At 62.8% G+C, this 52,928-nt stretch carries 45 protein-coding genes; 17 read left to right on the top strand and 28 right to left on the bottom strand.

Features of this window, described 5'->3' with window-relative positions; all coding sequences use genetic code 11:
* Nucleotides 1–104 precede the first annotated feature (104 nt).
* The 3 genes from NKK51_RS23295 to NKK51_RS23285 all read right to left on the bottom strand — a co-directional run bounded on the left by NKK51_RS23295 (nucleotide 105) and on the right by NKK51_RS23285 (nucleotide 2,335).
* On the bottom strand, nucleotides 105–854 hold the full coding sequence (locus tag NKK51_RS23295) for an enoyl-CoA hydratase-related protein (RefSeq protein WP_013533649.1): 750 nt from the start codon (nucleotides 852–854) through the stop codon (nucleotides 105–107).
* Nucleotides 855–868: 14 nt separating this feature from the next.
* A complete protein-coding gene (locus NKK51_RS23290) occupies nucleotides 869–1,507 on the bottom strand; it encodes an acyl-homoserine-lactone synthase (protein ID WP_013533650.1) in 639 nt (212 codons plus the stop codon).
* 96 nt (nucleotides 1,508–1,603) lie between these two features.
* Nucleotides 1,604–2,335 (bottom strand): helix-turn-helix transcriptional regulator, encoded by a 732-nt coding sequence (locus NKK51_RS23285; RefSeq protein ID WP_023811347.1) that lies wholly within the window; start codon nucleotides 2,333–2,335, stop codon nucleotides 1,604–1,606.
* 248 nt (nucleotides 2,336–2,583) lie between these two features.
* Here NKK51_RS23285 and NKK51_RS23280 point away from each other — a divergent pair, with 248 nt between their 5' ends.
* On the top strand, nucleotides 2,584–3,432 hold the full coding sequence (locus NKK51_RS23280) for an ABC transporter substrate-binding protein (RefSeq protein WP_352554716.1): 849 nt from the start codon (nucleotides 2,584–2,586) through the stop codon (nucleotides 3,430–3,432).
* Nucleotides 3,433–3,492: 60 nt separating this feature from the next.
* Here the strand turns inward: NKK51_RS23280 and NKK51_RS23275 are convergent, their stop codons facing one another.
* Nucleotides 3,493–3,900, bottom strand: coding sequence for a tellurite resistance TerB family protein (locus NKK51_RS23275; protein WP_281040482.1), 408 nt, complete (start codon nucleotides 3,898–3,900; stop codon nucleotides 3,493–3,495).
* A 165-nt stretch (nucleotides 3,901–4,065) separates the two neighbouring features.
* On the opposite strand from NKK51_RS23275, the gene NKK51_RS23270 reads away from it, so the two are divergent.
* Nucleotides 4,066–5,712, top strand: a complete 1,647-nt coding sequence (locus tag NKK51_RS23270) for a lysine--tRNA ligase (protein WP_352554715.1) — start codon at nucleotides 4,066–4,068, stop codon at nucleotides 5,710–5,712.
* Here NKK51_RS23270 and NKK51_RS23265 read toward each other — a convergent pair.
* From NKK51_RS23265 to NKK51_RS23230, 8 genes are all read right to left on the bottom strand, one after another.
* Complete coding sequence (locus NKK51_RS23265; RefSeq protein ID WP_352554714.1) at nucleotides 5,678–6,529, bottom strand: thermonuclease family protein; 852 nt, start codon at nucleotides 6,527–6,529, stop codon at nucleotides 5,678–5,680. The two genes, NKK51_RS23270 and NKK51_RS23265, sit on opposite strands and share 35 nt — an antisense overlap.
* 9 nt (nucleotides 6,530–6,538) lie before the next feature.
* The gene (locus tag NKK51_RS23260; RefSeq protein WP_352439629.1) at nucleotides 6,539–7,207 is read right to left on the bottom strand and encodes a S24 family peptidase; all 669 of its coding nucleotides are present in this window, start codon (nucleotides 7,205–7,207) and stop codon (nucleotides 6,539–6,541) included.
* Between the two features lie 115 nt (nucleotides 7,208–7,322).
* Entirely contained in the window at nucleotides 7,323–7,877 is a 555-nt protein-coding gene (locus NKK51_RS23255) for a thioesterase family protein (protein ID WP_023811352.1), read from the bottom strand.
* A gap of 65 nt (nucleotides 7,878–7,942) precedes the next feature.
* Nucleotides 7,943–10,162 carry a 3-hydroxyacyl-CoA dehydrogenase NAD-binding domain-containing protein gene (locus tag NKK51_RS23250; protein ID WP_352554713.1) on the bottom strand — a complete coding sequence of 740 codons (2,220 nt, stop codon included), beginning with the start codon at nucleotides 10,160–10,162 and terminating at the stop codon, nucleotides 7,943–7,945.
* Between the two features lie 14 nt (nucleotides 10,163–10,176).
* Nucleotides 10,177–11,385: an acetyl-CoA C-acetyltransferase gene (locus NKK51_RS23245; protein ID WP_127295300.1), complete on the bottom strand. Its 1,209-nt coding sequence runs from the start codon at nucleotides 11,383–11,385 to the stop codon at nucleotides 10,177–10,179.
* 33 nt (nucleotides 11,386–11,418) lie between these two features.
* On the bottom strand, nucleotides 11,419–12,588 hold the full coding sequence (locus NKK51_RS23240) for an acyl-CoA dehydrogenase family protein (RefSeq protein WP_023811355.1): 1,170 nt from the start codon (nucleotides 12,586–12,588) through the stop codon (nucleotides 11,419–11,421).
* Nucleotides 12,589–12,709: 121 nt separating this feature from the next.
* Nucleotides 12,710–14,521, bottom strand: a complete 1,812-nt coding sequence (locus NKK51_RS23235) for an acyl-CoA dehydrogenase (RefSeq protein ID WP_352554712.1) — start codon at nucleotides 14,519–14,521, stop codon at nucleotides 12,710–12,712.
* Nucleotides 14,522–14,827: 306 nt separating this feature from the next.
* The gene (locus NKK51_RS23230) at nucleotides 14,828–15,286 is read right to left on the bottom strand and encodes a MerR family transcriptional regulator (RefSeq protein WP_127811260.1); all 459 of its coding nucleotides are present in this window, start codon (nucleotides 15,284–15,286) and stop codon (nucleotides 14,828–14,830) included.
* Between the two features lie 455 nt (nucleotides 15,287–15,741).
* On the opposite strand from NKK51_RS23230, the gene NKK51_RS23225 reads away from it, so the two are divergent.
* The 4 genes from NKK51_RS23225 (at nucleotide 15,742) to NKK51_RS23210 (ending at nucleotide 23,217) form a co-directional block, all read left to right on the top strand.
* Nucleotides 15,742–19,785, top strand: a complete 4,044-nt coding sequence (locus NKK51_RS23225) for a peptidoglycan-binding protein (RefSeq protein WP_352554711.1) — start codon at nucleotides 15,742–15,744, stop codon at nucleotides 19,783–19,785.
* Between the two features lie 191 nt (nucleotides 19,786–19,976).
* The gene (locus tag NKK51_RS23220) at nucleotides 19,977–20,900 is read left to right on the top strand and encodes a sulfite exporter TauE/SafE family protein (RefSeq protein WP_023811359.1); all 924 of its coding nucleotides are present in this window, start codon (nucleotides 19,977–19,979) and stop codon (nucleotides 20,898–20,900) included.
* Nucleotides 20,900–21,691 carry a TIGR02186 family protein gene (locus NKK51_RS23215; protein ID WP_352554710.1) on the top strand — a complete coding sequence of 264 codons (792 nt, stop codon included), beginning with the start codon at nucleotides 20,900–20,902 and terminating at the stop codon, nucleotides 21,689–21,691. Before NKK51_RS23220 ends, NKK51_RS23215 begins: the two co-directional genes overlap by 1 nt.
* Nucleotides 21,692–21,960: 269 nt before the next feature.
* On the top strand, nucleotides 21,961–23,217 hold the full coding sequence (locus NKK51_RS23210; protein WP_352554709.1) for an Hsp70 family protein: 1,257 nt from the start codon (nucleotides 21,961–21,963) through the stop codon (nucleotides 23,215–23,217).
* 144 nt (nucleotides 23,218–23,361) lie between these two features.
* Here the strand turns inward: NKK51_RS23210 and NKK51_RS23205 are convergent, their stop codons facing one another.
* Complete coding sequence (locus tag NKK51_RS23205; protein ID WP_352439635.1) at nucleotides 23,362–24,264, bottom strand: LysR substrate-binding domain-containing protein; 903 nt, start codon at nucleotides 24,262–24,264, stop codon at nucleotides 23,362–23,364.
* A gap of 278 nt (nucleotides 24,265–24,542) precedes the next feature.
* Between NKK51_RS23205 and NKK51_RS23200 the strand changes: the two genes are divergently transcribed.
* The 3 genes from NKK51_RS23200 to NKK51_RS23190 are packed head-to-tail and all read left to right on the top strand — an operon-like array spanning nucleotide 24,543 to nucleotide 29,143.
* On the top strand, nucleotides 24,543–27,473 hold the full coding sequence (locus tag NKK51_RS23200) for a molybdopterin oxidoreductase family protein (protein WP_352554708.1): 2,931 nt from the start codon (nucleotides 24,543–24,545) through the stop codon (nucleotides 27,471–27,473).
* Complete coding sequence (locus NKK51_RS23195; protein ID WP_023811364.1) at nucleotides 27,470–28,204, top strand: 4Fe-4S dicluster domain-containing protein; 735 nt, start codon at nucleotides 27,470–27,472, stop codon at nucleotides 28,202–28,204. The genes NKK51_RS23200 and NKK51_RS23195 overlap by 4 nt, the downstream gene beginning before the upstream one ends.
* A 3-nt stretch (nucleotides 28,205–28,207) precedes the next feature.
* Nucleotides 28,208–29,143, top strand: a complete 936-nt coding sequence (locus NKK51_RS23190) for a dimethyl sulfoxide reductase anchor subunit family protein (RefSeq protein ID WP_352554707.1) — start codon at nucleotides 28,208–28,210, stop codon at nucleotides 29,141–29,143.
* 6 nt (nucleotides 29,144–29,149) lie between these two features.
* Here the strand turns inward: NKK51_RS23190 and pdeM are convergent, their stop codons facing one another.
* The 5 genes from pdeM to NKK51_RS23165 all read right to left on the bottom strand — a co-directional run bounded on the left by pdeM (nucleotide 29,150) and on the right by NKK51_RS23165 (nucleotide 35,158).
* Nucleotides 29,150–29,866, bottom strand: a complete 717-nt coding sequence (gene pdeM, locus NKK51_RS23185) for a ligase-associated DNA damage response endonuclease PdeM (protein WP_352554706.1) — start codon at nucleotides 29,864–29,866, stop codon at nucleotides 29,150–29,152.
* Nucleotides 29,863–32,412 carry a ligase-associated DNA damage response DEXH box helicase gene (locus tag NKK51_RS23180; RefSeq protein WP_352554705.1) on the bottom strand — a complete coding sequence of 850 codons (2,550 nt, stop codon included), beginning with the start codon at nucleotides 32,410–32,412 and terminating at the stop codon, nucleotides 29,863–29,865. Before NKK51_RS23180 ends, pdeM begins: the two co-directional genes overlap by 4 nt.
* 67 nt (nucleotides 32,413–32,479) lie before the next feature.
* Nucleotides 32,480–33,340, bottom strand: a complete 861-nt coding sequence (locus NKK51_RS23175; protein WP_352554704.1) for a C40 family peptidase — start codon at nucleotides 33,338–33,340, stop codon at nucleotides 32,480–32,482.
* Between the two features lie 30 nt (nucleotides 33,341–33,370).
* Nucleotides 33,371–33,721, bottom strand: coding sequence for a MarR family winged helix-turn-helix transcriptional regulator (locus NKK51_RS23170; protein WP_352554703.1), 351 nt, complete (start codon nucleotides 33,719–33,721; stop codon nucleotides 33,371–33,373).
* Between the two features lie 72 nt (nucleotides 33,722–33,793).
* The gene (locus NKK51_RS23165; protein WP_352554702.1) at nucleotides 33,794–35,158 is read right to left on the bottom strand and encodes a leucyl aminopeptidase family protein; all 1,365 of its coding nucleotides are present in this window, start codon (nucleotides 35,156–35,158) and stop codon (nucleotides 33,794–33,796) included.
* Between the two features lie 116 nt (nucleotides 35,159–35,274).
* On the opposite strand from NKK51_RS23165, the gene NKK51_RS23160 reads away from it, so the two are divergent.
* Nucleotides 35,275–36,096, top strand: coding sequence for a tetratricopeptide repeat protein (locus tag NKK51_RS23160; protein WP_023811370.1), 822 nt, complete (start codon nucleotides 35,275–35,277; stop codon nucleotides 36,094–36,096).
* 84 nt (nucleotides 36,097–36,180) lie between these two features.
* Here the strand turns inward: NKK51_RS23160 and NKK51_RS23155 are convergent, their stop codons facing one another.
* The 9 genes from NKK51_RS23155 to NKK51_RS23115 all read right to left on the bottom strand — a co-directional run bounded on the left by NKK51_RS23155 (nucleotide 36,181) and on the right by NKK51_RS23115 (nucleotide 45,277).
* Entirely contained in the window at nucleotides 36,181–37,203 is a 1,023-nt protein-coding gene (locus tag NKK51_RS23155) for a type II secretion system F family protein (RefSeq protein ID WP_023811371.1), read from the bottom strand.
* Nucleotides 37,204–37,212: 9 nt separating this feature from the next.
* A complete protein-coding gene (locus NKK51_RS23150) occupies nucleotides 37,213–38,226 on the bottom strand; it encodes a type II secretion system F family protein (protein ID WP_128304345.1) in 1,014 nt (337 codons plus the stop codon).
* A gap of 29 nt (nucleotides 38,227–38,255) precedes the next feature.
* Complete coding sequence (locus tag NKK51_RS23145) at nucleotides 38,256–39,755, bottom strand: TadA family conjugal transfer-associated ATPase (protein ID WP_352554701.1); 1,500 nt, start codon at nucleotides 39,753–39,755, stop codon at nucleotides 38,256–38,258.
* A gap of 29 nt (nucleotides 39,756–39,784) precedes the next feature.
* Nucleotides 39,785–41,074: a CpaE/TadZ family protein gene (locus NKK51_RS23140; RefSeq protein WP_352554700.1), complete on the bottom strand. Its 1,290-nt coding sequence runs from the start codon at nucleotides 41,072–41,074 to the stop codon at nucleotides 39,785–39,787.
* 38 nt (nucleotides 41,075–41,112) lie between these two features.
* On the bottom strand, nucleotides 41,113–41,850 hold the full coding sequence (locus NKK51_RS23135) for a CpaD family pilus assembly protein (protein ID WP_352554699.1): 738 nt from the start codon (nucleotides 41,848–41,850) through the stop codon (nucleotides 41,113–41,115).
* 14 nt (nucleotides 41,851–41,864) lie between these two features.
* A complete protein-coding gene (locus tag NKK51_RS23130; RefSeq protein ID WP_352554698.1) occupies nucleotides 41,865–43,385 on the bottom strand; it encodes a type II and III secretion system protein family protein in 1,521 nt (506 codons plus the stop codon).
* Nucleotides 43,382–44,194 (bottom strand): Flp pilus assembly protein CpaB, encoded by an 813-nt coding sequence (gene cpaB, locus NKK51_RS23125; protein ID WP_127295258.1) that lies wholly within the window; start codon nucleotides 44,192–44,194, stop codon nucleotides 43,382–43,384. Before cpaB ends, NKK51_RS23130 begins: the two co-directional genes overlap by 4 nt.
* 213 nt (nucleotides 44,195–44,407) lie before the next feature.
* Nucleotides 44,408–44,926, bottom strand: coding sequence for an A24 family peptidase (locus NKK51_RS23120; protein ID WP_352554697.1), 519 nt, complete (start codon nucleotides 44,924–44,926; stop codon nucleotides 44,408–44,410).
* Between the two features lie 174 nt (nucleotides 44,927–45,100).
* On the bottom strand, nucleotides 45,101–45,277 hold the full coding sequence (locus tag NKK51_RS23115; protein WP_352554696.1) for a Flp family type IVb pilin: 177 nt from the start codon (nucleotides 45,275–45,277) through the stop codon (nucleotides 45,101–45,103).
* A gap of 333 nt (nucleotides 45,278–45,610) precedes the next feature.
* Between NKK51_RS23115 and NKK51_RS23110 the strand changes: the two genes are divergently transcribed.
* The 3 genes from NKK51_RS23110 (at nucleotide 45,611) to NKK51_RS23100 (ending at nucleotide 47,408) form a co-directional block, all read left to right on the top strand.
* Complete coding sequence (locus NKK51_RS23110; RefSeq protein WP_013533687.1) at nucleotides 45,611–46,033, top strand: pilus assembly protein N-terminal domain-containing protein; 423 nt, start codon at nucleotides 45,611–45,613, stop codon at nucleotides 46,031–46,033.
* 137 nt (nucleotides 46,034–46,170) lie between these two features.
* A complete protein-coding gene (locus tag NKK51_RS23105) occupies nucleotides 46,171–46,752 on the top strand; it encodes a TadE/TadG family type IV pilus assembly protein (protein ID WP_352554695.1) in 582 nt (193 codons plus the stop codon).
* Between the two features lie 38 nt (nucleotides 46,753–46,790).
* Nucleotides 46,791–47,408 carry a TadE/TadG family type IV pilus assembly protein gene (locus NKK51_RS23100; RefSeq protein WP_352554718.1) on the top strand — a complete coding sequence of 206 codons (618 nt, stop codon included), beginning with the start codon at nucleotides 46,791–46,793 and terminating at the stop codon, nucleotides 47,406–47,408.
* A gap of 30 nt (nucleotides 47,409–47,438) precedes the next feature.
* Here NKK51_RS23100 and NKK51_RS23095 read toward each other — a convergent pair whose 3' ends face one another.
* Entirely contained in the window at nucleotides 47,439–48,368 is a 930-nt protein-coding gene (locus NKK51_RS23095) for a phosphate/phosphite/phosphonate ABC transporter substrate-binding protein (protein ID WP_352554694.1), read from the bottom strand.
* Between the two features lie 232 nt (nucleotides 48,369–48,600).
* On the opposite strand from NKK51_RS23095, the gene NKK51_RS23090 reads away from it, so the two are divergent.
* The 4 genes from NKK51_RS23090 to rpsT all read left to right on the top strand — a co-directional run bounded on the left by NKK51_RS23090 (nucleotide 48,601) and on the right by rpsT (nucleotide 52,082).
* Nucleotides 48,601–49,842 (top strand): phosphopentomutase, encoded by a 1,242-nt coding sequence (locus tag NKK51_RS23090; RefSeq protein ID WP_352554693.1) that lies wholly within the window; start codon nucleotides 48,601–48,603, stop codon nucleotides 49,840–49,842.
* A complete protein-coding gene (mutM, locus tag NKK51_RS23085; RefSeq protein WP_352554692.1) occupies nucleotides 49,835–50,725 on the top strand; it encodes a bifunctional DNA-formamidopyrimidine glycosylase/DNA-(apurinic or apyrimidinic site) lyase in 891 nt (296 codons plus the stop codon). Before NKK51_RS23090 ends, mutM begins: the two co-directional genes overlap by 8 nt.
* 134 nt (nucleotides 50,726–50,859) lie before the next feature.
* Nucleotides 50,860–51,633 (top strand): enoyl-CoA hydratase, encoded by a 774-nt coding sequence (locus NKK51_RS23080; RefSeq protein WP_127294072.1) that lies wholly within the window; start codon nucleotides 50,860–50,862, stop codon nucleotides 51,631–51,633.
* Between the two features lie 182 nt (nucleotides 51,634–51,815).
* Complete coding sequence (gene rpsT / locus NKK51_RS23075) at nucleotides 51,816–52,082, top strand: 30S ribosomal protein S20 (protein ID WP_013533694.1); 267 nt, start codon at nucleotides 51,816–51,818, stop codon at nucleotides 52,080–52,082.
* The last annotated feature ends 846 nt before the right edge of the window (nucleotides 52,083–52,928 follow it).

Here is a 52,928-nt window from a genome sequence, read left to right as displayed (position 1 = left end):
ACAACTTATTTATCGGCCTCTGGCGGTATTTCCCGTGCTACGTGTTTTGCTGCGTCCGGCGCGGGGGGGCGGGGCCGCGGGGGCGCGTTCCTTGATGCTTTCGCTCAGGCCGCGAGCCGGGCGATGCGCTGCAATCGCCGCAGCGTGGTGTCGTCCTGCAGCGCCTGCTGGAAAAGCGAAATCTCCTGATCGATGCGGTCGCAGAGGGCCTCGGTGTTCCCCTTCAGCAGGCCGCGCGTCTGCAGCAAGGCGGCGACCGGCTTCTTGACGAGTTGTCTTGCCCGGCCGAGAGCCGCCTCCTCGACGGTGCCTCCCGGCACAATCTCCGCGACAAGGCCGAGCGCCCTGGCATCTTCGGCGCGAAGCGTGTCGCCGAGGCAGAAGAAGCGGAAGGCACCGGCATAGCCGAGCTTCTGCGGCGCCAGGATGCTGGTCGCCGCATCCGGCACCAGGCCGAAATCGACGAACGGCACCCTGAACGTGCTCTCATCGGACGCGATCACCATGTCGCAATGGAACAGGATGGTGCAGCCGACACCGACGGCATCGCCATCGACGCAGGCAAGGATGGGCTTGGGAAACGTCGCCAGCGTGCGGAACAGGTCGGTGACGGCGGCAATCAGTTTCTGGTGCTTGGTGGCGTCGAGGAATTCGGAGAAGTCCCCGCCCAGGCAGAAACAGCCTGCCAGGCCGCGCAGCACGACGACGCGAACCTCCTCATTGTCGGCGGCTTCATGGAAGGTCCTTGCCAGGCTTTCATAGGCTCTCCTGTCCAGCACCGGCCGGCCGTCACTCGACGACACGGTGACGACCAGCGTGTGGTTGCGAAGTTCAGGTTGCGGGTGTGTGCTCATGACTGTCTCCGATCTCATGACGCACGCCTTTGCCCGAGCATGTCGGGATATCCCCTGGCCAGCACGGGAGCAAAATGATTGCGGCGCGACCGCACCACATCGAGGGTGTGTTCGTTGAAGGTGAGCAAAGTGGCGACGACCTGCTGGTTGCCATAGGTGCGCTGATAGCCCAGCGGGGTCGCCAGGAAATGCAGTTGCAAGGCGCGCAGCACCCACATCGGCTCGAACTCGATGATCACCTTGTCGACGCCGCGCTTCAGCCCCCACTCGACGAAACCGGCAATCAGTTCGGTGCCGACGGTCGAAACGCCGCGACGGCCGTCACGAAAACCGGGAGCCACCGCGTAGCGGGTCAATTCCCAGATGTTTGGACCCGATGGCGGCGTTCCTTCGGAAAGATCGGTCAAGACCTCGGTCAGCAGATGTGGCCGCGTCGTCGGCAACATCCTCTGATAACCCGCCACTTCACCGCCCCTGATGACGATCTGATGGACCGCCTCGTCGTGATCGAACTGGTCGAGTTCGAGCCCGTCGGGGCGCCTGAGGTCATCCCACCCCATCTCTTCGACGAATATCTTGTAGCGCAACCGATGGACGGCCTCCCAAAGGTCGGGACGCTCCATCAATTCCTGGGTTGTAAGGGAAAAAAGCATTCCGCCGTCTCCTGTGTTCAGAGGAAGATACGGCCGTGCTTTGATGAGAAAATTGCGTGATCGCGTAGGCAAAAATTCCAGGTCGGCACGGCCGACCTAACTAATGTAGCCGCGCCGTATCGCTTCCGCGACGGCCTGCACCCTGTTGACGGCACCTAGTTTGCTTTTGGCGTTAAGAAGATGTTTCTCCGAGGTGTGTTCGGAAATGCCGAGGATTTGCGAAATCTCCCATTCGGACTTGCCGACGGCGGCCCATTGCAGGCATTCGCGCTCGCGCGGCGTCAGCACGATATGATCGATGGTGCTGTTCGCCATGGTGTGGAGTTGCATGGCGCGGCCGACCGCGTAGGTCGAGACCAGCGACACCTGGCCGAATTCGGCGACGGACAATTCCACGGCCTCGCCGCCGAGCGACACCATGACGATCTGGCCGTCGAGCGTGATCAACGGAAAGGCCAATCCATCACGCAGTTTGAAGGCGCCGGCATCGCCCATCACTTCGCCGCTGCTCTTGTCGATGCGGATGCCCTGCGACGCCTCGTGCCACTGGAAGGGCGCCTGCAACTGTTTCATATGGCTGACGACGGGGTCATGATCGACATAGTTGCGCGCGACATAGCGCTCCAGCCACTCTCCCGGCCAATCGCAGAGAAGCACATGCTGCTTTTGCTGGCCGGCCGGCGTGCCTGGCTGCGGTACGGTTCCAGCCATCAGTGCGGTGAGACCGAAATCCGATGTTATGCCCAGCAGCCTTTCACAGACCGCCGCCGCCGTTGCGGCGTGCTGCAGTTGGTCTATGTATTCCAGCGTGCGATCGAACTGACCCATCGCAACATCAACCCCATGTTGCCTCGTGCATTGCGGCCAATGATGCGTGCCTGATTTACACTTCGCCACCGACCACGGATTGCAAATCGCATACTTATTTTGTGGCTTCCCTCACCGAGGCGGCCGGAGCTGATTTGCAAACCGGTTGAATCATATCCTGAAATCGGCGGGTTGAAATCAAAAACCATTGTGCCTGTACCATTTTCGTACCAAAACCGGTGCGAGCACGACTGTGGCGGAGTTTTATCTTGGCGTTCCGGTGGAGATCCTTCGCCTTTGCGATGCTGATCGGATTGCTGTCGTTCGCCGACGGCGCGCGCGCCGCGGCGCCTCAGGTTCCGATGCTGTGGGATGCCAAGGAGCGGCTGCCCAAACCAGACCTTTCGACGCTGCCCCGGCTGAGATTCCTGACCACCACGGACTTCCCGCCCTTCAACTTCCTCGACGGTGCGGGAAAGCTGTCCGGCTTCCATATCGATCTGGCACGCGCCATCTGCGCCGAGCTTGGCATCGTCGAAAAATGCCAGATCCAGGCCCTGCCTTGGGCCGAGCTGGAAGGCGCACTGCGCAAAGGCGAAGGCGAGGCGATCATCGCCGGCATCGCCGCAACACCGGAATCGCGCACGACCTACGCCTTCTCGCGCTCCTATCTACAGTTTCCAGCGCGCTTCATCATGCCGAAGAGCAAGGCACTGACCGAGCCCATCTTTGACAAATTGCTCGGCAAGCGTGTCGGCGTGATATCAGGCTCGGCGCATGAGCGCATGCTGCGCGACTATTTCAGCACGGTTCAGGTCATCCCTTTCGACAGGCCGGAAGACCTCTATGCCGATCTCAAGGCCGGCAAGGTCGACGCCGCCTTCGGCGACGGCATGCGCCTGGCTTTCTGGCTGGGCGGCTCGGACGCGGCGGGCTGCTGCCGCTTTGCCGGCGGGCCCTATCTGGCGCCCGAATATCTGGGCACTGGCATGGCCATCGCCACCAAAGCGGACAATCCGGCGCTGGCCGCCGCGATCGATTACGCGCTGCAGGAAATTTCGATGAAAGGCACGTTCGCGGAATTTTATCTGCGCTACTTTCCGGTCAGTTTTTTCTGATCCGGTTCCGTCAGCTTTGCCGGCCTGAGCTGCATCTCAACGACGCCCGGCCAAGGGCTTTCAGGTCAGCGTGCGCAGCCGCGCTTTGGCCGCGCGGCCTATGGCAGCGACCGTCAGCGTGTCGAGATCGAGCTGCCGACGGATCAGCTGCAGCACCCGCACCTCTTCCATGCGCATTTCGAGGTCGACGGCGGCAACCTCGAAGGCGGCGGCATAGGCGGTGTCGCGCAGCCGCTCAGGCAAGACCTCGGCGACTTCAGCCAGCACGCCCTCCAGCCCATGCTTTTCGTGCAGGCGCTTCTGGCAGTCCTGGGCGACGCCGACAAGCCTGTCGTGGTTGAAGTCCTCGAACACCGGCCAGGAGCGGACGACCTCGCCGATCCGCGCCAGTTCGACATCGGTCATGTCGCGGTCGGAGGCCGAGGTGATGACCATCAGATAGATCAGGGCTTCATGAGGTGTCGGCAATTTTTTCTCCTTGAACCGGGCCTCGAAGTTAGGAACGCCCGTTCTGCACCGCAAGGAAAAAGCGCCGCACGCGTTGACGCTCCGGCGCTGCACGCCTAGAGACCGGTTGAAAACCCCTTGCTGCGGCCCGCCTTCGGGCCGGCAAATGATTTGGAAAACTGTGACATGGCGAGATCAAACATCATCGATCTCAACCCCGAGCTGCTGGCGGCCGCGACCGAAAGCAAGGCGTGGCCCTTCGAGGAAGCCAAAAAGATCATCGAGCGCTACAAAGGCGCCGACTTCCCGCAAACAGTCCTGTTCGAGACCGGCTACGGGCCGTCCGGCCTGCCCCATATCGGCACGTTCGGCGAGGTGGCGCGCACCTCGATGGTGCGCCATGCCTTCCGCGTCCTGACGCAGGACAAGGTCGCGACCAAGCTGCTGTGCTTTTCCGACGATATGGACGGCATGCGCAAGATACCCGATAGCGTGCCGGACCGCGCCGCGCTCGAGCCGCATCTGCACAAGCCGCTGTCGTCGGTCCCCAACCCCTTCGGCGGCGACTATGCCAGCTTCGCCGACCACAACAACGCGATGCTTTGCCGCTTCCTCGACACGTTCGGCTTCGACTATGAGTTTGCCAGCGCGACGCAATACTACAAGGCCGGCCGTTTCGACGCGATGCTCAAGCGCGCCGCCGAACGCTATGAGCAGATCATGGCGGTGATGCTGCCGACGCTCGGGCCCGAGCGGCAGGCGACCTACAGCCCGTTCCTGCCGATCTCGCCGAAGAGCGGCCGGGTGCTTTACGTGCCGATGAAGCATGTCGACGCCAAGGCCGGCACCATCACCTTCGACGACGAGGGCACCGAGACCACGCTTTCGATCACCGGCGGCCGCGTGAAGCTGCAGTGGAAGCCGGATTTCGGCATGCGCTGGGCAGCGCTTGGCGTCGATTTCGAAATGTTCGGCAAGGACCACCAGACCAATGCGGTGGTCTACGACCGCATCTGCAACATTCTGGGCGGACGGGCGCCGGAGCATTTCGTCTACGAACTGTTCCTCGACGAGAACGGCCAGAAGATCTCGAAGTCGAAAGGTAACGGGCTGACCATCGACGAGTGGCTGACCTATGCGCCGACCGAAAGCCTCGGGCTCTACATGTACCAGCGGCCGCGGCAGGCCAAGAAGCTGTATTTCGACGTCATCCCGCGGGCCGTGGACGAATACTATACGTTCCTCGCCGCCTATCCCCGGCAGGACTGGAAGGAACGGCTGGGCAATCCGGTCTGGCACATGCATGATGGCAACCCGCCCGCGATCGACATGCCGGTGCCGTTCTCGCTGCTGCTCAATCTGGTCAGCGCCTCCAACGCGCAGAACAAGGATGTGCTGTGGGGGTTCATCTCGCGCCATACGCAAGGCGTGACGCCGGCGACGCATCCCGAGCTCGACCGGCTGGTCGGCCATGCGATCCGCTATTTCGACGATTTCGTGAAGCCGACGAAAACCTTCCGGCCGGCCGACGAGGTCGAGCGCGAGGCGCTGGCAGCCCTCGACACGGCGCTTGGGGCGCTGCCGGTGGACGCCAGCGGCGAAGCGATCCAGAACGCCTCGCTCAATGTCGCACGCAGGATCGAGCGCTATCAGGATCATTCCAAGCAGAGCCCGGAAGGCGGCCCCGGCGTATCGGGCGCCTTCTTTCAGATGATCTACCAGGTGCTGATCGGTCAGGAGCGCGGCCCGCGCTTCGGCTCGTTCGCAGCACTCTATGGCGTTGCCGAGACACGTGCGCTCATTGAGCGGGCGCTGACTGGTCAGCTGGCTTGAGCACGCCATCGACCTCTTCGAGGATCGAACCCGGCGCCTGAGGCGCCGGGCCTGGCGCGGCCGGCATCGCCGGCATGCCGGACAGATCAGGCGCCGATCCGAAAATGCCCTTCTTCGCCGTGCGCGCCTTGTCGCCTGCCTCGATATAGGGGCCGCCCTTGGCGGCGCGCGCCCAGCCATTTTCGACCAGCCACTGACCGACATCCTGCTTGCCGATCCGGCACTCGGCTGCGATCAGGTCGCGGCCACCCTGCGGCGGCACCGTGCAGACCACCGCGCGGCCGCGCAGGAAGGCGCGGAACGCCGTCCGCGCCCGGACGCCGCACGGCCAGGACTTGCCGTCCTCGCTGCAGGTCTCGTCCTGCCTGACCATGTCGATGCCGGAAACCGCGACCGAATAGCCCTTCGCTTCGATCAGGCCGGCGGCCGGCGCAACCGGCTGGAACAGCTTTGTGCCGTTCCAATCGTCGGGCATTTTCGGCTTGGGCGGCACAGCCAGCGCGAGCTTGCTCAATGGCTCGCGCGGCTCGACCCGTTCAAGCCCGTCGGCGGGCAGTTCCGGCGGCGCGACGATTTCGGGATCGATTGCCCTTGAATGCGGCCCCGGCTTCGGCGGCTGTGGAGCTGCGATGGCTGAGGTGGCCGGCTCCTGCGGCACCGTCCCGGCAGTCTGCTGCGCCATCGTATCGGCGCCCGGATCAAGCTGGTCCACGGCAATGACGCTTTCACTTCCTTTCAACGTGCGACCGCCGGTGACGACCATGGCCGCCATCACAGGGACCATCAGAACCGCCAGCGCATGATGGAGAAGCCGCACCAGCCTGACCTATTGGCTTGCCCAGACAATCCGCGCCACCCACTCGACATCGCGCATGGGAATGTCGCGGTCGGGATGATCGGGATTGAGCGAGACCAGCGCAATCGACTTGACGCTCTGGCGCTCGAGCACCTTGGCCATCACCTCACCTGATGTGGTCTTGACAACGACGCGATCGCCCTTGCGGGTGACGGCGCCCGGTTCGACGATGAGGACGTCGCCATTGCGGTAGAGCGGCAGCATGGAATCGCCCTGCACCTGCAGCGCGTAGGAGCTCTCGGTCGATTGCGCCGGCAGTTCGACCAGATCCCAACCCTGCCCGACTGGAAAGCCGGCATCGTCGAAGAAGCCGCCTGCGCCGGCTTGGGCAAAGCCGAGCAACGGCACGGAGCTTCTGCGGGCGACCGAAGCGGCATTGCTGGTCGAGGCACCATTGCTGATCCCGGGCCGGCCTTCGATCAGACTGGTGAATTCGTCGAGTGAGGCGCCCGTCGCCTCGATGATCTTGGCCAGTGATTCGGTCGAGGGCCAGCGCGGCCGGCCATCCGACGACAAACGCTTCGACTTGTTGAAGGCAGTGGAATCGAGCCCCGCACGCTTGGCCAAACCCGAGGCCGAAAGCGAATAGCGCTTGGCAAGAGCATCGATGGCAGCCCAGACTCGGTCGTGCGAGAGCATGCTCGCTCTCCTTCGGTGCAGGAAAAAATACCTTTCCCTTCTAGTCTTGGAATGTCGTTTTGTCCACCGGTCGTGGAGTGGTTGCAAACGTTCCCGTCGATCGCGGAAAGTCCGATTACCGGGATCGATCGACGCCCTTGGCCAAGCTGCGCAGACCCTGGTGCGATGTCATGAAAATCCGCTCCGTTTGCGTCGGTGGCCGCGGGTTCACGGCACGACCAAGTGCCGCAACGACCTCGTCAATCTCAAGAAAGTTGCGAGCCTTGCGATCGTAGACGCCGGCTGTCGTCAGGATCAACGCGGCCGTCTCGCCATTGTCGAGGACGAAGCGGTGCTTGCCGACAACCTGGGTGCCTTCCCAGGTCTCGATCGAGGACACCACTTCGAAGCGACGCCACAGCCTGATCTCGCGTGCATAGACCGCCTGCAGTCCGCCCATCATCGGCGCCCAGCCATTCTTCCTTGCCAGCGTGATGAGGCCTGCACGAACAAACAGGTCGATGCGGCCGAGATCGGCCAGCATCATGTAGCGCGCATTGTTGAGATGGATGTTGAAATCGATGTCGGTCGGCAGGCAGCGGAAAGCCAGCCGGCCTTCGCCGCCCATCACGTAGGGGCCACGGCTGCGTGCCGTGGCCATCATGCGCACCATGCGCGCCCAGACATACATTACAGCGCCCCGTGTCCTCTTGGACGCGCAAAGGTCGCTGCAAGACGCTTGATTTTGCTCATGCGTCAGGCTGCCTGCTTCACGTCGCCTTTCGCATAGGGATCGAAACGCTGGTAGAAGCTCTCGCCCTTCTCGGCCATGTCGAGCAGCAGCTTGGGCGCCTTGAACTCGGCGCCGTATTTCTTCTGCAAGCCCTTGGCGATCTTGACGAATGCCTTGGCGCCGATGCCGTCGATGTAGGACAGCGCACCGCCGGTGTAGGGAGCGAAGCCGAAAGCGAGGATCGAGCCGACATCGGCCTCGCGCGGGTCGGTGACGATGCCTTCTTCCATCACCCGCGCCGCTTCCAGCGCGATGGTGACCAGCAGCCGCTGCTGCAGTTCCCCATAATCGACCTTCTCGGGTGCAAGCTGCGGATAGAGATCCTTAAGGCCCGGCCACAGCTTCTTCTTGGCGGGCTTTGCCGGGTAATCGTAAAAACCCTTGCCGTTCTTGCGGCCGAAGCGGCCGTGATCGTCGACCATGGTGTTGATCAGCGCCATCTGCTTGGGATCGACCGCCTTGTCGCCCAAATCCCTGATGGTCTGCTTCATGATCTTCTGGGCAAGGTCGATGGCCGTCTCGTCGGTCAGCGCCAGGGGGCCGACCGGCATGCCGGCTGCCTTCGCCGCGTTCTCGATCATCGGCGCGGGAACGCCCTCGATCAGCATCTTGTAGGCTTCCGACATGTAGCGCAGCACGCAGCGATTGACGTAGAAGCCGCGCGTGTCGTTGACGACGATCGGCGTCTTCTTGATGGCGCGAACGAAGTCGATCGCGGTGGCCAGCGCCTTGTCGCCGGTCTTCTTGCCCAAAATAATCTCGACCAGCATCATCTTGTCGACCGGCGAGAAGAAATGGATGCCGATGAAATTCTTCGGCCGCGCAGAATTCTTCGCCAGGCCGGTGATCGGAATGGTCGAGGTGTTCGACGCGAAGATCGCCGATGGCTTCAGCACGGCTTCCGCCTGTTCGGTGGCGCTCTTCTTCACGCTCGAATCCTCGAAAACGGCCTCGACCACCAGATCGCAGCCGGCAAGGTCGGCATAGTCCGCCGTCGGCGTGATCAGCGACAGCATTTTGTCCTTGTCCTCCGGCTTGGCGCGGCCCTTCTTAACCTGATCCGAGATCAGGCCGTCGGAATGCGCCTTGCCCTTGGTCGCCGACTCCAGATCACGGTCGAGCAGCACCACCGGGATGCCGGCCTTGGCGGTGACATAGGCGATGCCCGCGCCCATGAAGCCGGCCCCGAGAATGCCGATCTTCTTGAATTTGGTTTCCGGCACGCCGGCCGGGCGGCGGGCGCCCTTGTTCAGTTCCTGCAGCGACACGAACAGCGAGCGGATCATCGCCGCCGCTTCCCTGGTCTGCATGATCTCGGTGAAATAGCGCTGCTCGATGCGCAAGGCGGTGTCGAACGGCACCAGCAGGCCTTCATAGACGCATTTGAGGATCGCGGCGGCGGCCGGATAATTGCCGTAGGTCTCGCGACGCAGGATGGCGATGGCCGGTGGCCACAGATTGGCGCCCGCCACCGAGTAGATCGGGCCGCCGGGCAGCTTGAAACCTTTCTCGTCCCATGGCGCCACCGGCTTCAGGCCATTCCTGATCATCGCCTTGGCGGTCTCGACCAGTCTGACCGGCTCGGCGATCTCATGGATCAGGCCCATAGACTTGGCTTTCTGCGGCGACAGTGTCTGGCCGGAGGTCAGCATCTGCAGCGCCTGCTGCTGATCGGTCAGCCGCGGTACGCGCTGGGTGCCGCCGGCGCCGGGGAAGATGCCGATCTTCACCTCGGGAAGCGCCATTTTTACCTTGTCGCTGTCGGCGGCGACACGGCCGTGGCAGGCGAGCGACAATTCGAAGGCGCCGCCCATGCAGGTGCCGTTGATCGCCGACACCCACGGCTTTCCGCAAGTTTCCAGCTTGCGGAACAGGCCGGTCATCATGCCGGCATTGTCGAACAGCGCCTTGGTCGCCTTTTCGGCGTCCTTGCCCTTTTCCGCGGCGAAGGTCGTCAGCATCTTCTGCAGCAGGGTGATGTCGGCACCGCCGGAGAAGGTGTCCTTGCCGGAGGTGATCACCGCACCCTTGATGGCGGCGTCACCAGCCACCTTGTCGACGATGGCGTTCAATTCCCGCATCGCTTCCTCGGTGAAGACGTTCATCGAACGGCCAGGCATGTCCCAGGTAACCAGCGCAATGCCGTCGGCGTCGATGTCGAGGGTGAAATTGGTGTAGCTCATCGTTTCTCTCCCCGTCAGACGCGTTCGATGATGGTTGCGGTTCCCATGCCGGCGCCGATGCACAGCGTCACCAGAGCGGTGTTGAGATCGCGGCGCTCGAGTTCGTCCAGCACCGTGCCGAAGATCATCGCGCCGGTGGCGCCGAGCGGATGACCCATAGCGATAGCGCCGCCATTGACGTTGATCTTGTCGTGATCGATGTCGAACGCCTGCATGTAGCGCAGCACCACCGAAGCGAAGGCTTCGTTGAGCTCGAACAGGTCGATGTCCGAGAGCTTCATCTTGGCGCGCTTCAACAGCTTCTCGGTGACGTCGACCGGGCCGGTCAGCATCAGCACCGGCTCGGAGCCGATGTTGGCGAAGGTACGAATGCGCGCGCGCGGCTTCAGCCCCATCGCCTTGCCCGCCTTCTTCGAACCGAGCAGCACGGCGGCGGCGCCATCGACGATGCCGGAGGAATTGCCGGCATGATGGACGTGATTGACCTCTTCCACCTCGGGATGCTTCTGCACGGCGACGGCATCGAAGCCGCCCATTTCGCCTGGCATGACGAAGGACGGGTTGAGCGAGGCCAGCGACTGCATGTCGGTGGACGGGCGCATATGTTCGTCATGGTCGAGGATGGTCAGGCCGTTCTGGTCCTTGATCGGGACGACGGAATTCTTGAAGCGGCCATCGGCCCAGGATTTGGCGGCGCGCTTCTGGCTCTCGACCGCATAGGCGTCGACGTCGTCTCTGCTGAAGCCGTATTTGGTGGCGATCAGGTCGGCCGAGATGCCTTGCGGCACGAACCAGCCGGGCAGGCCGACCGAAGGATCCATGAACCAGGCGCCGCCCGAGGCGCCCATGCCGACACGCGACATCGATTCGACGCCGCCGGCAATGACGATCTCATCGGCGCCCTGCGCGATCTTGGCGGCGCCGAAATTGATGGCGTCGAGCCCGGAAGCGCAGAAGCGTGAGATCTGCATGCCGGGCGCCTTGGTGTCGTAGCCGGCCTCGAAGGCGGCGGCGCGCGGAATGACCGAGCCGGCTTCGCCGACCGGATCGACGCAGCCGAAGATGATGTCATCGACATTGCCGGTGTCGAGCCCATTGCGGTCGCGCAGCGCCTCGAGCGTCTTGGCGGCAAGCCGCACCGCCGGCACCTCGTGCAGCGATCCGTCCTTCTTGCCCTTGCCGCGCGGTGTGCGCACAGCGTCATAGACATAAGCTTCAGCCATTTGCTTGCTCCTTGGGTTTGCCGGTCGTTGCCCTCAGAGAGAGCGGCCGATCAGCAATTTCATGATCTCATTGGTGCCGCCGTAGATGCGCTGGACGCGAGCGTCGCGGAACATGCGGGCGATCGGATATTCATTCATGTAGCCATAGCCGCCATGCAGTTGAAGGCATTCGTCGACGACTTTTCCCTGCAGGTCGCTGAGCCAGTACTTGGCCATCGACGCGGTCACAGGATCGAGGCCGCCGGCGATGTGGCGGGTGACGCAATCATTGTAGAAGACGCGGCCGATGGTGGCCTCGGTCTTGAGTTCGGCCAGCTTGAACTGGGTGTTCTGGAAATCGATGATCGCCTTGCCGAACGCCTTGCGCTCCTTGACGTAACGAATAGTCAGCGCCAGCGCCCGCTCGATCATCGCAATGGCGCCGGTGCCGATCTGCAGTCGCTCCTGCGGCAGTTGCTGCATCAGCTGGACGAAGCCCTGCCCTTCCTCGTGGCCGAGCAGGTTGGAGGTCGGCACGCGCATGTCGTTGAAGAACAGCTCCGACGTGTCGTTGGCCTTGAGCCCGATCTTGTCGAGGTTACGGCCGCGCTGAAAACCTTCGACCTCGTCGGTCTCGACGACGATCAGCGAGGTGCCCTTGGCGCCCTTCTCCGGATCGGTCTTGGTGACGACGATGATGAAGTTCGCAAGCTGCCCATTGGTGATGAAGGTCTTGGAACCGTTGATCTTGTACTGGTTGCCATCCTTCTGCGCCCGCGTCTTGACGCCCTGCAGGTCGGAGCCGGCGCCGGGCTCGGTCATGGCGATGGCGCCGATCAGCTCGCCGGTCGCCAGTTTCGGCAGCCATTTCTTTTTCTGCTCCTCGGAGCCGTAGTGGAGGATATAAGGGGCGACGATCGAATTGTGCAGGCCGATGCCGAACCCGTCGACACCGACATGGCCGATGGCCTCGATGATAGCGCTCTCATGCGCGAATGTGCCGCCGGAGCCGCCATATTCCTCCGGCATCGAGGCGCAGAGCAGGCCGGCGGAACCTGCCTTCAGCCAGCTTTCGCGATCGACCATCTCGTTCTTCTCGAACTCGTCGTAGCGCGGCGCGATCTCCTCCGACATGAAGCGATGCGCCATGTCGTAGAGCATGCCGACCTCGTCCGCCGCCCAGGCGGGCTTCGGAAGGCCAAGGATTTCAGCTGGGTTGGTCATGCTGGTATGATACTCCTCCCGAGATGCATCATCGAAACTGAAGTCGGCGCACTGCCGCAACGACCCCTCCCGGCCCTTCGGGCCACCCTCCCCCCAAGGGGGAGGGGGACGCCGATCATCTTTAGAACGCTTCCGCCGGCAGTGCCATCAATGTGTCGGCGCCGCTCGAAATGCGGGCGAGATGCGCCGACGTCTCCGGCATGATCCGCTCCATGAAGAAGCGCCCCGTCACGACCTTGTTGTCGTAGAAAGCCACGTTGTTTTCATAAGAGGATTGCGCGCCATTGGCGCCCGTCTTGCCAAGTGCCACCTTGGCCATCTGCGCCCACATATAGCCCAGAGCAACCAGGCCGAAGAGATGCATGTAGTCGGTCGAGGCCGCACCGGCATTGTCGGGCTTGGCCATGCCGTTCTGCACCAGCCACATGGTCGCCGCCTGCAAATCGTTAAGACCTTTCTTCAGCGCCTTGGTGAATGGCGCCATTTTCTCGTCGGAGCGGTTCTCCTCGCAGAACTCACCGACCTCCTTGAAGAAGGCCTGCACGGCGCGGCCGCCATTCAGGCCGAGCTTGCGGCCGACGAGGTCGAGCGCCTGGATGCCGTTGGCGCCTTCATAGATCATGGCGATGCGGGCATCGCGCACGAACTGGCTCATGCCATGCTCTTCTATGTAGCCGTGACCGCCGAACACCTGCTGCGCCATGACGGCGTGGTCGAACCCTTTGTCCGTGAGCACGCCCTTGACCACCGGTGTCATCAGGCCGGTGTAGTCGTCGGCGGCCTGGCGGTCCTTGTCGTCACCCGAGCGGTGAGCGACATCGGACTTGATCGCCGTCCACAGCGCCAGCGCGCGGCCGGCCTCGTTGAAGGCTTTCATGGTCATCAGGCTGCGGCGGATGTCGGGATGGACGATGATCGGGTCGGCCTTCTTGTCCGGCGCCTTCGGCCCCGACAATGAGCGGCCCTGCAAACGGTCCTTGGCGTAGGACACGGCGTTCTGGTAAGCGATCTCCGACAGCGAAAGCCCTTGCAGGCCCACACCAAGGCGCGCCTCGTTCATCATCGTGAACATCGCCTTCAGGCCGCCATTGGCCTCGCCGAGCAGCGTGCCCTCAGCCTCATCATAGTTCATGACGCACGTCGAATTGCCATGGATGCCCATCTTCTCCTCGATCGAGCCGCAGGAGACGGTGTTCCTGGTGCCCGGATTGCCCGACGGGTCGGGCTTGAGCTTCGGCACGATGAACAGCGAGATGCCCTTGACGCCTTCCGGCGCGCCCTCGATGCGGGCCAGAACCAGATGGACGATGTTGTCCGACATGTCGTGTTCGCCGGCCGAGATGAAGATCTTCTGGCCTGAAATTTTATAGGTGCCATCGCCGTTCGGCATCGCCTTGGTGCGCAACAGGCCGAGATCCGTGCCGCAATGCGGCTCGGTCAAGTTCATGGTGCCGGTCCAGGCACCCTCGATCATCCTCGGCAACCATGTCGCCTTCTGCTCGTCGGTGCCGTGGGTGATGATCGCGGCGATCGCACCCTGCGTCAGGCCCGGATACATCATCAAGGACATATTGGCCGAGACCATATATTCGGCGACAGCGGTGTGCACGGCATAGGGCAGGCCCTGGCCGCCGAACTCGACGGGTGCGGCCAATCCCATCCAGCCGCCCTCACGATACTGGTCGAAGGCCTCCTTGAAGCCTTTCGGCGTGGTCACCGAGCCATCGTCGTGACGCACACAGCCTTCCATGTCGCCGACACGGTTCAGCGGATGCATGACGTTTTCGGCGAGCTTGGCGCCTTCGGCGAGGATCGCCTCGAGTACATCGGGCGTGGCATCGGCAAATCCGGGAAGGTTCGAATAACGCTGGTAACCCAGAACCTCGTTGAGCACGAACAGCGTATCCTGTACCGGAGCCCTGTATGTCGGCATGCTTTTTCTCCACCCTGCAAACCCGGTCCGAATACCCCGAAGACAAGCCAGGGCGGCATGCGGACCCATATTGGGAGTGGGATAGCAAAAATTGACGTTTGCGTAAACGTCAATTTTTTCGATGCGACAAGATTCCCCGCCCACTGGAGCAATGAGCGTAGCGGCGCGACGTTGCGCAAGCCAGCGCCGAAAGGCCATAAGAGTGGGCCAGGACAACGAAAGCCGCGTGGCAGGCCACGCGGCTCGACAGAACTCGGACAATCAGCGGACGACTTGGTGTCTGGCGCAACTCCGGACGGAATTGCTTTAGCTGGCGGCGCTCGCCTGCGGCGCCGAACGCTCGCTCAGCATCTGGCGCACCGCCGACATCGAGCCGCTCAGCTCGTTGATGGCGTCGTCGATCAGCGCCCTTTGCTTCTGCAGGCGGGCAAGCTGCTTTTCCGACTTGTCCAGCGCGAGCTTGAGCTGCTTGGTGTTTGAACCGGTCGGATCGTAGAGATCCATCATCTGCTTGACGTCACGCAGCGAGAACCCGACCTTGCGGCCAAGCAGGATCAGCTTGAGGCGGGCCTTGTCGCGGCGCGTGTAGAGACGGGTCGACCCGTCACGCTGCGGGTTGAGCAGGCCTTTGTCTTCGTAGAAACGCAGCGTGCGCAGCGTCACTCCATATTTCTTCGCCATCTCGCCGATGCGGACGAGGTCCTCGCCGGCTTCGGCAGATATATTGGTATTGGCCGCGGTCTCGCCGGCCGAGATAAGCTTCATGGTCACTGGCTTTCCCCGTCTGGTGGCGTCGCGGTCTCGGACCGTGCGTCGCCTGACTGGAAGCGGGGGCCTGCTTCCAGTCGTGGTTTCAACAAACAAATCGCAAACATGCGCTCAATGCGCCTTTTACGTTTACGTCAATTCTATACCGATTGCCGCATGATGACGCAAGGGCGTTCTGCGCGCCGCCCTTTATGCCGCACCGTCAGGCCGGCAACCGACATCCTTTCGATTTCTTAAGTTTGGTTAACGCGTTGTTTACCACGTTGGGGGAAATGTGGGCGCGTCGGCTACCCGTGTTTATCCTGTATCGAATTTTTCACGGTTTTTCGGAGCGCGGGCGAGAGCCCGGGAAGCTCGTCTTCCGCCGCGGCATCGCCGCCGGTCGCCTTCGTTCCGATAGGGACCTGGGGGAACTGGCCGCGAGCCAGCCATTCTGAAAGACGGACGCACCGATGAACAGCAAGCGGTCCTATCTCGATACACTCAATGCCGGCAGGCAGCGCAGGCCGCAGACCACGCTCGAGCAGTTGAACCAGTCGCTGGAGACGCTGGAGCAGCGGCTGGAGCGGACGCGCGAGGATCCGATGGCACGTTCCGATCCCCGCCAACCAGATCTGCGCCAACCCGATCCCCGCCAATATGGTGCCGACGCGCGCTATCCCGCCGCCCGGCCCTCCGGCCAGCAGCGCTGGTATGAGGACCCGCAGCCCGCGCCGCGTCCGAAGAGCCCAATGCAGGGAGCCGCCGCTTTCGAGCAGAATTACCAGGCCATTGCCCGCGATATCGATCGCGTGCGCGGCCAGGAGGATGGCGTTGCCATGGTCGGCAAGATCGCCAGCGAATTGCGCGGCATGCGCGAGGAACTGCGCCACCAGATGACCGCGGGTCTGCAGCGGGAATTCGAATCGCTGCGCAAGGACATCGAACGGGCTTTCCAGTCAGGCGCAAGGCCCGGTGCTTCGGCCAAGGGCAGTGCTGAACTCGGCCTTGAGTTCGAGCGGCTTTCGGGCGCCATCCAGACCCTGGCCGAGAAGAGCGACGACAGAAGCGTCAACATGCTGCGGCTCGAACTCGAACAGGTCAAAGCCGCACTCGAAACGCTGGCACGCGAAGAGAGCGTGCAGAAGGTCGACCGCCGCTGGGACGATTTCGATCGCCGCTGGACGGCGTTCGAAGACCGCGTCGACGCCGACCAGCGCAAGCGCTCGGACGACCCGGGCCTGTCTGCTCTGACTGCCCGGCTGGAGCAGATCAGCAATGCCGTCAACAATTTGCCGGAATCGTTGTCGCTGCGCTCGCTGGAGGAGAAGGTGCGCACGCTTGCCGGCGCTGTCGACCATTTCGCCAGCCAGCAGGACAATCGCGGCAGCGACACGCTTGGCATGATCGACGAGCGGCTGGACGAGATTTCCCGCGCCATCGTTGCATCCACGGTCGCCGCGCAAGCCAATTCATTCGACCACGAGGCTTTCGAGCGCATCGAGAAGCGGATCGACTCGCTTGCCCGACAGATCGAGGAAGTGGCGCAGGATCGGCCGGGCAACGCGGCCATGGACCGGTTGAGCACGCTGTCGGGCCGGGTCGACGAACTCGCCGGCCGCGCCAATCTGCCGGAGCAGGCGATGGAGCGCCTTGCCAAGCAGATCGCACTCATCGCCGACAAGATCGACCAGGCACCCGCCATGCCTGACGCCGACTACATCTTCCATGGGCTGGAGCAACGCTTCGACGTGCTGTCGAGCATGATGGAACGCCGCCAGGGTGACGCCATCGAACAGGGCAACATGCTGTTCCGCGATCTCGAGCGCAGACTGGACGAGGTTGCCGACAGGCTCGACCAGCGCATGCCGCAGGTCGACAGCGCCGGCATCATGGAAGCCATCGATGCCCGCTTTACGGCGCTCGCCAAGCGTATGGAAACGCGTGTACCCGATCCTGCGGGCGAAGCGGCGATCCGCGGTCTGGAGAGCCGGCTCGAAGACATTTCAAGCCGGTTGGACGCCTCGGCCGCACAGGTCGCCGGCATCGATCCGGCGCTGATCCGCAGCCTGGAAGCACAGGTTGCCGGCCTGTCCGCTCATCTTTCCAAGCCCAGCACCCCGCTGCCGGAATTCGAGGACATCAGCCCGCGTCTCAACGAAATTGAAAAGTCGCTCGCAGGAACCCGCGATTCCATCCTTGGCGCGGCGCGCGAAGCGGCCGAGAACGCAGTGCAATCGCTGGCCGGTTCGAGCGCCAATACGACCGCGGTTTCCGGCCTCGCCCAGGATTTGAAGACACTTGAAACGCTGACGCGACGCTCCGACGAGCGCAATTCGAGAACGTTCGAGGCCATCCACGACACGTTGCTCAAGATCGTCGACCGGCTGGGTTCGCTCGAACCCGGCGAGCCGGTCGAGGCGATGAGTGAATTGCTGGATGCAGCACCGGCCGAGCCGAGCAACTGGCGCGGCGCACGGCGGCCCAAGATGGCTGTCGACGCGCCGTCGATGGATATCGATCAGCCCCTGCCATTGACCGGGGACATGGCCGATCTCGATGGCCGTGCCGCCGCCATCCTGCGCAACGAGCCGAGTGCGCGTGGCGACCTGGGTACGCGTGGCGACCTGGGTATTGGTATCGGCACGCGCACGCCGGCCGAGGCTGCGGCGGCGGCTGCCATGGCCGCGCTCGGTTCGGACACGATCGCCGAGAAAGGCGAACAGGCAGGCGGCCGCAAGTCGTTGTTCGGTGGCCTGGCTCGCGCCTTCAAGGGCAAGAAGGAGGCGGACATGCCGCCACTGGCCGGCTCGGCGCCGAGTGCCCCGATCCCGAGCGTCGATCTCGACGAGCCGCTCGATCCGAAAATGGCCAACCGGCCGCTGGAGCCCGGCTCCGGCGCACCTGACCTCAATGCCATCATGAAGCGCGTGCGTGACGAGCGCGGCCAGCCGGCCAAGCCCAGCGACACCGATGCCGCCAAATCGGATTTCATCGCCGCGGCCCGGCGCGCGGCGCAGGCCGCGGCCGCCGAGGCCGATGCGCTGAAGCGCCAGTCGACGGTGACCGGACCGGTGAAGGCGCTGCGGATCGGCGACCTGCTCAAGGCACGGCGCAAGCCAATCCTGATGGGGACAACCGCGATCCTGCTGGCGCTGGGCGCTCTGCAACTGGGCAAGGCCTTCTTCGCTGATCCGGCCCAGGTGGCGAGCAACGATGTCGCGCCGATCGTCGCCTCGCAGCCGGTGCAGACCGCCTCGCTCGATGCCGCGAGCCAGCCAAAGACGGACGCGCAGCCCGCGGCAGTGGAAAGCGCGCCGGACCATGCCGTCAGACAGGCCGAGCCGTCCGCACCGGCAACCAAGGACGACATGGCCGCGCAAAGCATGATTGCCACGCCGTCAGGCGCCGAGCCGTCGATGGGTGCCGCGCCGACCGCCGAGCCGGTTCCGGCGCCCGTCGCCTTGGCCACATCGGCCGATGCGAACCCAGCGGTGTCCGAGACAACAGCCCCGGCTGCGCCGCCCTCGACCGTTCCGGTCGCCCCGGAAGCTGCCGATACCGACACCGGCATCCAGCCTATGGCGGCAGAGCCGACCATCGCCAAGGACACCACGGGCGCGGTTCCGCCGGTGGACGCTTCGCCGGCGACGACGGCAAAGTTCGACATTCCCGCTGACGCCGGCCCGCCCGCCTTGCGTGATGCCGCCGCCGGCGGCGACGCCAAGGCGCTGTTCGAAATCGGCTCGCGCTATGCCGAGTCGCGCGGCGTCAAGGAAGACATGGCGGCAGCGGCCAAGTGGTACGAGAAATCGGCGGAACTCGGCTTCGCGCCGGCCGAATACCGCATCGGAAATTTCTACGAAAAGGGCGTCGGCGTCGCGCGCGACATCAAGAAGGCGAAGACCTGGTACCAGCTTGCCGCAGCACAGGGCAACGCCAGCGGCATGCACAATCTAGCCGTCCTGTTCGCCATGGCGGCAGACGGCGTGACCGACAATGAATCGGCCGCGCACTGGTTCCAGGCGGCGGCCGATGTCGGCGTCAAGGACAGCCAGTTCAACCTCGGCATCCTCGCCGCTAAGGGCGTCGGCATGAAACAGAACCTCGAGGAATCCTACAAATGGTTCGCGCTTGTCGCCAAGACCGGCGACAAGGATGCGGCGGCCAAGCGTGACGAGATCGCCAATGCGCTGCGGCCCGAGCAGCTCGAACGCGCCCGCGCCGCGACTGAGCTGTGGAAGGCCAAGCCGTTGGATGCGGCGGCCAATTCGGCCGACATTCCTGAATCCTGGCAGGACGGCACACCGCAGACGACAGCCAGCATCGACATGAAGAAGGCCGTCCAGAACATCCAGCGCATTCTCAACAAGAACGGCTACGACGCCGGCGGCGCCGACGGCAAGATGGGCCAGAAGACGAAGACCGCGATCATGGCTTTCCAGACCGACAACAAGATGCCGGCGACCGGCGAAGTCGATGAAAAACTGGTCAAGGCGCTGCTGGCGCGCAAATAACGGCGGAGGCGTCGTTTCCACGACGCCTCTGCCACACATTCGCCTGTTAACTGATTGAGATGTTTTTTGTTTCGGCGGCGTAGCGCAGTTTGACTTCGCAGCACCTCCGGCGCAAGAACGAATTGGCTTGTCGGTCCAAGATGCCCGCAACGGTTGCATTCGCCGACGGCAGAACTGATCGAGACTGACGGGTGGGCATCTATCTCCCGATCGCGGAAATTTCCGTCAATATCTTCGTCCTGCTGGCCATGGGCGCGGCGGTGGGTTTCCTGTCGGGCATGTTCGGCGTCGGCGGCGGCTTCCTCATCACGCCGCTCTTGATCTTCTACAACATACCCCCGGCGATCGCGGTCGCCACCGGCGCCAACCAGGTCATCGCCTCCTCCGTCTCCGGCGTCCTTTCGCACATGAAGCGCGGTACGCTCGATTTCAAGCTCGGCGGGGTGTTGCTGGCCGGCGGCATTGTCGGCTCCACCGGCGGCATCTACGTCTTCGCCTTCCTGCGCCGCCTCGGCCAGCTCGACCTGTTCATCTCGCTGCTCTACGTCGTGCTGCTCGGCACCGTCGGCGGGCTGATGTTGGTCGAAAGCGTCAATGCGCTACGCGCCACGCGCAGCGGTGCGGCGCCGGTGCTGAAGAAATCCGGCCAGCACAACTGGATCCACCGCTTGCCGCTGAAGATGCGGTTCAGGGCGTCAAAACTGTTCGTCAGCGTCATCCCCGTACTTGGCCTTGGCGCCGGTATCGGCTTCCTGTCGTCGATCATGGGCGTCGGCGGCGGCTTCATCATGGTGCCGGCACTGATCTATCTGCTGAAAGTGCCGACCAACGTCGTCATCGGCACCTCGCTGTTCCAGATCATCTTCACCTCCGCCTATACGACGCTGGTCCACGCCACCACCAACCAGACGGTCGATGTCGTGCTGGCCTTCCTGCTGATGGCGGGCGGCGTTGCCGGTGCGCAGTACGGCGCCAAGGCAGGCCAGAGGCTGCGCGGGGAGCAGCTCAGGGCCTTGCTGGCGCTGCTGGTGCTGGCGGTGGCGATACGATTGGCGATCGATCTTTTCGTCACCCCGCCCAACCTCTATTCGTTGTCTGCCGCGGGCCTCAACTGATGAGGGCTCGCAACACATTCGCAACCGCTATTGTCCTGTCGCTGCTTGCGGCCGCCGTGCCGGCGAAGGCACAGGTCCCGCTGACCGAAGGCATCCAGATCGGGCTCTCCACCGACAACGTCTCGATCACCGCCGGCTTTTCCGGGGCCGACCTGACCATTTTCGGCTCGCTGGAAAACCCGGATCCACTCGTCGCGCGCCAGGGCCGTTACGACGTCATCGTCGTGCTCGAAGGCCCGCCCAAGCCGGTGGTGGTGCGTCGCAAGGACAGGGTGCTCGGCGTCTGGGTCAATCTGGACTCCGAGACCTTCGAAAACGTGCCGGTCTCCTATTCGGTGGCGACGACGCGGCCGCTGCAGGACATCACCGAACCCAACAGCTACAAGCAGCTGTCGCTCGGCGCCTCCAATCTCTACATGCAGCCCGCCGATGCCGGCGACAGCCCGGCGACGATCGAGGAGTTCACGGCGGCACTGCGGGAGCGCAAGTCGGCGACCGGCCTCTACAGCGAGAATGTCGGCGGCGTGCAATTTTTGTCGCAGAACCTTTTCCGCGCCACCGTCAGGCTGGCACCGAATGTGCCAGTTGGAACCCATAAAGCCCGCGCGTTCCTGTTCAAGAGCGGCCTGTTCATCAAGGAAAGCTCGGCCCAGCTCGAAATCCGCAAATCCGGTTTCGAACAGTCGATCTTCCGTGTCGCCCACAATTATTCCTTCTTCTATGGCGTGTTCGCGATCTCGCTGGCCATGCTGACCGGCTGGCTCGGAAGGCTGATCTTCCGGCGAGATTAATGCATGGCGCCCAAAAGTGGCCCCGGTTTTGGGAGAACGACATCCATCGAATCAAGACCTGAAGTGCGTCGCGTGAATCCGCTCAAACGCGACGCACTTCAGAACTTTCCCCGAAAAGTGGTTTCCCTTTGCCGAGGCATGCGGTAGACCGCGCTCCCCAGCCAAATGGCAGACACAAACAATTCGGTTCGGCAGAGCAGCCTGTCCCCGGGCAGCGCGCGATTTCTCGGCGCCTGTCGGCTCGCCGACGACAAATACAGGAACTTGTCATGCGACCAGCCTTCGGCGGCATCGACTTCGGGACTTCGAACTCCACCGTTGGCGTGGTCCGCAACGGGCAGCCGCGGCTCGTTGTGCTTGAGGACGGCCAGGTGACGCTACCCAGTGCCGTATTCTTCAACTTCGAGGACAACCGCACCTGCTTTGGCCGCCACGCCATCGCCAACTACACCGACAGCGTCGAAGGCCGGCTGATGCGTTCTCTGAAGAGCGTGCTCGGCAGTTCGCTGGCCCATGAAAAGACCCGCATCAAATCGCGGTCGATCGGCTTCATGGAGATCGTCGGCATGTTCCTCGGCCATCTCAAGAAGAGGCTGGAAGCAGATGCCGGCGATACGGTCGAGACCGTCGTGCTTGGCCGGCCGGTGCAATTCGTCGATGACGATGCCGAGGCCGACGCGAAGGCGCAAAGCGAACTCGAGAACGCCGCGCGTGCCCAGGGCTTCAAGCACATCGCTTTCCAGTTCGAGCCGATCGCGGCGGCGCTCGACTACGAGCAGAAGGTGACGCGCGAGGAACTGGCGCTGATAATCGATATGGGCGGCGGCACGTCGGACTTCTCGATCGTGCGCGTTTCACCGCAGCGCTCCCGGTCGCTCGACCGCAAGGACGACATCCTGGCCAGCCGGGGCGTCCACATCGGCGGCACGGATTTCGATCGGCAGCTGAGCATCGCCCATGTGATGCCGCAGCTCGGCTATTTGACGCCAACCAAGGACGGCAAGCGCAATCTGCCGGCAAGCTACTTCATCGATCTGGCGACATGGCAGCGCATCAATCTGGTCTACACCGCCAGGGCGATGACGCATCTGCGCCAGATCCGCTACGAGGCCGAGCGCGCCGACCTGGTCGGCCGTTTCATCCACATCGTCGAACACCGCTATGGACACGCGCTGGCGGCACTCGTCGAGAAGGCCAAGATACAGCTGACCGACAGATCGTCCGCAGATGTCGTGGTGAAGCTGCCGGGTGCGGAGTTCGCCGCCGAAATCACGCGCAACGGGCTGGATGCCACGATCGCCAGGGATATCGAGCGTGTCACAGCAACGGTGGCGCAGACCATCCGTGACGCCCAGGTGAAGCCATCCGACATCACCGCGGTGTTCCTGACTGGCGGATCGACCGCGATCCCGCTGGCCAGACGAGAAATCCTGTCGCTGGTGCCGCAGGCGTCCGTCATCGAAGGCGACATGTTCGGCTCGGTCGGACTTGGGCTGGCGCTAGATGCCCAACGGAAGTTCGGCTGATCAGGGTCCATTGATATTCAGGTGATGCCGGCCTGCAAATGGCTGGTACCTGCGCTTCCGGTGCTCACGTACTTTAAGTACGCTCCGCTCCGGTTCTCGGCGTCAGCCATTTTCGACTCGGCCTGACCTGAATCTCAACGGACCCTATCTTGGCGCGGACCCGTTCATCTCCGTACCCAGATGTGCCTTGAGCGCCATCTGGGCCAGGCTTGCCTGGCGATCGCGATGAGTGATCATGGCGAAGTCGCGTTTCGGCAGTTCGAGCGGCACCGATCTCAGACCGCCTTCGGCCACGGCGCGGGCCACGACAAGCTCCGAAATGATGGTGGCGCCGGCTCCTGCCTCGACCGCCTGGCGGATAGCCTCATTACTCGGCAGCACCAGGAATATCTGGAGGTCGGCGAGCGAAATCCCTTCGTGGCGCGCCAGATCCTCCAGCACCTCGCGCGTACCCGAACCACCCTCGCGGATGATCCAGCGCAGACCCTTGATGTCAGGGCGGCCGGGCGCGACTTCGGGGATCTCCGGATGCGCGCTGGCAACCACCAGCATCAGCCTGTCGACGTCGACCTTGGTGCGGCGCAGTATGTCGGACTCGGTGCGGCCTTCGACCAGGCCGAGATCCGCAGCGCCATCGAGGACATTGGCCTCGACCTGCCTGGTGTTGCCGATGGAGACGCTCAGCCTGACGGCCGGATAGGCTTCGTGGAAGGAAGCCAGCCGGCGCGGCAGCCAGTAGCTGGCGATGGTCTGGCTGGCGGCGATCGAGAGGCTGCCGGTGACGGTCTGTGAGACATGCTCCAGCACATTGCGCGCGGCGGCGGCCCGCTCGAGCACGGCCTTGGCCTCCGGCAGGAACCGGTGGCCGGTCTGGGCAAGCTCGATGTTGCGGCCGACGCGGTTGAACAGATGGACGCCGTGCTGTTCTTCAAGCGCCCGGATGGCGGCCGATGCGGCCGACTGCGAAATGCCCAGCAGTTCCGCCGCCTTGGTCATATGGCCGCGCTCTGCGACGGCGACGAAAATCCGCAACTGGTCCAGGGTCATGTCTGCATTAAGAACCAATATCGATCGAATTTACAAGAACAACTGATTAGACGGATCGATATCTTTATTCTAAGTTTTTGCGTGAAGTTAGAAAAAATTCGCCGAGAGATCGCAGAGAATAGAATGGTCGGGCGGTTCAGATCCCTGCTTGCGCATTGGACCCGCGGCATAAGACGGCGGCTGGCCGGCGATCGCTACCACCCGGAAGAGCATTACATGCGCGGCCCCGGACCGAAGACGCGGGCCAAATCCATGGGCCGTACAGGCGCCACCGGATCATGATGCAGGGACCGCCGCGCGGCGCGAATTCGGCACCATCGCAACGCCCGCTTGCCGACACGCGAGCGCCTGACGAAGGCGACGGCGTCGACACCTCGCCTGATGTTTCCGACAGCATCGCCAAGACGACCTGCTACATGTGCGCCTGCCGCTGCGGCATCGATGTGCACATCAAGGATGGCAAGGTCCGCTACATCAACGGCAACAAGGACCACCCGGTCAATCGCGGCGTGATCTGCGGCAAGGGCAGCTCCGGCATCATGCAGCACTACAGCCCGGCAAGGCTGAAGAAGCCATTGCTGCGCACCGGCCCTCGCGGCTCCGGCGAATTCCGCGAGATCGAGTGGGAAGAGGCGTTTTCGATCGCCACCGAACGGCTCTCGGCCATCCGCCGGACCGACCCCAGGAAACTGGCCTTCTTCACCGGCCGCGACCAGTCGCAGTCGCTGACCGGCTGGTGGGCGAGCCAGTTCGGCACGCCGAACTTTGCCGCCCATGGCGGCTTCTGCTCGGTCAACATGGCGGCCGGCGGTCTCTACACGATCGGCGGTTCGTTCTGGGAGTTCGGCGAGCCCGACTGGGACAACACCCGGTATTTCATGCTGTTCGGCGTCGCCGAGGATCACGATTCCAACCCGATCAAGATCGGCCTCGGCAAACTCAAGGCGCGCGGCGCCAAGGTCGTCTCGATCAATCCGTGCCGCACCGGCTACAATGCCATCGCAGACGACTGGATCGGCATTCGGCCCGGCACCGATGGGCTGTTCGTGTTCGCCCTCATCCACGAATTGCTCAAGGCGGGCCGCGTCGATCTCGATTACCTGCTGCGCTACACCAATGCCCATGTTCTCGTCGTGCAGGAGCCGGGTGCCTCCGATGACGGGCTGTTCGTGCGCGACGCCGACGGCAATCCCCTGGCGTGGGACAGGGTTGCGAAGACGCCTGTCGGCGCCACCGATGCCAGTGCGAAACCGGCACTGACGGGCAGCTTCACGATCGGCGGGCGCCACTGCGTCTCGGTGTTCCAGCTCATCGCCGACCGCTACCTCGATGAGAGCTATGCGCCGGACGCGGTCGCCGAGCGCTGCGGCATTGCCGCCGATACGATCCGCAGGATCGCCGCCGAACTTGCGCATGTCGCCTTCGAACAGACGATCGAACTGCCGATCGCGTGGATCGATTGGGCCGGGCGCCGGCACGAGACGATCAAGGGGCGGCCTGTTTCGATGCACGCCATGCGCGGCATCTCGGCCCATTCGAACGGCTTTCACACCTGCCGCGCCATCCATCTCCTCCAGGTGTTGCTGGGCACGGTGGATGTTCCCGGCGGCTTCCGTTTCAAGCCGCCCTACCCCCGCTCCGCTCCGCCCGGTCCCAAGCCAGCCGGCAAGACCGTCAAGCCGATGACGCCGCTTGACGGCATGCCACTCGGTTTCGTCTGTGGGCCGGACGATTTGCTGGTTGATGAGGCCGGCACACCGCTTCGTATCGACAAGGCTTATTCCTGGGACGCGCCGCTGGCCGCGCACGGCCTGATGCACACGGTTATCCGCAATGCCTGGGCCGGCGATCCCTACAAGATCGACACGCTGATGATGTACATGTCGAACATGGCGTGGAATTCCTCGATGAACACCGTCGAGACCATTGCCATGCTGACCGACAGCGACGAAGCGGGCAACTACAAGATCCCCTTCATCATCTATTCCGATGCCTATTATTCCGAGACCGTGCCGTTCGCCGACCTCGTGCTGCCGGACACGACTTATCTCGAGCGACACGACTGCATCAGCCTGCTCGACCGGCCGATCAGCCATGCCGACGGACCGGGCGACGCGATCCGCCATCCCGTCGTCGAGCCTGACCGCGACGTCAGGCCGTTCCAGTCGGTGCTGATCGAACTCGGTGCCCGGCTGGGCCTGCCCGGTTTCGTCAATGAGGACGGCGCGGCCCAGTACCGCAATTATGCCGACTACATCGCCAACCATGAGCGCACGCCCGGTATCGGCCCGCTGGCCGGCTGGCGCGGCAAGGACGGGACTTCGACCGGCAGGGGCGAGGCCAACCCGGACCAGCTGCAGCGCTACATCGACAATGGCGGTTTCTGGCACCATGATTTCGCCGACGACCAGCGCTACTACAAGATGGCCAACCGCTCCTATCTCGACTTCGCGGTGCAGATGGGCTTCATCCCGAAGGCGGAGCCGATCGTCTTCCAGCTCTACTCCGAGCCGCTGCAGCGCTTCCGCCTTGCCGCACGTGGGCATGGCCCTGTCTTGCCACCAAAGGGTGACCGCCAGCGCATCGAGACCTACATGGACCCGCTGCCGTTTTGGTACATGCCCTTCGAGGAAGCGGTCGTCGACCTCGAAAAATATCCGCTGCATGCGCTGACGCAGAGGCCCATGCACATGTACCATTCCTGGGGATCGCAGAATGCGTGGCTGCGGCAGATCACCAGCCAGAACCGGCTGTTCGTGCATCACCGGACGGCAGCCGGCCTCGGACTTGTCGACGACGACTGGGTGTGGATCGAAAGCATCAACGGCAAGGTGAAGGGGCAGATCAAGCTGATCGACGGGGTCAACGAAAGCACGGTCTGGACCTGGAACGCCATCGGCAAGCGGCGCGGCAGCTGGGGGCTGAAGGACGACGCGGCCGAGAGCAACCGTGGCTTCCTGCTCAACCATATCATCGGCGACCAGACCTCGGCTGACGCTCAGGGCAAGCGCTATTCGAATTCCGATCCGGTCACCGGCCAGGCGGCATGGTTCGACCTGCGCGTGCGCATCGTCAAATGCGCGGCTGAGGAAGCCGGCTTCACCGAGCCGCAGTTCCAGCGTTTCCAGCAGCCACCGCATTTCGAACCCTCACCCGACAGACTGACTTTCGGCGCTGAATTCCGCCGGGCAAGAGAGGCGACCGAATGACCTGTCTGCCAAGCCAAAGCGGCAAGAAGCTCGGCCTCGTCATCGACCTCGATACCTGCGTCGGCTGCCAGGCCTGTGTCACCGCCTGCAAGGAATGGAACACCGGCGGGCACATGGCGCCGCTGACCGACATCGACCCCTATGGCGGCCATGTCGACGGCGTCTGGTTCAACCGCGTGCACGCTTACGAGCACACGACCGAAATGGGCGGGCGCACCGTCAATTTTCCGCGCTCCTGCCTGCATTGCGAGACGCCGGCCTGCGTCACTGTCTGCCCGACCGGAGCTTCCTACAAGCGGGCTTCGGACGGCATCGTGCTGATCGACGAGGACAAATGCATCGGCTGCAAATTGTGCAGCTGGGCCTGTCCCTATGGCGCGCGAGAATTCGATACGGACGTCGGGGTGATGAAGAAGTGCACGCTGTGCGTCGACCGCATCTACAATGACAATCTGGCCGAAGAGGACCGCGTACCGGCCTGCGTCGCCGCCTGCCCGACCAGCGCCCGGCATTTCGGCGATCTCGGCGATCCCCTATCGGCGGTTTCGCAACTGGTGGCGGAGCGTGGCGGCGTCGACCTGATGCCTGAGCTCGGCTATCGCCCAACCAACAAATATCTACCGCCGCGCGCCCACACCACGCGCGCCGCATCGGTGGCAGCACCCGCACTCGAACCGGTGCGGGCCGAAGGCGGTTTCCTCGGCTGGGTCGACCGCATGCTTTCGAACTGACCCATGCATCCAGCCTTCTCCGTCGTCTTCTTCACCACCGCCACCGGTGCGGGCTACGGCCTGCTCGCGCTGCTGGGCGTGCTCGGAGGCTTCCAGATCATCCGGCCCGATTTCTGGCTGGGCTTCATCGGCATGGGGCTGGCGCTCGGCCTGATCGTAGCCGGACTGTTGTCCTCGACCGGCCACCTCGGCAGACCCGAACGCGCCTGGCGGGCGTTCTCGCAATGGCGCAGTTCATGGCTGTCGCGCGAAGGTGTTGCCTCGGTCATCACCTTCATTCCGGCGGGACTGTTCGGCATCGGTTGGATATTCTTCGGCAAGACCGATGGCTGGGTCGGCATCGCCGGATCTCTGGCCGCCATCGGCGCAATCATCACCGTCTGCACCACCGGCATGATCTATGCGTCGCTGAAGCCGATCGCCCAATGGCACAGCCGCTTCACCCTGCCCGGCTACCTCATCTTTTCGGCGATGACCGGCAGCGTGCTGCTGAACGCGCTGCTGCAGGGCTTTGCCTTCGGTTCGAAGATGCTTCTGGCGGCTTGCTTGCTGCTTACTTTGCTCGGCTGGGGCTGGAAAGTGGCGACCTGGCGCTACAACGACCGATTGGAGATCGCGACCACCGCCAACACCGCGACCGGGTTGGCCGGCGGTACCGTGCGGTCGCTGGAATGGCCGCATACCGAGGAAAATTATCTGCTCAAGGAAATGGGTTTCCGCATCGCGCGCAAGCACGGCACGCGACTGCGCCAGGTCACCCAGCTTCTGGCCTTCGTGTTGCCCCTGGGGCTGCTCGCCATTGTGTTCGCCCTGCCATGGCCGCTGGCAGCGTTGCTGTCGGTACTTGCTGCTGCAATCCAGTTCGCCGGCATGCTGGTCGAACGTTGGCTGTTCTTCGCCGAGGCGAAGCACACGGTTACGCTCTACTATGGCAGGTAAGGTTGTTTAGCCCGGCCGCAGCATCGAGCCGGAAATGGCAAAGATGCGTTGGGCGCCCAGCATATAAGCCATCAGCGTGTCCAGCCGGAACAGCCCGGCATAGGCGCGGTCGAGCACGTTGAGCGAGCCGGTATAGGCGCCGAAGGCCGGCATGATCATGCGGCCGCCGTCGCCGGCAAAGCAGCGGCGCCTCACCGAGCGGCCCTGCTGGACGATGCGGGCGCAGGGATGCAGATGGCCCGCTATTTCGCCTTCGACACGCTGCTTCGACGGTTCATGCCGGAACAGCAGCGAGCCTATAGCAAGTTCACGCACCGTCTCGCCAGGCAAATCGGCTGGCGCTTCCGGATCATGATTGCCGGCAACCCAGAACCATTGCCGGCCTGATATCAGCGCTTCCAGCCGCTCGCGGAAGCTTGCATGCATACGCTGGGCGCCGCCGCCATCGTGAAAGCTGTCGCCTAGGCTGATGACGATCGACGGCTGGTAGTCTGATATCACCGCCTGAAGCCGCAACAAGGTCGCGCCGGTGTCGTAGGGCGGAATCAGCGTGCCGCGGCGTGCCAGCGACGAACCCTTTTCCAGATGCAGATCGGACACGGCCAGAAGCCGCAGATCCGGAAAATAGAGCACGCCGCGCGGGTCGCAGACAGCGCGCTCGCCGGCGATGCCGACGAGATCGGCCTCGGCGATCAGCGATGTGCGCGCCAGCGAAAAATTCATTCCACACTCATTCCCGGCCCCATGGCCTCCTCGACCAATGTCGCCGCATCCATCAAAAGCGTTTCATCGGCTTCGCCATGGACCGGCATCTTGCCGATCTCGAGCATGATCGGCACAGCGAGCGGCGATATCTGTTCGAGTGCCTTATGCACGATTCGACCCTGGATGCGCGAGAGCATGTCGGCAAGTCTGCTGACATCGAGCAGACCGGTCGCTGCGTCGGCGCGTGTTGCCTGCAGCAGAATGTGGTCCGGTTCATGGCTGCGCAGCACATCGTAGATCAGGTCGGTCGAGACCGTGACCTGGCGGCCGCTCTTTTCCTGGCCGGGGTGGCGTTTCTCGATCAATCCCGAAATCAGTGCACAATTGCGGAAAGTGCGCTTGAGAAGCCAGCTATCGGCCAGCCAAGCTTCGAGGTCATCGCCCAGCATGTCCTGGTCGAAAAGCGCGCCAAGCGAAGGCTTCCTGGCTTTGAACATCGCGCCCATGTCGCCCAGTGACCATATCGCCAAGGCATAATCGGTGGCGACGAAGCCGAGCGGCCTGGCTCCTGCCCTGTCGAGACGGCGGGTGAGGAGCATGCCGAGCGTCTGGTGCGCCAGCCTGCCCTCGAACGGGTAAGCCACCAGATAGTGGCGGTTGCCGCGCGGAAAGGTCTCGATCAGCAGGTCATCGCGTTTGGGCAGCACCGATTTGTCGGCCTGGAATCGCAGCCAGTCGGCGACCTGCTCGGGCAGCTTCTTCCATCGCTGCGGGTCGTCCAGCATGATGCGGACCTGTTCGGCGAGATAGGTCGAAAGCGGGAACTTGCCGCCGCCATAGTAAGGCACCTTGGCATCGCTGCCGGGCGCGTTCGACACGAAGCATTCATTCTCGCGGATGCCTTCGAAGCGCAGCACCTTGCCGGCGAACATGAAGGTGTCGCCATGCATCAACGTTTCGAGGAAGGCCTCCTCGATCTTGCCGAGAACCCGGCCGCCACGCGAAGCCGCGCCCTTGCTGCCTGCTTGCACATAGCGCACGTTAAGCGCCGGCACCTCGATGATGGTGCCGACATTCAACCTGTATTGCTGGGCAATACGAGGATTGGACACCCGCCAGAACCCATCCTTGTTCAGGCGTATGCGGGCGTAGCGTTCGTAATTCTTGAGCGCATAGCCGCCGGTGGCGACGAAGTCGATGACGCGGTCGAAAGTCGGCCGGTCGAGGCTGACATAGGGTGCTGCCGTTCGCACTTCCTCGAACAGATCATCGGCACGGAACGGCGCGCCGCAGGCGCAACCGAGCACATGCTGGGCCAGTACATCGAGCCCGCCATCGATCAAGGGAGGCGTGTCCTGCGCGCCTAGATAGTTGGCATCGAGGGCGGCCCGGCATTCCAGCACCTCAAAGCGGTTGGCCGGGATGAGGATCGCCTTGGACGGCTCATCCATGCGGTGGTTGGCGCGGCCGATGCGTTGCGCCAGCCGGCTCGCCCCCTTCGGCGCGCCGACATGCACGACCAGATCGACATCGCCCCAGTCGATGCCGAGGTCGAGCGTCGAGGTGGCGACGATGGCACGCAGCGCGTTTTCTCCCATCGCCTTTTCGACGCGCCGGCGCTGGGCGACGTCGAGCGAACCGTGATGCAGCGCGATCGGCAACGTATCCTCGTTGACCCGCCACAATTCCTGGAACAGCAGCTCCGCCTGGCTGCGCGTGTTGACGAACAGCAGGGTCGTCTTGTGGCGCTTGATCTCGCGATAGATTTCCGGCGTGGCGTAACGCGCCGAATGTCCCGCCCATGGCACTCGCTCTTCGGAATCGAGGATGGAAATCTCCGGTTTCGCGCCCCCGGTGACGACGATCAGTTCGGCCATGTCATGGCCTGTCGAACCCTTGGGCGGATTCTGGCTGACCAGCCAGCGCCGCAACTCGTCCGGTTCGGCCACAGTCGCCGACAGGCCGATCGTCTGCAGACCGGGGACAAAGCTGCGCAACCGCGCCAGACCGAGCGCCAGCAGATGCCCGCGTTTCGACGTCACCAGCGAGTGCAGTTCGTCGAGCACGACGTAGCGCAGATCCTCGAAGAAACGTTTTGCATCGCCTGCCGCTATCAGCAGCGCCAGTTGCTCGGGCGTGGTCAGCAGGATATCGGGCGGCACCAGCTTCTGGCGCTGGCGCTTGTGCGCCGGCGTATCTCCGGTGCGCGTCTCGATGGTGACGGGCAGGCCGATTTCCTCCACCGGCTTGCCGAGATTGCGCTCGATGTCAACGGCCAGTGCCTTCAGCGGTGAGATGTAGAGCGTGTGGATACCGCGGCGCGCCTGGCCCGGCTTTCTCTTGGGCCGGTTGGCCAGTTCGGTGAGCGAAGGCAGGAACCCGGCCAGCGTCTTGCCGGCACCGGTCGGCGCAATCAGCAGGACTGATTGCCCGGCCTGGGCTTTTGCCAGAAGTTCGATCTGATGGGCGCGCGGCGACCAGCCTTTCTCGCCAAACCATCTGATGAATGGTTCGGGCAGGGCCACGGCGGCATTCTGTTCGGCAAGGCGCGGCTGCTCTGTCACCCGCCAGAGGTAGCGCGACGGCGGCTAATCGCCAAGAAGAATCGGAACAAAAGGGGATCGTTCTTCCCTAAGGCCGCCGAAACCCTGTCGGGCTGCCATAGAGATAGCCGATGCGCGCGACGGCGTCTTTCAGTCCCTCGTGCGACACCAGCATGGTGTGGCCGTTGGCGTGGATCATCGTGTCGGCATCGGTCATGACGGCGACATGGCCCTTCCAGAACACCAGATCGCCACGTCGCAACCCGGAGAAATCAGGTGCCGGTTCCAGCGGCCCGCCAAGTGTCGCCGCCTGCATGTCGGAATCGCGCAGCACGTCGCTGCCGGCCATGCGCATCGCCAGTTGCACCAGCCCCGAACAATCGATGCCGAAACCGGAAGTGCCACCCCAGAGATAGGGCGTGCCGAGAAACGCCTCGGCAACCGCGACATAGTCGGAGGCAGCTTCCCTGAGCGGCCGCAGGTGACCTGCGATCAGCGCCTCGCCGGAAGGCAGGACCGCATAGTGCGTACCGCGCGTCTCGGCGGCCTCCGTCACTGTCACCGTCGATCCCATCGACAATTGTCCGGCGATTGGAAAGCGCAGATCCGGCCCGGGGTAGAGGAAGGTGCGCGGCACGCAGACGATGTGCGTCGGCGCATGGTCCCGTTTGCCCAGCATCGTGTCGGCGACGTAGCCGACATAGCCGTCGCGTTCGGCCTGAACCCAGGCCCAGCCTTCAGCGACATCGAAGACCAGGACATCGTCGCCGAACAAAAGTTGCGTGTTGACCCCGGCGTCCGGCCGCGGCGCCTTGCGCATATCGGCCACTGAGGCGGTGACCCGCGCCGGCCGGCCGGCGACGAAGCGCTCGGCGGCGACCTCGCCCTTCAGCCGTGCATCGGCAAGGTCGGAGCGAAAAGCGTGAAGGCGGGCATCCCTGGCAGTCAAATCGAGCACTCTGTTGAAAAGGTAATTCGCTCACATCGGCAGTTCGAGCGCCTTGGCGATGATACCATCGCCGAAGCGCTCAACAAAGAGCGCGCCCTCGACCGTGCGCCTGATCAGAACATTGCGCTTGTCGAGTTCGTCGCGATGGCGCGAGACGAGTTTCAAAGCGCCCATCGTGTCGAGCGCGCGGGTGATCACGGGCTTGGTGACATTGAGGCGCGCGGCGAGCCCGCGCACGGTGTGCGGCGGCGGATCGAGATAGATGGTGAACAGGATTGCCGTCTGGCGCATGGTCAGATCGGGCACGTCGTCGCGCACCTGCGACAGCATCACCTGCTGCCACAGTCGCAAGGCCTGGCTCGGGCGCATCGCAATCGACATCGCGCCAGCATGACGGCAAATTGTTTCGGTTCCGTTTCAGTCAAAGCGATTGCCGTCTCTCGCCTGCGACTGTCAGCCGTAGCGTTTCGCGATGATCCGCTCCAGCGCGCGGATGCCTTGCGCCTCGCCGCCGGCGGGGCCATGCGGACGGTCAGCCGGGTTCCAGGCGAAGAGGTCGAAATGCGCCCAGCCCGCGGTTTTTTCGACGAAGCGCTTGAGGAACAGCGCCGCCGTGATCGAGCCGGCGAAACCATCCGGGGTGACATTGTTGATGTCGGCGATCTTCGACGACAGTTTTGAATCGTAGGGCTGCCACAGCGGCATGCGCCACAGCGGATCCTCGACCGCGACGGAAGCCGCCGCAAGATCGGATGCCAGCGCTTCGTCACTTGTGTAAAATGGCGGCAGATCGGGGCCGAGCGCGACACGGGCAGCCCCGGTCAGTGTCGCCATGTCGACCAGAAGCTGAGGCTCCTCCTCGTCGGCCAGCGCCAGCGCATCGGCCAGCACCAGCCGTCCCTCGGCATCCGTGTTGCCGATCTCGACAGTGATGCCCTTGCGGCTCACCAGCACGTCGCCAGGCCGGAAGGCGTTGCCGGCAATCGAATTTTCGACCGCGGGAATGAGCACGCGCAGCCGCACATTCAGCCCGGCAGCCATGATCATCGAGGCAAGGCCAAGGACATTGGCGGCACCGCCCATGTCCTTTTTCATCAGCAGCATGCCGGACGATGGCTTGATGTCGAGACCGCCCGTGTCGAAGCAGACGCCCTTGCCGACCAGCGTTACCTTCGGCGCCCCTTGCTGCCCCCACTGCATATCGATAAGGCGCGGCGCGCCGGCCGACGCACGGCCGACAGCATGGATCATCGGGAAATTCCGGTCGAGGAGATCGTCACCCTTGACCACCGAGACTTCGGCCTTGTGCCTGGCAGCCAGGGTCCGCACCGCCTCCTCCAAATCTTCCGGGCCCATATCGCTGGTCGGCGTGTTGACCAGATCGCGTGTCAGGAAGACGCCATCGGCAATGCGGCGAACGCGCCCGGCATCGACGCCTGCCGGCAGGCCGAAGCGTAGCGCCCTGCCTGACTTCTTGCCGTAACGGGTGAAGACATAGCCGCCGAGCACCAGTGCGGTGGCCGCGAGTTCGGGCTCGACCGGCGCCGAGGCGAAATGCCAGTCGCCTTCCGGCAAGGCCTTCGACAGTGCGCCGAGGGCGAGCGCGCCTTCGCCATCGCCGACGCCGAACAAGGCGCCGCCGAGCGCCCCGTTTTCGCCGGGCACGACCAGCGTCCTGCCTGCCTCGCCGGAAAAGCCGTTGGCCCTGGCCCAGGCGACAGCGGCCGGCGCAAGGCCGGCCGCGTCCAGACCGTCCCTGGCGACCAGATGGACCGGTAGCGCGCCCGGCAATGTCTTCCCGACGAGTTCGACAGGCATGCGATGTTCTCCGTGTGAGTCGCCGTTCTTAACCGTCCGTTAGGGTTAACAGAATATTTCTGCGGGAGGGAAGACGGCCACGCAATGGCCGCGCATGAATGGAGGCTTAGGGTGCCATGCCGACCAACCGCAGGATGAATGCCAGGGGAAAACGGCTCATCACCACGGCTCTTGTGCTGGCGCTGACGGCGGGCGTCGCCGGTTGCGGAACCGACAAGCTCTCCACCGGCTCTATCGCACGCACCAGCGGCAAACCGCTGGAAAGCATGTCGGCCGGCGAACTGCACAATGCCACCGGCGCACTTGGCCAATCCTACGCGAAGAACCCCAACGACAAGCGGATAGCGACGAACTATGCGGCGGCATTGCAGATGGATGGCGACGCCGATCAGTCGCTGGCCGTGATGCGCAAGCTCGCCATCGCTTTGCCCAAGGATCGTGACGTGCTTGCCTCCTATGGCAAGGCGCTGGCCGCCAATGGCCAGTTCGAGGCGGCGCTCGACGCCGTGCGCCGCGCTCAGACACCGGAATATCCCGACTGGAAGCTGGTGTCGGCCGAAGCGGCCATTCTCGACCAGACCGGTCAGAAGGACGATGCGCGCAGGCTTTACCGCAAGGCGCTCGACCTCAAGCCGAACGAGCCTTCCGTGCTCTCCAATCTTGGCATGTCGTATGTGCTGGAAGGTGACCTGCGCACCGCCGAAACCTACATGCGCTCGGCCGCGCAACAGCCGAACGCGGACAGCCGCGTCCGCCAGAACCTGGCACTGGTCGTCGGCCTGCAAGGCCGGTTCGACGAGGCCGAGAAGATCGCCTCGCAGGAGCTCTCGCCCGAACAGGCGCAGGCAAACGTCGCCTATCTCAGGCAGATGTTGGCCCAGCAGAATGCCTGGAGCCAGCTCAAGGACCAGGACAAGCCGAAATCCGCGACCAACTGAGACCACAATCCCGATGCCCAACGAAGAAGCCGCGCTGCATGCGCGGCTTCTTCGTTTGAGGGAATGCAGGAATTTACCTCGCCGCTACTGGGCGTTTGTTGCCGGCGCCGCATGATCGCCGAAGATACCGCGTTGGCTGACCTGAATGCCGGCGGGACCCAAAATGATGGCGAAGAGCACCGGCAGGAAAAACAGGATCATCGGCACGGTAAGTTTTGGCGGCAGGGCGGCCGCCTTCTTCTCGGCCGCATTCATGCGCATGTCGCGGCTTTCGGCGGCAAGCACGCGCAGTGCATGCGCCACCGGCGTGCCGTAACGCTCGGCCTGGACGAGCGCCTGCGACACCGACTTGACCGAATCCAGGCCGGTGCGGCTTGCCAGGTTCTCGTAGGCCTGCTTGCGCTCCGGCAGATAGGAAAGCTCGGCGTTGGTGAGGATGAATTCTTCCGCCAGCGCCACCGATTGCGCACCGATCTCGTCGGCGACCTTGCGCAGTGCCGCTTCCACCGACATGCCCGATTCGACGCAGATCAGCATCAGATCGAGCCCATCCGGCCATGCCATCTGGATCGACTGCTTGCGCTTGGTGGCGCGGTTGTTGACGTAGATGACCGGTGCGTAGAAGCCGCCGTAAGCAACGAGGACGCAGACGAACAGCCTGATGACCAGTGGCTTGTCGGGCAGCCCTCCGAGCACGAAGATGTAGATTGCGGCCAGCGCGAAACCGACAAAAGGAAGCACGAGACGGAAGAAAAGGAACCGCGTCAGCGGATTCTGTCCACGAAAACCGGCCACCTTGAGTTTCTGCAATGTGCTCTCATCGGCGAGCGCGCGTCTCAGATCCAGCCGGTCGACAATGTTGCGCATGCCGATCGACTGTTCCTCGCGCAAGCCCTTGCGACGGCGGTCGGCCTCGACCGCAAGCCGGGCGCGCTGTTGCGCACGCAGTTCGTCGCGTTCCAGCGCAACGGATTTCATGCGTGACTTGAGCTGGTTTCCGCCAAACGCCGGCAGCAAGGTGAGGACGGTCGCAAACACCGCTATCGCGACCAGCATCGCGATCAGGAAGCTCGGATCCGTCAGGGTCTTGATGACTTGCTCGGTCATGCCAGCATCCTAGACTTCGAAGTTCATCATCTTGCGCATCACCAGGATGCCGATCGACATCCAGACCGCAGAGCAACCAAGGATCAGGTTTCCGACGCTGGTGTTGAACAGCGGCATCAGGTAGGCCGGGCTCGACAGGTAGACGAGAAAGGCGACGATGAAGGGCAGCGCACCGATGATCGCGGCGGACGCCTTCGCTTCCATCGACAGCGCCGCGACCTTGGCTTTCATCTTCTTGCGATCGCGAAGCACGCGCGAAAGATTGCCCAGCGCCTCGGAGAGATTGCCGCCGGCCTGCGATTGAATCTGGATAACGATGCCGAAGAAGCTTGCCTCGGTGCAAGGCATGGTTTCGGGCATGCGCAAGGTCGCGTCGGGGATAGAGAGGCCCATCTGCTGTGAATCGACGATGCGGCGAAACTCGGTCTTCACGGGTTCGGGCGATTCGTTGGCGATCAGGCGCACGGCGTCGTTCAGCGGCAGGCCGGATTTGACCGCACGCACGATGATGTCGAGCGCATTTGGAAATTCGTTGAGGAATGCCTTGACCCGGCGGGCGCGACGAAACGTGACGAACCAGCGCGGCAGGCCCAGCCCCCCGGCCAGCAGCACGCCCGGCAAGGCGATCAGCGGGGCTCCGGCCACAAAGGCGACCATCGTCAAAACGATGCCGCATATTGCGGAATATATATAGAAACGCTCGATGGTGGTCTTGAGGTCGGCCTGACGAAGCTGGGCTTTCAGCGGCGGTTTCTTGACGCGGCTGTCCTTGGTTTTCTGCTTGGCGTCGAGTTCGTTGAGAGAATCCTGAACCGATTTGCGCCGCTTGGTGGCTTCCGCCACGCGGTCGCGCGAGGCCTTGACCACGGAGCGATCCGTCTCGGCGGTCCTGATCGTTTCGAGCCGCTTGCCGACCTGTTTCTCGTTGCTGATCCGGGTGAACAGAAATGCATAAGCGACGGCGCCGGCGCTGAAGCCGGCGAGCACGACAAACGCCAGTACTGTGCCGTCAATTCCAAACATTGGCCCGAACCCTTACACCCCAGCACACGTCAGTCAGCGCGTTTCTCCATCGCCTCGAGCGCAATGGCGAGACGCTGCTCCTCGCCGTAATAACGTGCGCGCTCCCAGAAATGCGGACGGCCTATGCCGGTCGATACGTGCTCACCCAACAGCCGGCCGTTGGCGTCCTCACCCTTGATGTTGTAGAGGACGATATCCTGCGTGATAATGACGTCGCCTTCCATCCCGATCACCTCGGTGATGTGGGTGATGCGGCGCGATCCGTCGCGCAGGCGCGCCGCCTGGATGATCACGTCGATGGAGCCGACGACGATTTCGCGCACTGTCTTTTGCGGCAGCGAATAACCGCCCATGGCGATCATGGATTCGATACGGTTCAGGCATTCGCGCGGGCTGTTCGAGTGGATCGTGCCCATCGAGCCGTCATGGCCGGTGTTCATCGCCTGCAGAAGATCGAACACTTCGGGTCCACGCACTTCGCCGACGATGATGCGCTCGGGCCGCATGCGCAGGCAGTTCTTGACCAGGTCACGCATCGTCACCTCACCCTCGCCCTCCAGATTGGGCGGGCGGGTTTCGAGGCGTACCACATGCGGCTGCTGCAATTGCAGCTCGGCCGAGTCTTCGCAGGTGATGACGCGCTCCTCGCGGTCGATATAGTTGGTCAGGCAATTGAGCAGCGTCGTCTTGCCCGAACCGGTGCCGCCCGAGATCACGATGTTGCAGCGAACACGGCTGATGATCTTGAGGACTTCGGCGCCCTGCGGCGAGATGGCGCCGAACTTGACCAATTGATCGAGCGTCAGCTTGTCCTTCTTGAATTTGCGGATGGTGAGCGTGGCGCCATCGATGGAGAGTGGCGGCGCGATGACGTTGACGCGGGAGCCGTCGGGAAGGCGCGCGTCGCAGATCGGGCTGGATTCGTCGACGCGGCGGCCAACCTGGCTGACGATACGCTGGCAGATGTTGAGGAGCTGCTGGTTGTCACGAAAGCGGATGCCGGTCTGTTCGACCTTGCCGTTGACTTCGATGTAGACGTTCCTGGAGCCGTTGACCATGATGTCGGCGATGTCGTCGCGGGCGAGCAGCGGCTCGAGCGGCCCATAGCCGAGCACGTCGTTGCAGATGTCCTCGAGCAGCTCTTCCTGCTCGGCGATCGTCATTGCGAAGTTCTTGATCGCGATGATGTCGTTGACGATATCGCGGATTTCCTCGCGCGCACTTTCAGGATCAAGCTTGGAAAGCTGCGACAGATCGATGGTGTCGATGAGCGCGGAGAAGACCTGGCTCTTGGTATCGTAATAAGTTTCGCTCTTTTCGCGCTGTGCCCGCTTCGGCTCAGGCGCCAATGGCGGTGCTTCGACCGCACGGCGCGCCGGCGGCGCGACAGGCGCGCTTGGCGCCGCGGGCCGGGTCAGAACCGCCGTGTCCATGGAACCTGCAGCCGGCGGCGCAACAGGCGCCGGTGCTGGCTGGCGAAATTCCGGCGTGAACCGGTTGCCGTCGTCGCTGCCTCTTTTACCAAACATGATCGACTACCGATTCCACTGCTGAAGCGTCACTTCTTGTTGCGCGAGAGCTTGCCGAGCAGGCTGCCGAGCCCGGCCTTCTTCTTGATCTTGATTTCGCTGCGCCCGGTCAGCACATGCGCCATTTCGTTGATCATTGCGACGACCGGGTTCTTGGCATCCATTTCGCCAAGCATGCGTCCGTTGTTGGCGGCATTGCCGAACAGCAACGGATCAAAAGCAATGACCGACATTGGCGACAAGCCGAGCGGCTCGGCGAAGTCGGACGGCGAAATCTCCGGGCGCTTCGGCACGCCGGCCTGGTTGATGATCAGCTTGGGCGGCGGATCATTGGGACGAAGCCGCTTGAGCATATCGACGAGGTTCTTGGTGTTGCGCAGATTGGCAAGTTCCGGTGTCGCGGTGATGACGATCTCGTCGGCCTTGACCAGGGTGTTCTTGGTCCAGCCCGTCCAGGCATGGGGGACGTCTAGCACCAGAAGCGGCACGCTGCGCTGGGCGGTGTCGATGAGCTGAACGAAGGCCTCGGCATCGAAATCATAAACTCGATCGAGCGTCGAAGGCGCTGCCAGCAGCGACAGATGCTCGGCGCATTGAGTCAGCAGCCGGTCAAGATAGACTTCATCGATACGCTCCGGCGAAAACACTGCCTCGGCGATGCCTTGCGCCGGATCTTGGTCGAAATTCATGTTGGCGGTGCCGAAAGCCAGATCGAGATCGGCGACGACCACTTCGGATTTGAACAGGGAGGACATCGCCCAGGCCACATTGTGTGCGATCGTCGAGGAGCCGACACCGCCCTTGGCGCCGACAAAGGCGATCGAGCGGCCGAGCGGCTCGGCTTCCGGATCGATAAAAATCGACGACACCACGCTGACGATGTCGGCCATCGACACCGGTGCGATCACATATTCGGAAATGCCGTTGCGGATGAGCTCGCGGTAGAGACCGACATCATTGTAATGACCGATCACCACCACCTTCGAGGTCGGATCGCAATATTCCGAAAGCTGGGCGAGCTGCTCCAGCAATTGCTTCGGCTCGCTGCGCGATTCCAGCAGGATCAGGTTGGGCGTCGGCGCCGACTGGTAGAATTCAATGGCGGTGGGGACGCCGCCCATATGGACCTTGAGATGCGCCTTCGTCATGCGGCGGTCCTCGCCGGCGCGCTCGACCGGATTGGCAACGCCCTCGGTCTCGCAGAATGCCTGGATCGAGATGCGCGGGATCGGCCGCAATGCCTGCATCGCGGCGATGTCCTGCTGCGAGGTATCGCTGCCGTCCACCGGGGCGTCGTAGGCAAGGTTGCTCATCGTCATGCTCTTTCCCGTGGCCTGTTCAATCCGAGACTGGCGGCTCAGTACGTCACTTCCGAATTGCCGAGGAACTCGTCCGAAATGCCTCTTGCACGATAGACATCGATCACCGCGCCGCGATTTTCAGCATCGATTGTGGTGGGCTTGCGCGGGCCGAGCAGATCGGCCGGATTGGCCATCTGGGCGGCAAGATTGTTCTGGTAGGAGCAGCCGAAATCGGCATAGTGCTTGTTTTCCGAGGTGTCGCCCAGGTCATCGGGCCAGCGTCCGCATTTGTCGGTCTGGGCCCTCACCGAGATAAAGGCGACGCGAACCGGGGCCGAGGTTTCGGCGGAATCAGATTGATAGGACGTCATGACGATCCGGTTGCGCTTGATGCCGCTGGCGACCGCCAGCCTGGCGAAATCGCGCCCGGCAGCGGCCGCGGCGATCTCGTTGGCCGAGCCGATCGGGATTGCGATCGTCAGCGCCGGGGCGGCGCTCTTGTCGTAACCGTCGAGAAAGCCCGAAAGCGTATCGCGCTGCGAGCCGGTCATGCCGCGGTCACCGGCGCCCACCGGCAGGTCTATCTTCTGATTCTTCTCCGCGATCACGATCGGATGGTTGGTGCGATAGTCATCCGGGATGGCGCCGACGGTGATGCTGTCGCGATGGGCGCAGCCGGCGAGCAGCGCCACAACCACAACCGCCACGACCGGAACGGCTCGCCGGCAGACCTGCGAACGGCCAAAGCGCATCGTTGTGGCGATGGTGCTTGCCTTCAATGCTGACTGAGACATGTCCGCTTCCCCGCTTACTTGTAGATGAAGCCGACGACGCCGTGGTAGCGGCCGTTGGGCTTGTCGGTCTGCATGGTGCCGTAGACGCGATTGACGCGGCCGAGGAACATGCCGGCGCCATCGCTGGCGGCGTTGAAATTGTCGTCCGGCTTGGCAAGGTCGTTGCGCGCCACCGGCTTCACCAGATAGGGCGTGATGATGATGACGAGTTCGGTCTCGTTGCGCACGAAGTCCCTGCTGCGGAAAAGCGCGCCGAGCACCGGTATCTTTGTCAGCCCGGGCAAGCCGTTGACGGCTTGCCTGACATCGTCGCGAACCAGGCCGGCGATCATCATGGAGCCGCCAGATGGCAATTCCACCGTCGTGTCGGCAAGACGCTTGCGCAGCGAAAGGGCATTCATGCCGATACTCTGATTGTCCGTGGATGCCGACACGGACCCCTCGGTTGTCGGTTCGGAAACCGAGGTTCGGACTTTCAGGCTTATGCGGCCGGGAGACAACACCACCGGCTGGAATTCCAGGCCGATGCCGTACTCGATCTTTTCAACGCTGTAGGTCTTCAGGCCGGTCTGGTTGTCTTGCGATACGTTCGCGGAAACGCCGGTCACCATATTGTATTCACCACCGACCTTGAAGGTCGCCTTCTCACCGGACACGGCGGTCAGGGTCGGCTCAGCCAGGGTCTTCATGACCCCGGACTGCTCCATGGCGTTGATATAGGCCTGCAGCCCCGAGGCGGCGATATTGAAGCCCGCATTCGACAGCGGCTTGCCGAGACCCGTGAAAGGGTCACTGAGCGCGCCGTAGCTGATGCCGTTGCTGCCGCCGCTGCCGACCATATTGACGCCGAGCTGCTTCATCACCGAACGGCTGACTTCGGCGACCGTCACCTTCAGCGTGACCTGATCGTCGCCGATGATCTGGAGCAGGTTGACGATCTTGCTGGTGCGGCGCTCCTGGTCCGGATTGTTGATATCGACACCGCTCTGGGCCGAACCGCCGGCCGCCGTCTGCGAATATTGGCCCGTCGTCGCTTCACCGCCCGAAACGAAGATCGTCGCCAGGTCGACCGCGCGTTTTGCGTCCAGCGGCGTATCGACCGTTCCGGTCAGGACGACGTTGTCATTGAGCAGTTCCACCTTGATGGCCGACGTCGGGAGGAAGCGCCTGATATAATCCTCAAGGCCAGCAACGTCGCGTTCGACAGCCAGATCCAGACTGACGATCTGCTCGCCATTCGGGCCAAAGACAAAGATGTTCGTATCGCCGACCGCCTTGCCGAACAGGTAGATGCGCCTTGCGGTGCGGGTCACCGCATCGGCCACCGCCGGGTTGGCGACGAGAATGTCGTAGGCATCGCTCGGCAGGTCGATGACCACCGACTTGTTAAGACCAAGCTTGACGCGCTGGGTGGCCGTCGATGCCGTGACCTGCGCGTTCTTTGCCTCGACGACGCTGCCTTGCAAATTCGATCCGACGAGCAGCAGGCCGAACGCCGCGGCTACGATTGCCGGCAGTTTACCGCTTAGCCTCATTTCCTTGCTCCCACTTCGGAAACTTCGCCCGACTTGATCAGCCTCACCGTTCCCCTGCGGCCATTGCCGGAAACGAGATAGTCGGCCTCACCCAGATTCTTTTCCTGCGTGTCCGCGACTGCCCGCAGCGCCAGGGTCAGGCGATCAGCCATCTGTTGGGCGACGGTGATGATCTCCGCCTGCTTGGGCGTCAGTTCCAGCGTTGCAGTCTGGCCTACCCTGGTCTTCTTGCCTTCCTCGTCCTCCTGAATGGTCTGGTCGATGGCCAGGACGCGGATGTTCTTGAGGATGGTCTCGGTATTGAAGCCGGCGGCGCCGCTGGCGGCATCGGCCCTGCGGGTCATGATGACGTCGACGAAATCGTTGGGAAGAATGAAGCCGCCGGCCGACGTGTCGGCCGAGATGGCCGTGGCGACCGCCCGCATGCCGGAAGGCAGGATCGACGACATGAAGCTCTGCCCCTCGCCGATCAGCTTGGACCGCCGCAGCGGTTCTCCGGCATACATCGCCACACGGGCAACGGAACTCTTCAGCTTGTCCAGTGCCTCGGGCTCGGCGGTGCGGGTGATGAAATTCGCATTGACGCCGTCGGCGGGCCAGGATTGCCAGGCGATGTTGTTTTGGATCGGGCTGCCCATCGGAACGTCGCCTGAAAGCACAAGCACATCCTGGAGTGCCACCGCCGGGGCCTGGGGGCCGGAATCGACGACGATCTGGGGCGGCGGTGCCACCATGTTCTTCGCGACATAGCCAGCGCCACCCGCCGCGGCCACCGCCACGCTCAGAATTATCAATCGCGATGCTGGCATCTGTCCGAACCCTTGCCCTGGCAAACCACGTAGCCAAGCCGGACTTTGCAGCGGCAATCGTCAAAACAAGGTTAATGTAATACTTACGATCGTGATTAATTTAAGGTTTACACAAATTGGCGGGAATGTGGCCTGATCGGCCAAAACAGCCGGGCCGGCCCTGCTGAGAAGGGGTTTCGGCAATGCTGACAGACAATAAAAATAAGATCGCGCTCAGGCCGCCAGCCTGGCAAGCGCCCATACCATCAAAGGCGAATCCGGATAGGTCAGCAACCCGCCAAGGCCAAGCGCGACGCCGTAGGGAACACCTTTTGCTTCGTCGGCGAAATGGCGCAGAAACGGATTTTGGCCGGTAACGGCCGCAAGCAGCGACTTCCGGTAGAGGATGATCGCGAGCGTCAGCAGGCCGCCGATGATTGTCGAGGCGACAAGGTATTCGACGAGATTGATATTGAGACCCATCCACATCGCGGTGGCAGCCAGAAGCTTGGCGTCGCCGCCGCCCATGCCGCCCATTGCAAACAGGCCGAACGTCACGGCCAGGACCAGGGCGCCGGCGGCGAAATGCCCGCCATAGGCCGCCCAATCCATGCCCGTCAGCGGCGCAACCAGCGCGAAGACGACGACGAGCAGCACCGGCACGCGATTGGCGATCGTCATCGACAGCATGTCGGAGATCGCGGCAAACAGCATGCAGAACGGAAAAACGACGAAGATCAGGGCTTCAAGCATCGGCGCTGTGCCTATTTGTCCGAATTCCACGGGCCCCAATCTAGGCATGTTCGATTAACGATTGATGAGGCCGAGAACGAAAGGACGACGGATGTTGGCAGCGGCATGGAAAAAGGACCGCCATGTGGCGGCCCTTTTCGAGAATGCAATCCAAGCGCTCAACAATATGGCAGATTAGCCGCCGCTGGTATTCAGGGTGGAACCGATAGCGGTGAACTTGCCGTTGAGCGCATTGCCGAGTGCGCCGGCGCCGGTGATGATGGCGAGCGCGATGAGAGCGGCGATCAGACCATATTCGATAGCGGTCGCGCCGGATTCGTCTTTCACAAAACGTGCGATGAGATTAGACATTCGAGAGCTCCTACTCCACGTGTTACAGCACTTCCGTCAACTTCTGTGATGGTTGATCGGATGCTGCCAATCTAGGGAGAAGCTCTTTCGATCGGCTTAAGAAACAGCCTTACCGATTCCTTTCCCGGTTCGAACATATTGCGTGGTTAACTTCGGGCTAAAGTACCGCCGCGCCTTCCAGTCCCGGGTTTGGCAGGCTTGCGACCCGCCCGGATCGCGCCTCGCGGGCGCCCTTGTCGGCCATTGCACGATTGGCAACATCGCATGCTTAACCGTTGGTTCACCAATCTCGTTCATGTTCCGTTGATCAGTCCGCCTGCGTGGAGCGCCTCAATGGCCCAGCCGAGATCGTCAATCCTGATTGCCGCGCTTCTTGCCGTCTCGAGCTTCGTCGCGCCCGCCATGGCCGGCGCCGGCATCGAGGTCACGATGAACCAGGCCAAGATCGTCAAACTGTCGCGTCCCGCAGACACCATCGTGGTCGGCAACCCGGCAATCGCCGACGCTTCGGTCCAGGACGCTTCGACGATCGTGCTCACCGGCAAAGGCTTCGGCGTCACCAATCTGGTCGTGCTTGATACGGACGGCAGCCCCATCGTCGACGAGCAGGTTACCGTGGTGCGGCAAGCCGCCTCGTCCGTGCGCATCTATCGGCGCGCCGAAATCCAGACGATGTCGTGCACGCCCTATTGCGAAAGCTCGTACAAGAGCGAAGCGGAGAAGTCTTCGGAAGCGGAGATGAGCGTCAGCCGATAGGTGGCGTTGCCGACTGCCGTTCCGGTTATTGTCTGGTTAAGAGGCCTGCGCCGACTTTAACGATCATCCAAACCGGACCTCAATCGGTTTGCGCTAATGCTCCTTCCGAGACCGCATAGAGATCGGCAGGATCGGACATGAGCAAGGAATTCGGTCGCGCAGGCGACCACAAAGTGAGACGCCCAAGGTTTTTCGCCCGCTTCCTTCGTGACCGGCGCGGCGCCACGGCAATCGAATTCGCGATCCTTTCAGTCCCCTTCGCGCTGCTTGTCTTTGCCATTCTGGAAAGCTGCATCTCGTTTGCCGGCCAGGAGGTGATGGCCAACGTCACCGACGATGTCGCGCGCAAGCTGCGCACCGGCCAGTTGAGGGCGGCTGACGTTGCCGGAACCAATTTGCGGGACATGATCTGCACGAAACTGCAGATCATCGTCTCCCAGGATTGTCCCAATCAACTGCTGGTGGATCTTCGCCAATATACGTCGTTCGCCGATGCGGCCACGGCTGGCTTCAAGATCCAGAATGGCGACGTCGTACTGACGAAAGGCACCGCAATCCAATCGTTCTCAGTGACAGCGGGTGCGGCGGAGTCGAGGAACATGCTTCGGGTCTTCTACAAGTGGCCTGTTATGACCGATCTGCTGGCGCAGTCGATGGGCGGCAACAAGACCCTGCATTTCGCATCGGTGACCTGGCAGAACGAGCCGTTCGACAACTGAGCGGAATGCACGAGCAGTATAAGAAAAGGGCAATGGGCATGATGCGTGCGGGGGCACATCTTATGATTACGGGAGTTTGGCGGAAAGCAAGTCGATTCTGGTCCGATCGGCGCGGCATCGCGGCGGTCGAATTTGCTTTGATCATGCCAATTCTGCTGATCATGTATTTCCTCACAATGGAAGCGTCGCAAGCCATCGAGACCAGCAAAAAGGTCAGTCGTATCGGCAGCATGGTGGCCGATCTCGTCACCCAACAGACAAGCGTCCTCAAGGCGGATGTCGACGCCATCATGCAGATCGGCAGCGTCACCCTTCAGCCCTACAACCGCTCGCCCCCTAGCATCACCATCACGGCGATACAGGTTACGCCCGATGCGACGAGGGCACTGGTGGTTTGGTCACGCAAATTGGTCGCCGGCGTCGCCAGCCGTGCCGCCGGCGCCACCACCGAGACAACGATCCCGACGTCGCTCAGAGTCGCCAACACGTTTCTCATTCGCGTCGAAAGCAACCTCGGCTATACGCCGGTCATCGCGTGGAGCGCGAGCAGTCAACAGAAGCTTGGACTGACCTCGGCTTTCAGCAACATAACCATGGGCGAAACCTATTATCTGCGCCCCCGCAGAAGCGTGACGATCCCTTGCAGCGACTGTTGAACAGAACCAGCTAGGCCCTGCGCAGGGCCGCTACTGCTGCGGCTCACGGTCCGAAACGAAGCGCACGATAGCAGCGGCCATCTCGTAATCTTTTGGCGCCACGCGAGCGAAGCCGCCGGAATGTCCCGATTCCAGGAGGGCGTAGATATCGGGCGTCGTCGACTTGAGGTTGGTGAGGAACACGGCAAGTCGACGCTTGGCTTCCGGGTCGAGATCGCTGCGGACCGCGTGCGGGCCGTATCTCAGCAGACCCGACGTCCACACGACACGAAGCGCCGTCACCGAGAGCCCTGCCGCCTCCAACCTGGCCTGCGTGCCCGACGGTTCTCGCGGGCCGTCGGCAGCGGCCGTCACCCAGCCAAACAGGCCATCAGCCTTGCCGTCGACCAGCATCGTCTCGGCCGCCGCGGCCGAATCGGCACGGGCCAGAAACGGTGCATCTTCCGCGATCTTGCGGCCTTCAGCGGCCAACGCCGCCAATGGCAGGAGAGAACCGCCGACGCTGTCCGAAGGCGCCATGGCGATACGATGGCGGTCCATCGCCGCAAGGTCGGGCAGCTTGCCGTCCCGCGTCAGCAGAACGGAGCGGATGCCGATCGCGCCGTCTGAATCGACCGGAGCGACAAGCGGTTCGATACATAAGCAGCGCTGCGAGGCCGTTGCATAGGCGGTGGCCGAATAGATCGCATATTCGATGCGGGAATCGGCCTGCGCCTCGATCAGCGCGGCATAATTGCGGGCAACGACAAACTCGACCTTCATGCCCAAGGCCTTGGTGTAGGCGTCGGTCAACAGTGCCAGGCCCGGAACGGCGTTGCCGGCGTCTGGCTCGGCAACGATGCCTATGCGAAACGTGCCGATATCATCGCGCCAGTCGGCATGCGCCGGGTTGGACCAGAGCCCGACGAGCGCGCCCAGCCCCAGCAACAGAGCGGCATATGTCTTTAACGCAACCCTCATGACAGAACCGCCGTCTGTTTTCCTGGATCGATGCTCAGACCGTCATCCCAAAACCGCTGCGCACTTTTGGGCAACGCACTGCTTGCTTTGTGCAAGTCGTTGCCCCCAAAACCGCAGCGCACTTTTGGGCGATATGCACTGATTATCACGCCTGCCCGTTGCCGTTTGGTTTCCGAATTGCCAATGAAGTCGCGGAACCCTATGTCTGGTCGGTCAAACTGGCAACAACTCGATGGCGCGCGCTTTCCTCTTCGTCCTGGATTCCTTCGGCATCGGCGGCGCGGCCGACGCCGACCGCTACGGTGACGCCGGCGCCAACACATTCGCGCACATCGCAGAGGCCTGTGCGGAGGGCCGTGCGGATCGCGAAGGGTTTCGCAGTGGACCGCTGTTTGTCCCTCATATGGCCTCACTCGGGCTTGGCAAGGCTGCCGAAACCGCGACGGGACTGGGATTTGCCAACAGCGGGGCGGATATGCTCCCAACTGCCTTTCACGGCGCTGCTCAGGAGGTTTCGAGCGGTAAGGATACGCCATCCGGCCATTGGGAAATCGCCGGCCTGCCGGTGCGCCTCGACTGGGGCTATTTCCCGGATACGGTTCCGGCCTTTCCGGCCGAACTGACCGAGGCGATCATCCGTGAAGGCAAGGTGCCGGGCATTCTCGGCAATTGCCATGCGCCGGGCACCGAGATCATCGAGCGCTTCGGTGAGGAGCACATCCGGACCGGCAAGCCGATCTGCTACACGTCGGTCGACTCGGTCCTGCAAATCGCCGCGCATGAAGTCCATTTCGGCCTCGACCGGCTTTATGAATTCTGCCAGGTGGTGCGCAGGCTGGTTGACCCGCTGAGGATTGGACGGGTGATCGCGCGGCCGTTCGTCGGCGAAACCACCGCCACTTTCGAGCGGACATACAACCGTCATGACTACGCCGTGCCTCCGCCGGAACCGACCCTGCTCGACCGGCTGACGGCGCGTGGCAGCCGTGTCATCGCCGTCGGCAAGATCGGCGACATCTTCGCCCATCGCGGAATTTCGCAAGCGCGCAAGGCGGCAGGCAACATGGCGATGTTCGACGAGGCGCTGGGTGCGATCGATGATGCCGGCGACGGTGACCTCGTCTTCGCCAATTTCGTCGACTTCGACACCGAATTCGGTCACCGCCGCGATGTCGCAGGCTATGCTGCCGCGCTCGAGGCCTTCGATCTGCGGCTGCCGGAGGCATTTGCTAGGCTGCGGCAGGGCGATCTTCTCATCCTGACGGCCGACCACGGCAACGACCCTACCTGGGGCGGGACCGATCACACGCGCGAGCGCATTCCGGTGATCGGCACTGGACCGGGTCTCAAGGGCGGCGACATCGGACTGAGAACGACATTCGCCGACATCGGCGAGACCCTGGCCGAGCATCTCGGGCTGGCGCCCGGACGCTACGGCACTTCTTTCTATACGGCGATCGGCGGTCATGCCTGAATTGCCGGAGGTCGAAACCGTCCGGCGCGGACTGCAGCCGGTTCTGGAAGGCGCCACGATCGCCCGTGTCGAGGCGCGCCGACCGGATCTGCGCTTTCCATTTCCCGAGAAATTCGCGCAGCGGCTGACCGGCAAGACGATCACGGCACTCGGCCGCCGGGCCAAGTATCTGACGATGGACCTGGAAGGCGGCCCCGTGCTGATCTGCCATCTCGGCATGTCGGGCTCATTCCGCATTGAGACGGCCGATGGCAGCGACATGCCCGGCATCTTCCGGCACGACCGCTCGAAAAGCTCCAATCACGACCACGTCGTCTTCCATGTCGAGTCTCCAACCGGTGCCCGGTCCCGCGTGATCTTCAATGATCCGCGCCGCTTCGGCTTCATGTTGTTTGCGGAGGGACTGCCGGACGTTCATCCGATGCTGGCTGGACTTGGCGTCGAGCCAACGGGCAACACATTGGACGGTGCGCTGCTCGCCTCATTGATGAAGGGGCGGCGATCACCGCTGAAGGCAGCGCTTCTCGACCAGAGGCTGATCGCCGGGCTCGGCAACATCTATGTGTCGGAGGCGTTGTGGCGTGCCGGCCTGTCGCCGCTGCGCGAGGCGGGCACGATCGCCAGGCCCGGAAAGAAAGCCCAAGCCCAAAGCGAACACCTCGCGCAAGCCATTCGTTCGGTGATATCGGATGCGATCGCAGCCGGCGGCTCCTCACTGCGGGACTATATGCAGACCGATGGGTCGCTGGGCTATTTCCAGCACGCCTTCGCCGTCTACGACCGCGAAGGCGAGGCATGCTCCAAGCCCGGCTGCGGCGGCCACATCGAACGGATCGTGCAGAGCGGCCGATCGACCTTTTATTGCCGGACATGTCAGCGGTGAGTTGGAGCAATTCCAGGAAAAGTGTGAAACGGTTTTCCGTCGAGAATTGCGTCGAGACAAGGAGATGGGAGCGGTTCTGCGTTTCCGTGAAACGATGAACCGCTCTAGACGAGCGTGAGCAAGGAGAAGCAGCCATGGCCTATGAGACGATCATCACCGAGACGCACGGCAAGGTTGGGCTGATCACGCTGAACAGGCCGCAGGCGCTCAACGCGCTGAATTCGCAGATTCTGACCGAAGTGGTGGCAGCCGTGAACGGGTTCAGCGCCGATCCAGGTATCGGCGCCATGGTCATCACGGGTTCCGAAAAAGCTTTCGCCGCCGGCGCCGATATCAAGGAGATGCAGTCCATCTCCTACGCGGACGCCTACGCCCAAGACTTCTTCGTCGGCTGGGAGGAACTGACGCGGGCGCGAAAGCCTATTATCGCGGCGGTGGCGGGCTATGCACTCGGCGGCGGCTGCGAGCTGGCGATGATGTGCGATTTCATCATCGCCGCCGACACGGCCAAATTCGGCCAGCCCGAGATCACCCTCGGCGTTATTCCAGGCATGGGCGGGTCACAAAGGCTGACCCGCTTCGTCGGCAAGTCGAAGGCGATGGACATGTGCCTGACCGGGCGGATGATGGATGCCGCCGAGGCCGAGCGTTCTGGCCTGGTGTCGCGGGTCGTGCCTGCCGGCGAACTTGTCGAGGAGGCGCTGAAGGCCGCGGCCAAGATCGCCGCTTTCTCGCTGCCATCGGTGATGATGGCGAAGGAGGCTGTCAACCGCGCCTTCGAGACGACGCTTGCCGAGGGATTGCGGTTCGAGCGCCGGCTGTTTCACTCGCTGTTTGCACTGGACGATCAGAAGGAAGGCATGGCGGCCTTTGCCGAGAAGCGGAAGCCGAATTTCACCAACCGCTGACGCCAATCCTCTCGCCGAGAAGAAGATGGCTGTTGGCCGCCAAAAAGAAGGCCAGGCAGCGTTGACGCGCCGGAAAAGCTGAACTATAAGCCGCACCAACCGAGGCGGCCCCGTGGCTGCCCGTTTGTTTTTTGCGCCCTGCGGCATCCCGCATGCGCCGACCAGATCAGAAGAGAGGCATCATGGCCAATACATCCTCGGCCAAAAAGGCAACGCGCAAGATCGTCCGCCGCGCAGCGATCAATAAGAACCGCCGCTCGCGCGTCCGCACCTATATCCGCCAGGTCGAAGAGGCGCTTGCCTCCGGCGACAAGGCTGCCGCACAGGCTGCCTTCAAGATCGCGGAGCCGGAATTGATGCGCGCCGCGACCAAGGGCGTGATTCACAAGAACACGGCGTCCCGCAAGGTGTCGCGACTGGCTCAGCGGGTCAAGGTACTGTCGGCCTGACATTACTTGCCTAGACTGACGTTCTTCGAACCCGGCCGTTTGTGCCGGGTTTTTTCGTTTGCCGGCAAGCACTTAAAAAGAATGTCCGGAAACGGCGTCTTAGGCGGATTTCACAATTGGGAATAGTTTGCCGGCATATGCATGCCTGCTGTTGATCGGCATGCTTGAAAAGGGCCGGCTTAATGATTCTTAACTGTCAGAAATAGCTTATAATTTTCAGACACTTACTGATGGTGATCCACAGCTTGTCCACACCGGGCCGACCCGATCGGGGACAAGTCGCTGTCAAGCGAATTATTTCAGAATATTTCTCTCAGCGTCCGGTTTTTCATATTCGCCGGAAAAGGGTTTGAATCACAATGGCTTTGTTAAAATGTGCCGTCACGGCACGCCACTCGAACCCGCCTCCAGTAACCAGATTCCTTAAAAATCCGTTAGACGTGGCCTTGCCCTATCCACAGCGATTTCGGTAGTGTCGATCTATCGAAAGGGACGGGCTCTGGCTCTTAACCCAAGCCTGAATCGGCCAGCTTAAATTGGCGGGATTTGCAACGCGGATCAAGTCCGCGGACGGGTTTGGTTTGTCTTTTTCGATACGGTAGGGGACTGGCGTAACTAGACATGGCAGGTAGACGGCGCGCCGGCGCTCCTTTCGCCGGACGGTGTTGTATTGCCCTGACATACCCAACGCGGACTGGCTTCCATGGGCCGGCACCGGTTCCCGCAGATAATGGGCGACGTTCATCTGCCGGCGGCGGCAGCGGACATCGTAGCAAAGACTTAGGTCGCCGGAACCGGATGCAGGAGGCGCATCCCCGGTGGAAACAGGTACGGAAGAACAAGGAA

Source organism: Mesorhizobium sp. M0011 (genome assembly GCF_040324155.1).
GTDB lineage: Bacteria > Pseudomonadota > Alphaproteobacteria > Rhizobiales > Rhizobiaceae > Mesorhizobium.
Note: the sequence above shows the minus strand (reverse complement) of the source record. Positions and strands in the feature narration are given on the sequence as shown.

Coding starts and splice junctions, on each gene's coding strand:
- NKK51_RS23190 (WP_352554707.1), top strand. CDS start 28,208: ATGCATCCAGCCTTCTCCGTCGTCTTCTTCACCACCGCCACCGGTGCG.
- NKK51_RS23155 (WP_023811371.1), bottom strand. CDS start 37,203: ATGACCGAGCAAGTCATCAAGACCCTGACGGATCCGAGCTTCCTGATC.
- NKK51_RS23110 (WP_013533687.1), top strand. CDS start 45,611: ATGGCCCAGCCGAGATCGTCAATCCTGATTGCCGCGCTTCTTGCCGTC.
- NKK51_RS23210 (WP_352554709.1), top strand. CDS start 21,961: ATGCGACCAGCCTTCGGCGGCATCGACTTCGGGACTTCGAACTCCACC.
- NKK51_RS23290 (WP_013533650.1), bottom strand. CDS start 1,507: ATGCTTTTTTCCCTTACAACCCAGGAATTGATGGAGCGTCCCGACCTT.
- NKK51_RS23150 (WP_128304345.1), bottom strand. CDS start 38,226: ATGTTTGGAATTGACGGCACAGTACTGGCGTTTGTCGTGCTCGCCGGC.
- NKK51_RS23250 (WP_352554713.1), bottom strand. CDS start 10,162: ATGAGCTACACCAATTTCACCCTCGACATCGACGCCGACGGCATTGCG.
- NKK51_RS23105 (WP_352554695.1), top strand. CDS start 46,171: ATGAGCAAGGAATTCGGTCGCGCAGGCGACCACAAAGTGAGACGCCCA.
- NKK51_RS23200 (WP_352554708.1), top strand. CDS start 24,543: ATGATGCAGGGACCGCCGCGCGGCGCGAATTCGGCACCATCGCAACGC.
- NKK51_RS23240 (WP_023811355.1), bottom strand. CDS start 12,588: ATGACCAACCCAGCTGAAATCCTTGGCCTTCCGAAGCCCGCCTGGGCG.
- NKK51_RS23295 (WP_013533649.1), bottom strand. CDS start 854: ATGAGCACACACCCGCAACCTGAACTTCGCAACCACACGCTGGTCGTC.
- NKK51_RS23245 (WP_127295300.1), bottom strand. CDS start 11,385: ATGGCTGAAGCTTATGTCTATGACGCTGTGCGCACACCGCGCGGCAAG.
- NKK51_RS23130 (WP_352554698.1), bottom strand. CDS start 43,385: ATGAGGCTAAGCGGTAAACTGCCGGCAATCGTAGCCGCGGCGTTCGGC.
- pdeM (WP_352554706.1), bottom strand. CDS start 29,866: ATGAATTTTTCGCTGGCGCGCACATCGCTGATCGCCGAGGCCGATCTC.
- NKK51_RS23115 (WP_352554696.1), bottom strand. CDS start 45,277: ATGTCTAATCTCATCGCACGTTTTGTGAAAGACGAATCCGGCGCGACC.
- NKK51_RS23100 (WP_352554718.1), top strand. CDS start 46,791: ATGATGCGTGCGGGGGCACATCTTATGATTACGGGAGTTTGGCGGAAA.
- rpsT (WP_013533694.1), top strand. CDS start 51,816: ATGGCCAATACATCCTCGGCCAAAAAGGCAACGCGCAAGATCGTCCGC.
- NKK51_RS23195 (WP_023811364.1), top strand. CDS start 27,470: ATGACCTGTCTGCCAAGCCAAAGCGGCAAGAAGCTCGGCCTCGTCATC.
- NKK51_RS23095 (WP_352554694.1), bottom strand. CDS start 48,368: ATGAGGGTTGCGTTAAAGACATATGCCGCTCTGTTGCTGGGGCTGGGC.
- NKK51_RS23255 (WP_023811352.1), bottom strand. CDS start 7,877: ATGTATGTCTGGGCGCGCATGGTGCGCATGATGGCCACGGCACGCAGC.
- cpaB (WP_127295258.1), bottom strand. CDS start 44,194: ATGCCAGCATCGCGATTGATAATTCTGAGCGTGGCGGTGGCCGCGGCG.
- NKK51_RS23160 (WP_023811370.1), top strand. CDS start 35,275: ATGCCGACCAACCGCAGGATGAATGCCAGGGGAAAACGGCTCATCACC.
- NKK51_RS23205 (WP_352439635.1), bottom strand. CDS start 24,264: ATGACCCTGGACCAGTTGCGGATTTTCGTCGCCGTCGCAGAGCGCGGC.
- NKK51_RS23120 (WP_352554697.1), bottom strand. CDS start 44,926: ATGCTTGAAGCCCTGATCTTCGTCGTTTTTCCGTTCTGCATGCTGTTT.
- NKK51_RS23170 (WP_352554703.1), bottom strand. CDS start 33,721: ATGTCGATTGCGATGCGCCCGAGCCAGGCCTTGCGACTGTGGCAGCAG.
- NKK51_RS23165 (WP_352554702.1), bottom strand. CDS start 35,158: ATGCCTGTCGAACTCGTCGGGAAGACATTGCCGGGCGCGCTACCGGTC.
- NKK51_RS23270 (WP_352554715.1), top strand. CDS start 4,066: ATGGCGAGATCAAACATCATCGATCTCAACCCCGAGCTGCTGGCGGCC.
- NKK51_RS23215 (WP_352554710.1), top strand. CDS start 20,900: ATGAGGGCTCGCAACACATTCGCAACCGCTATTGTCCTGTCGCTGCTT.
- NKK51_RS23145 (WP_352554701.1), bottom strand. CDS start 39,755: ATGTTTGGTAAAAGAGGCAGCGACGACGGCAACCGGTTCACGCCGGAA.
- mutM (WP_352554692.1), top strand. CDS start 49,835: ATGCCTGAATTGCCGGAGGTCGAAACCGTCCGGCGCGGACTGCAGCCG.
- NKK51_RS23260 (WP_352439629.1), bottom strand. CDS start 7,207: ATGCTCTCGCACGACCGAGTCTGGGCTGCCATCGATGCTCTTGCCAAG.
- NKK51_RS23140 (WP_352554700.1), bottom strand. CDS start 41,074: ATGACGATGAGCAACCTTGCCTACGACGCCCCGGTGGACGGCAGCGAT.
- NKK51_RS23285 (WP_023811347.1), bottom strand. CDS start 2,335: ATGGGTCAGTTCGATCGCACGCTGGAATACATAGACCAACTGCAGCAC.
- NKK51_RS23230 (WP_127811260.1), bottom strand. CDS start 15,286: ATGAAGCTTATCTCGGCCGGCGAGACCGCGGCCAATACCAATATATCT.
- NKK51_RS23235 (WP_352554712.1), bottom strand. CDS start 14,521: ATGCCGACATACAGGGCTCCGGTACAGGATACGCTGTTCGTGCTCAAC.
- NKK51_RS23080 (WP_127294072.1), top strand. CDS start 50,860: ATGGCCTATGAGACGATCATCACCGAGACGCACGGCAAGGTTGGGCTG.
- NKK51_RS23135 (WP_352554699.1), bottom strand. CDS start 41,850: ATGTCTCAGTCAGCATTGAAGGCAAGCACCATCGCCACAACGATGCGC.
- NKK51_RS23090 (WP_352554693.1), top strand. CDS start 48,601: ATGGCGCGCGCTTTCCTCTTCGTCCTGGATTCCTTCGGCATCGGCGGC.
- NKK51_RS23225 (WP_352554711.1), top strand. CDS start 15,742: ATGAACAGCAAGCGGTCCTATCTCGATACACTCAATGCCGGCAGGCAG.